This window comes from Saccharopolyspora sp. 7B, from assembly GCF_020177435.1.
In the GTDB taxonomy this organism is placed as follows: Bacteria; Actinomycetota; Actinomycetes; order Mycobacteriales; family Pseudonocardiaceae; genus Saccharopolyspora_C; species Saccharopolyspora_C gregorii.
Map to the genome: position 1 here is coordinate 1 of NZ_JAIUKC010000011.1, position 55,492 is coordinate 55,492.

A 55,492-nucleotide genomic window follows, 5' to 3' on the forward strand; every position below is an offset into this window, starting at 1 on the left:
TAGCGCGCCCCCGGGGGGTACCGCTAAACCGCGCGCCGGCGGCCGCCGCGCCCGCCGGCCGCCCCGCAACCCCGGCGCGCGCCGCGGGCGCCCGGAACCCCGGCGCGCGCCGCGGGCGCCCGGAAGCCCCGGCTCGCGGCGGGAATGCGCCGGAGGCGTTCCCCCGCGGCGCACCGGTGCGTACGTTGAGGTTCCTGCATACGTAGTCAAGGAAAGGGTGTGCCTGATGAGGTTCAGCAGGCGATCGTTCGTGCTCGGAGCCGGGGCCGTGGTGACCGGAGCGGCGTTCGCGCCCGCCGCGGCGCGGGCGGCGGGTGGGACCACCGGGACTCCGCCGTGGCTGGCGGAGTCCGTGCTGTACCAGCTGTACCCGCAGAGCTTCGCGGACGGCGACGGATCGGGCGTCGGCGACCTCCGCGGGATCGTGGCGCACCTCGACCACCTGGAATGGCTCGGCGTCGACGCGATCTGGGTGAACCCGGTGTTCCCGTCACCGCTCACCGACGCCGGGTACGACATCGCCGACTACACCGGTGTGCACCCGCGCTACGGCGACGAGCAGGACGTGGTGCTGCTGGTGGAGGAAGCGCGGCGGCGCGGCATGCGGGTGCTGTTCGACCTCGTCGCGGGGCACACCTCGGACCAGCACCCCTGGTTCCTCGGCTCGCTGCGCGACGACACCGACCACCGCTACATCTGGGCGTCGCCGGAACAGCTGCCGGAGGACGGCTCGCTGCCGGAGGACTTCGTGGCCTCCCCCGGCCCGCGGGCGGGCGCGTTCCGCAAGAACTACTACGACACGCAGCCCGCGATCAACTACGGCTACGCGCGGACGGACCCGGCCGAGCCGTGGCGCCAGGCGGTGGACGCCGACGGGCCGCGGCGCAACCGCGACGAGATCTTCCAGGTGATGGATCACTGGCTTCGGCTGGGCATCGCCGGATTCCGCTGCGACCTCGCGGCCACGCTGGTCAAGGACGACCCGGGGTGGGTCGAGACCGGCCGGCTGTGGGGCGACCTGCGGGCGCGGGTGGCGCGGCGGCACCCGGACGCGGTGCTCATCTCCGAGTGGGGTGATCCGGAGACCTCGGTGCCCGCCGGGTTCGACGCCGACTTCTACCTGCCGGTCAACGGCCCCGGCGACGGCGCGCCGTGGAAGTCGCTGTGGCACGAGAACCCGTACTTCGGCGCGGCGGGAACGGGCAGCCCGAAGGTGTTCATCGACGCGTGGACCGAGGCGACCGAGCGGATCGGGCGCGGGCGGATCATGCTGCCGACGGCCAACCACGACAGCGCGAACCGGCTCAACGACGGCGTGCGGACCCCGCAGGAGCTGCCCGCCGCGTTCGCGTTCCTGCTGACCTGGCCGATCGTCCCCGCGCTGTACTACGGGGAGGAGATCGGCATGCGGATGGTCGACGGCCTCCCCGAGGTCGAGGGCAGCGCCGGACGGCAGCGCAACCGGACGCCGATGCAGTGGGACGGCGGCCCGAACGCCGGGTTCTCCACCGCCCCCGCCGAGCAGCTGTACCTCCCGATCGACCCGGATCCGCAGCGGCCGACGGTCGCGGGGCAGCGCGACGATCCCGGTTCGCTGCTGAACCTGGTGCGGCGGCTGCTGGCGCTGCGCAAGCGGTACCCGGAGCTGGGGACGCGGGCGGACGTGCGGGTGCTCGCGGACGGCTATCCGCTGACCTACCTGCGCGGCGACCGGTTCCTGGTCACCACGAACCCGCGGCGGGAGCCCGCGGCGGCGGCCGTGCCGGACGCTCGGCTCGCCGGGGCGCGGATCGTCGAGGACGGCGGAGCCCGGGTGGACGGTGACGAGGTCGTGGTGCCCGGGTTCGGCTACGGCGTGTTCGACCTGGCGGGCTGACCCGCGGGTGGGCGGCCCGCGCGACCGGGTCGACCACCGGGCCGCCGGTGCGGCGAACCACCCCGCGCCGGGGTCGGCCGAGGTCTTGCGGCCGGGCGGTGGGCCGGTTCAGGCTGCCCTCCGCCGCGGCGCACCGGCCGCGCGGAACCTCCTGCCGCACCGCGCGATTCTTGACGCCCCGTGGGGTGAGAGCTAGCCTCCGACAACCTTCATACGTATGCATGACCGCGCAACGGGGCGCGAACCACTGGGAGATGCCGATGTCCATCGGAACGCCGGGAGCACCCGCTCCCACCGCCGAACCGGAGCGGGCGACGAAGCAGCAGATCCGCCGCGCGGTGTACGCCGGCGGAGTCGGGAACTTCGTCGAGCAGTTCGACTACGGGCTCTACGGCTACATGGCCCCGATGCTGGCCTCGTCGTTCTTCCCCGGTGGCGGCGGCGCGGGCGCGGTGCTGAGCACCTACGCGGTGCTCGCCGTGGCCTGCGTGTTCCGCCCGCTCGGCGGCACGCTCGTCGGCCGCTGGGGCGACCGGGTCGGGCGCAAGAAGGCGCTGCTGTGGACGATCATCATGATGGGCGTGTCCACCGCGCTGATCGGCGCGCTGCCGACCTACCAGCAGGTGGGCTTCCTGGCCCCGCTGCTGCTCGTGGTGATCCGGACCTTCCAGGGCATGATCTCCGGCGGCGAGTACGTGGGCGCCGTCGCGTTCATCGTGGAGTGGGCGAAGCCGAACCAGCGCGCCTACTACACCTCTTACGCCTCGAACAGCTGCTTCCTCGGCATCCTCTGCGGCGCCGGCGTCGCCGCGCTGGTCAGCACCCTGTTCGAGCAGCCGCAGCTGGAGTCGTGGGGCTGGCGGCTCCCGTTCCTCGCGGTGCTGCCGCTGTCGCTGGTCGGCCTGTGGCTGCGCAGCCGCATCGAGGAGACCCCGGAGTTCATGCGCGAGACCAACGGCGGCACCGACATCGTGCGGTCCCCGGTCCGCGAGGCGCTCCGTGAGCAGTGGCAGGCGATCCTGGTGTTCTGCGGCGCCTCGATCATGCTGGCGATCCTGTCCTACACCTGGGTGACCTACTACCCGGAGTACCTGGTCAGCGAACTCGGGCTGAGCCGTTCGCAGGCGCTGCTGTCGAACCTGATCTCGGTGGCGGTGCTGATGCCGCTGCTGCCGCTGGCCGGGAAGCTGTCCGACCGGATCGGCCGCAAGCCGATGCTGATCAGCGGCGCGGTCTGCTGCATCGCGCTGGTGCCACTGGCCTTCGCGATCGGCGAGCTGGGCGGTTTCGGCGCGGCTGTCGGCAGCCAGCTCGTCTACATCATCCCGGAGTTCTTCCTGACCGGGATCGTGACGACCTGTTCGGCGGAGCTGTTCGCCACCCGCACCCGGTTCAGCGCGAGCGCCATCGCCTACAACAGCTCGTTCTCGGTGTTCATGGGCGTGACGCCGTTCGTCGCGGCGCTGCTGGTGAACCGGTTCGGCACGATCTACGCGGTCTGGGCGTACTTGGCGGTGGCCGCCGTGCTGGCACTGGTCGTGATCACGGTGTTCATGAAGGAGACCTACCGCTCGGAGCTCAGCGCGAACAAGTTCGCCTGACCGGAACCCGATGGTGCGCGGCCCCCCCGCGACGTCCGGCCCCCCGTTCGGTCACCCGGGAGGGGCGTGGGTGCCCCGGCGCACCAGTTCCGGCTGGAAGGCGACCTGACGGGCGGTTTCGCGCACGTCCCCGGTGAGGCGTTCGACGAGCAGGCGGGCCGCGGCGCGCGCCATCTTGGGCAGGTCGTAGCGGACGGTGGTGAGTGCGAACGCCTCCCAGGACGCCATCGGCAGGTCGTCGAAGCCGATCAGCGTGAGGTCCTCGGGGATGCGCAGGCCTGCGCGCAGCGCCGCGTTGTACGCACCGATCGCCACCACGTCGTTGCCGCAGAACACGGCGGTGAGATCCGGGTCGGCGGCCAGCAGTTCGGGGAGCCCGTGGTAGCCGGTGTCGAAGTCGTAGGGACCGCGCCGGATCCTGCTCGCGGGCAGCGCGATGCCCGCGTCGGCGAGCCCGGCGACGAAGCCCTGCTCGCGCTCGCGTCCGGTGCTGGTGGCGGTGACGCCGCCGAGCAGGGCGACGCGGGTGTGCCCGAGCGCGGCGAGCTCGTCGGCGACGAGCCTGCCGCCGAGCTCGTTGTCTACGACCGCCGAGTCGCCGTCGCGTCCGCCGACGCGGTTGAGGAACACGAACGGCACCTGCTTGCGCCGCAACGCGTCCGGCAGCCCGGAACCGCTGGTGGCGGTGGTGAGCACGGCGCCGTCGATGGAGTGGTCGAGCAGCTGCTCGGCGGCGAGCGCTTCGTCGGAGCGCTCGGTCAGCAGCATCATCCGGTAGCCGCGCTGCTCCAGCTCGTCGTGCAGCGGGCCGACGAGGTACGGGTAGAACGGGTTGGCCAGGTCGCTGACCAGCACGCCGATCCGGCGGGTGGTGTGCGTGGAGAGGCTGCGTCCGGCCGCGCTCGGCACGTAGTTGAGCGCGTCCGCCGCGTGCCGGACGCGTTCCCGCGTCGCCACCGACACCCGCGGGTCGCCGCGCAGCGCGCGCGAGACGGTCGCCTGGGACACCCCGGCGAACCTCGCGACGTCATGACTCGTGATCGACATTCGACCTCCCGGTATACGGATTCTAGCCGGGCCCTCCCCGCGAGATCCGGATGGATCCAGCACGCGGGACCGCACCGCGGACCATTGACCACCACCGGGCCCGGTGCTCTAATGCATACGTAGTCACAACCGCGGAGGTGCACGGATGCAGCAGGTACGGGTGAACGAAGCGGAGATCGCGCGCAGGACCATCCGGCGCACCGATTTCGTGTCGTGCGACCAGGCGTTCATCGACTGCCGCACGCCCGGATCGGAGCGCAAGGAGAACTACGCGATGATCGGGCCGGGGGTGTCGCAGAACTCCGAGCAGGTCATCAACCTCCGGGAGCCGCACGGCTACAACATCGGCGCGGCCGCGATGCCGCACGACGTCACGAACAACCTGCACCTGCACTTCACCGCCGAGGTGTTCCTGTGCTTCCGCGGCGAGTTCCTGCTGCGCTGGGGCGCCGACGGGAACGAGGGCGAGCTGGTGCTGCGGGAGGGCGACATCGCCTCCATCCCCACCTGGATCTTCCGCGGCTTCACCAACATCGGCCCGGACGACGGCTGGCTGTTCACCTCGCTGGGCCACGACGACACCGGCGGCATCATCTGGGGCCCGACCGTGCTGCGGGACGCCGCCGGGTACGGCCTGCACCTCACCGAGGACGGCAGGCTCATCGACACGGTCGCCGGGGACGAGCCGCCGGAGGACGTGGAGCTGGTGCGCCCGATGGCGGAGTCCGACATCGCGCGGCTGCGCTCCTTCTCCGTCGAGAAGATGCGGCGCCGCGTGGTGACGCAGGAGGACCTGGAGTGGTGCTCCACGCCGTTCCTCGGCTCGCACGTCACCGGCGGCGGCGCGGAGCTGGCGCTGGTGGTCGGCTTCGGCATGACCGAGGACCTCGACCAGGAGCCGCGGATCCACAACCCGCACGGCCACAACATCGCGTGGCTGCGCGCGGAACCGGGCGCCGGCGTGCCCGGGCACCGCATCGAGGAGACGCAGGTGCTCATGGTCAAGGAAGGCCGCTGGGAGGTCACCGTCAACGACCACGAGCCGGTCGTGGTGGAGCTCGGCGAGTGGGACATGTTGTCGGTCCCGCCGGGCGCGTGGCGCGGCATCCGCAACGTCGGCGAGGACTCCGGCAAGCTGGTCGTGATCAATTCCGGGGACGGGCGGGTGCGCCTGGACTGGGACGAGGAGGTCGTCAAGGCCGCCGCGGACGCCGGGTACTCGATCGACCACAACGGTTACGTGGCCCCGTACGCGCTGGTGCCGCGGTCCCGTGGCTGAGCAGGTGGTGCTGCTGCCCGGCATGCTCTGCGACGCCGGGCTGTGGTCCGCGATCGAGTCCGAAGTGGACGCACCGGTGCTGCACCCGGCACCGGAGGCGTCGAGCATCACCGGCATGGCCGAGCAGGTGTTGTCCGCTGTGGACGGTCCGTTCGTGCTGGCGGGCCTGAGCCTGGGCGCGATCGTCGGGTTCGAGGTGGCGCGGCTGGCGCCGGAGCGGATCGCCGGGTTCGCCGCGCTGGCCACCAACGCGGCGGCCCCCCGGCCGGAGCAGCACCAGGCGTGGTGGCGGCAGGCGCAGCGCACGCAGGCGGGTGATTTCCCGGCGGTGGTCGAGGAGATCCTGCCCGCGATGTTCGCGGAGCCGCCACCACCGGAGTTCGCCCGCGCGTTCCGCGAGATGGCCGCGCGGGTCGGGCCGCGCCGGTTCCTCACCCAGCTCGCCGCGCAGGCCACCCGCGCCGACGCGCACGAGGTGCTGCCCGCCATCACCGCTCCGGCGCTGGTGGCGTGCGGTTCCGCCGATGCGCTGTGCCCGCCGGAGTTCCACCGCGCGATCGCCGCGCGGCTGCCCGACGCCGAACTGCACGAGGTGCCCGGGGCGGGGCACCTGCTGCCGATCGAAGCCCCCGAGGTCACCGCCGAGCTGCTGAACCGGCTGCTGCGGCGGTGCCGAGCCACGAGCGAGGAGAACGACGTTGCCCGAAGTGCTGAAGCAGCCGGCGCCGAAGCAGGCGGCCACCGACGACTCCGCCTTGCGGGATCGGGTCCGCGCGATCATCGAGGACGTCCGCACCCGCGGTGACGCCGCGGTGCGCGAGTACTCGGAGCGCTTCGACGGCTGGAGCCCGGAGTCGTTCCGCCTCGCCCCCGAGGAGGTCGAGCGGATCGTCGCGACCGTGCCCGAGCAGGTGCTCGACGACATCCGGTTCGTGCAGGAGCAGGTGCGCGGTTTCGCCCGCCACCAGCGGGAATCGCTGCACGACATCGAGGTGGAGACGCTGCCCGGCGTGCGGCTGGGCCACCGGCACGTGCCGGTCGGCGCGGTCGGCGCGTACGTGCCCGGCGGGCGCTACCCGCTGACCGCCTCCGCGCACATGACGATCGTGACCGCGAAGGTCGCCGGGGTGCCGCGCGTCGTCGCCTGCACGCCGCCGATCCGCGGCGAGGTCCCGGCCGCGACGGTCGCCGCGATGCACCTGGCGGGCGCGGACGAGATCCACCTGCTCGGCGGGGTGCAGGCGGTGGCGGCGATGGCCACCGGCACCGCATCGGTGAGCTCGGTGGACCTGCTGGCCGGGCCGGGCAACGCCTACGTGGCGGAGGCGAAGCGGCAGCTGTTCGGCGAGGTCGGCATCGACCTGTTCGCCGGGCCGACGGAGATCCTGGTCATCGCCGACGAGCACGCCGATCCGTTCGTGGTGGCGGTGGACCTGCTCTCGCAGGCCGAGCACGGGCCGGACTCCCCCGCCGTGCTGATCACCACGTCGCGGGAGCTGGCCGTCGAGGTGCTCGGGCACGTGGAGGCACTGCTGCCGGGGATGCCGACCGCGGACTTCGCCGGTCCCGCCTGGCGCGACCACGGCGAGGTCGTGGTGGTCGACTCGATCGACGAGGCCTTCGCGCTCGCCGACACCTACGCCGCCGAGCACGTCGAGGTGCTGACCGAGCGGCCGCGGCTCGCGCTGGAGCGGATGCGCGACTACGGGGCGCTGTTCCTCGGGGAGGGCACCTGCGTGTCCTACGGCGACAAGGTGATCGGCACCAACCACGTGCTGCCCACCAAGGGCGCCGCCCGCTACACCGGCGGCCTGTGGGTCGGGAAGTACCTGAAGACGGTGACCTACCAGGAGGTGACCGATCCGGCGGCGAGCGCGCGGCTCGGCGAGGTGTGCGGGCGCGCGGCCCGCGTCGAGCTGTTCGAGGGCCACGCCCGCTCCGGCGACGTGCGGGCCGCGAAGTTCGGCGACGCGAAGCCGGAGTGGGCCGACCATGCCCGCGCCTGAGCTGGCGGGCCGCACCGCGCTGGTCACCGGCGGCGGCAACGGGCTGGGCCGGGCGATGTGCCGGGCGTTGTCCGCGGAGGGCGCCCGGGTGATCGCGGTCGGCCGCACCCGCGAGTCGCTGGCGGAGACCGTGTCCGGGCTGCCGGGAGCGGGCCGGGCGGAGACCTGCGACGTCGCCGACCCGGATTCGGTGGCGGCCCTGGCGGAACTGCTCGCCGACGAGGAGGTCTCGATCCTGGTGAACAACGCCGGGATCGCCGGTCCGGTCGCCCCGCTCACCGAGATCGAACCGGCCGAGTGGGACGAGGTGTTCGCCGCGAACGTGCGCGGCACCTACCTGGTGTGCCGCGCGTTCCTGCCCGCGATGACCGCGCGCGGGGCCGGGGACGTCGTCAACGTGGCCTCGGTGTCCGGGAAGCGGCCGCTGGCCCGCAGAACTCCGTACTGCGCCTCGAAGATGGCGGTGCTCGGGTTGACCACCACGCTGGCGGCCGAGGTCGGGCCGCTCGGGGTGGCGGTGAACTCGCTGTCGCCCGGACCGGTGGACGGGCCGCGGATGGCGCGCAACTTCCGGCTGGAGGCCGAGCGGACCGGGACCACGGTCGAGCAGGCCGAGGCGGAGTTCGTCTCGCGCGCCGCGCTCGGCCGGATGGTCACCGAGGACGAGGTGGGCGCGGCGCTGGTGGCGATGCTGCGGATGCCGGGGCTGTGCGCCGCGGACGTGGACCTCTCGGCGGGGATGGTGGGCCGGTGAAGCTGAAGTCGAGGTTGCGCGCGGGCGAGCGCCTGCGCGGCGGAATCCTGCGGCTGCCCGCCGAGATGCTGGTGGAGCTGTCCGGCGTCGCCGAGCTGGACTACGTGCTCGTGGACTGCGAGCACGGGCCGGACGACCTGGTGGCGTTGCAGCAGCACCTCGCGCTCGCGCAGGCGCACGGCCTCCCGGTGCTGGTGCGCGTCGGGCGGGCCGATCCGAACCAGGTGCTGCGGATCCTCGACCTCGGTGCCGAGGGAATCGTGGTGCCGCACGTGGAATCCGCGCGGGAGGCGGAAGAAGTGGTGCGCTCGGCGCACTACCCGCCGCGCGGTGATCGCGGGTTCGCGACCTACAGCCGGGCGGGCCGGTTCGGCGCCGTTTCGGCGGCGGAGCACCTGGCGGCCGCGCAGGACGTGCTGGTGATCGCGATGGTGGAGACCGGTCCCGGCGTGGAGAACGCGGCCGAGATCGCCGCGGTGGACGGGGTCGACGGCGTGTGGGTAGGACCGGCGGATCTCGCGGTGTCGCTCGGAGTTCCGCCCGGGGACGCCGCCGTGCACCGGGCGAAGGCCGAGGTGCACCGGCAGGCCAGGGCGGCCGGGGCGGCGGTGATGAGCATCGTCTCCAGCGCCGAGGCGGGCGCGGCCGAGGACGCCGACTTCGTCGTCTACAACCTCGCCCACATCCTGCTGAACACCTTCCGCGAGCTGTGAGCCCGCGAACGCGCGAAACCCCGGAGAGCACAGGGCTTTCCGGGGTTCCGCGCCGTGCTGCTAGCCGTCGAAACGACCTGACCTGATCGCCGACAGGAAAGCGACCATCGCCGTGGGAGTCGTCTCCAGCACCGGCGAGGCATCGCCCAGCTTGCTGTCCCGCACCAAAGCGCCACCAGGCACGTTGGTAGCCACCTCTACGCAGTTGTTCGCCTGACCGCTGCGGCTCGACTTCCGCCACTCTGCTGGTGTGCTCATGTCCCGCTCCTCGTCTGCGAACGCCCATCCCTGCCAGGAGATCACCCTCGGAGGAGCTTATCCGCCATAGCTGCTCGACTTGATCGATAAGATAAACAACGACCATTGCAAAGAGTCGAGAACCAGATGGCCAGCCGTTCGATTTTTAGTGTCACGCACGGCGACGCCATCAGCGATCCAACCCACTTCAACGCAATTCGTCTGCGCACTGCTGTAGCTCGATTTGCGCCATCCGCAAGATCCAGAATTTTCATTCATACAGACTTCTCCATTTCCCCGATCACGTCCAGAATGAGACGCTTTGACCGCTCCGGGCTCATCGCCGCTTGTCGCACCGTTTCCACGGCGCTCACGTAGGCATCGACATCTTCGGCTTCGTGGAAGAACAGGGCGGATCGGCGGTTCTCCAGGTGAACGATCGGCCGCTCGTTCGGCAGGTCGATCAAGAGAAATGGACCCTCCAGCGCTGGCGACCATCCAGAAGCCGCAGGTATGACCTGGATGGTCACGTTCGGCCTGGCACCGAAGTCCACAAGATGGCGAAGCTGGTCAGCAACAACTTGCTCACCACCGATCAGTTGACGGATCGCGGCTTCGCCGATCAAAGCGAGCAGGCTGGCAGGATTTCGGCGCATCAACGCTTCGCGGCGGCCAACTCGCACCAGAACACGAGTCTCGATCTCGGCAGGCGGTACGCTGGCCGCGACCATGATTGCGCGCGCGTAATCCGACGTCTGGAGCAGGCCGGGAATCAACAATGGAGCCACGTCCGTGATGTGACTCGCCGCGCGCTCGAAATCAAGCAAGGCCGCCAACTGACGCTCTCGGTCACCGCTGTGAACGGACAACCACTGAGCAGCATCGGTACCGCGCGCCATTTCCAGCAATTCGGAACGCTCGGAACCACCGATACCGGTAGCGGCAAGAATCGACGCCACATCCTCTGGTTGCGGCGAACGCGCGCCTGTTTCCCAGCGCGATATCGCGCTGTGCGACAACCCGAGCTGTTCAGCGAGGCCGCGGACCGTGAAACCCGCAGTCTTGCGCGCGTCACGAAGTCGTGAGCCAAGAGCCTTCGCCTTGGGCGTGCCACTGGTGCCAGCCATGCACCAAGCATAGAACGGGTGCACCCCAGCTCAGGCGCCCCCCATTCAGGGCATTGCCGCCGTGGTGCCATTGGTGCCAGCGTTCTGTCACCTGGCACCGCCAAGGTGGCGCATGACGGCTCAAGCTCACGTCGACGTCGACCCGCTGGTGCTGGCGTGAAGTTCTGATTCGACTTTGGGAGGTGATCGGTGATGGTGGTGCGGGTGTGGGCTGCTTCGTGGGGTCCGGTCGATACGCGGTGGCACGTGGTGCGCCGGGACGGCGGGGGCGCGCTGCCCTCGGTGTGCGGGGCCTGGGTGTACGGGCCGGTGTTCCTCCGGCGGACGGCGTGCCCGCAGGGCGTCGCTGACCGGGAGGTGTGCCCGGTGTGCGCGCTGCGGGTGGAGGTGGCGGTGCCGCGCGCGGCGGGATTGTTCGCCTGTCGGCCTGATCCGATCGCGCCCGTGGACGGAATCGTGGGCTCGGGCGTGCTGCCGGAACCGGTGGTGTGGCCGACGGCGGATCCGGACTCCCCGGTGCGGAAGCGCGGTCGGCACGGGAGGCAGCGGTTGGCCTGCCTGGGCCTCGGACGGATCGCCGCATGAGCGCGGGATCCCGCGGGCTGCGCTTCTGGCGCCCGGCCGGCGACGGGGTGCGCCACGCGTTCCGCGCCAGGCGCTACGAAGGTCAGGCCGAGGACGTCTCGGTGTGCGGGGTGACCTGCGCGCTGTCCCAGGAGTTGTCGGAGACGGATTGGTGCACGGCACCGACGTGCCCGTCCTGCAACGGAATTCTCCGCGCGGAGCAGGACGAGCGGACGGCCGCGCGCGACGCGAACACCGATCAGCGATGAACGGCTGACCACGACTTCCCGAACCCCGCCCGCGATGCCTGTCCCCGACCAGGCGCGGGCCGGGAGCTCGGCCGGGTTCCCGCGCACCTCCCGTGCGCACCGAGTGCGCGGGACCCGGTCGGGCCTGGCGCCTCCCGGTCGAACGGCCCTCCCCGCCGTTCCCGGGGGTGCGTCGGGATGAGACCCGGCCGGGACGGACAACGCCCCGTCCGGATCGCGGTGCGCGCCTGCGGATGCGACCTCAGTACAACTCGGGCCTGCGGTCGGTGAGCAGGTCGGCGTGCGCGGTGCGCCGCTTGGTGCGGGAGGCCGTGAGGTCGAGGTCGGCCACCGCGCAGCCGGACTCGTCGGCTTCGGCGCGCACCCAGCCCTCGTGGTCGATGACGGCGGAGCCCTCGGTCCAGCGGGTGCCGCGTTCGGTTCCGCTCCGGTCGCAACAGGCGATGGCGAGGCCGTTGACCCGGGCCGCCGCCATCGCGATGACGACCTCCGGGGGCCGCTCCCCCGCCGGGCGCGGGACCAGCGGCCAGTTCGTCGGCACCGCCAGCAGGTCCGCGCCCGCCAGCGCGAGTTTCCGCGTCAGCTCGGGGAATTCGAGGTCGTAGCAGATCAGCACGCCGATGCGGCCCCGGCTGGTGTCCAGCACCGGCGGTGCCGCCGAACCGGGGGTGAACAGCAGCTTCTCCTCGTCCCACAGGTGGGTCTTGCGGTACACGGCGACGAGCTCCCCGCGGTCGAGCACCGCCGCGCTGTTGTGCAGCCGCCCGCCCGCGCCGCGTTCGCAGAACCCGCCCACCACCACCGATTCCGGGGCCGCGCGGCCCCATTCCGCGAACAGCGGGTCGTCGGGGGTGAGCGCCACCGACGCCGCTTCGGCCACCGAGCTCAGCCGGTAGCCGGACGTCACCAGTTCCGGCAGCACGATCACGTCGGCCCCGCGCGCGGCGGGCCCGCGCACGGCCGACACCGACAACTCGCGGTTGTTCGGCAGGTCGGCCACGCGCGGGGCCGGCTGGGCGCAGTGCACCCGGGTCACGGGCGGCTCATCCGAGCTCGGCGGGCGGCACGTCCGCCAGCAGCTGCGCGAGCACGTCGAACTCGTTGAACAGCGACCACTCCTCCACGATGCGCCCGCCGGAGAAGTACAGCTGGGACATCCCCCACAGCTGGGCCCGGCGGCCGGTCGGGGCGCCGTAGAGACCGTAGCCGCGGTGCGTGCCCACGCCCGACCAGCGGACGGAGACGCTGAAGCCGTCGGCCTCGTTGCCCATCCAGTACACCTCGTCCACCGCGACCCCGAGGTCCGGGAAGGTCGCCAGCAGCGCCCGCGCCATGCCGCGCACGTCGGAGCGGTTGCTCCCGGTGCGGTTCGTGGTGCCGTGCCAGCGCACCGCGTCCGCGTACACCCGGTCGAACATGCTCAGGTCGCGCCGGTTGTAGACGTTGTGGAACAGCGCCCGCACCGTCCGCTCCACGTCGAAGCCGTCGGAGGGCAGCGGCAGCGCCTCCGGTTTGCGGCCGCCGACGAGCCGCTGTGGCTCGCTGAACTGGCGCGCGGTGAGCGGGGCGATGCCGCCCTCGTTGCCGTAGGTGCGGGCCGCTTCGACGACGTTCACGCCGAGCTGCTGCAGCTTGGCGGCCGTGTTGTAGAGGACCCACTCCTCGTAGATCTCGTTCTTCCGCACCACGCAGTTCGCCATCACCCACGTGTCGAGCTTGCGCCCGGTCGGCGGGCCCCAGCGCCACGGCCCGGTGTGGTGGCCGATGTTGATGGCGCGGTGCGAGGTGACGAAGCCCTGGTCCTCGTCGCCCGCCCAGATCACGTCGTCGGCGTAGTGCCTGCAGTCCGGGAACGCGTTGATCGACTGCATGGTGCCGTCGACGAGCTGCTCCACGCCGTAGGAGTAGCCGTTGTCGCCGTGCAACCGGCAGCCGGGGCTGTAGGTGTCGTAGATGTAGCCGACGTCCTGGTCCTCCCAGATGCGGTGGGTGATCCGCACGATGTAGTCGACGATGTCGGTGTAGGTGTCCTCGAACCCGCGCATCGGCTGCCTGCGCTCCCCCGGCACGCGCAGCGGCTCGTCGGCGCCGTGCCCGGAGTCCACGCGGATGGCGTGGTCGGTCGGCATGGTCCGCGCGGGCGGGTGCATGGTGCCCTCGGGAGCTCCGCGCCGGTCCTCCCGCTGCGGGGCGGCCTTCGGGTTCTGCTCGTCGGACTTGCCGCTCATCTAGCGCTTTCCCTTCTCGTAGCGATCGGTGCGGATCGTGGCGGTGGCGCGGTGCGCGGCCATCCGCTCGTACTCGGAGATCACGTCCACGGCGTCGGCCAGCATCGGGGTCGCCTCCGCGGCGACGCGCTGGTACGTCAGCGGCTTGAGGAACCTCGACACCGAGAGTCCCGCGCTGTGCTTGGCCCCGCCCGCCGTGGGCAGCACGTGGTTGGTGCCCGCCATGCCCTTGTCCGAGTAGGCGACGGTGCTCCACGGGCCGAGGAAGATCGAGCCGTAGTTGCGCAGTTCCCGGTGGTAGTGCGCGTCGTCGGCGGTGATCACTTCGAGGTGCTCGGGCGCGAGGTCGTCCATCAGCGCCACGGCGGTCCCCGCGTCCGCGGCCCAGGTCACCGAGCCGTGGTCGCGCCAGGCGGGCCCGGCGATCTCGGCGGTGGACAGGGTGGCGAGCTGCCGCTCCACCTCGGCGATGACCTCCCGGCCGAGCCGTTCGGAGGTGGTGATCAGCGCGGCGGGCGAGTTCACCCCGTGCTCGGCCTGGCCGAGCAGGTCCGCGGCGACCAGTTCCGCGTCGGCGATGTCGTCGGCGAGCACCGCCACCTCGGAGGGCCCGGCGAGCAGGTCGATGCCGACGGTGCCGAACAGCTGCCGCTTCGCCTCGGCGACGAACGCGTTGCCCGCGCCGACCAGCACGTCCACCGGGCGTTCGCCGAGCAGCCCGAACGCCATCGCGGCCAGCGCCTGCACCCCGCCGAGCACGTACACGCGGTCGGCGCCCGCCAGGTGCGCGGAGTAGAGCACCGCCGGGTCCGAGGTGCCGTCGCGCCCGGGCGGCGTGCAGGCGAGCACGGTCTCGACGCCGGCGACCTTGGGCACGCCGACGGTCATGAACGCGCCCGCGGTGAGCGGGAAGCGCCCGGCAGGCAGGTAGGCGCCGACGCGCTGCACCGGCACGTACCGGTGCCCGGTGATCAGGCCGGGGGCGAGTTCGGTCTCGAAGTCCCGCAGGTGGTCGCGCTGCGCGCGGGCGAACGCGGCGGTCCGCTCGGCACCGAGCTCCAGCGCCTCCCGGTGGGCCGGGGTGAGCCGGTCCCCGCTGCTCGCGATGGCGGCGGCGTCGAGCTCCACGTCGGCGGCGGTCCAGCCGTCGAGTTCGCGGGCATAGCGCAGCACGGCGTCCATCCCGTCGCGTTCGATCGCGGCGAGCATCTCGGAGACCCGCTGTACCACCGCCGGTTCGCGTTGGGCCGCGGGACCGTCGTGCGCGGGGGCCTTGAGGAGGCGGCAGGAGCCGCCGAGCTCTGTGAGCAGGGAAGGTGCGAAGCGCATGGCGCGAACCCTACGAACGCGCGAAGCACAGGACAAGGTGAGAATTCCCTGCGCTTGGCATAGGGTTTCCCTGTGACATTGAAGCAGTTGCGGGCGTTCCTGCTCGCCGCCAGGACCGGCTCGTTCACCACCGCCGCGGCCACCATGGGCATCGCGCAGGCCTCGGTGTCGGAGCTGATCCGCAAGCTGGAGGACGAGCACGCCACCCGGTTGTTCACCCGGGGCGCGCGCCGCCTGGTGCTCACCGCGGCGGGCGAGGCGCTGCTACCGCACGCGGAGCGGGCCGCCGTCGCCGCCGACGAGGGCGCGCAGGCGCTGCGCTCGGTGAGCTCGCTGCACGGCGGCGTCGCCACCTTCGGCCTGCTGCGCAACGCCGGCTACTACCTGCTGTCCGACCTGGCGCAGCGGTTCCACGACGACCACCCCGACGTGCGGATCCGGCTGATCGGCCTGAACTCGGTGGAGGTCGCCGCCGCCGTCGCCGCGGGCACGGTGGAGGCCGGACTGGTGGTGCTGCCCATCGACGACGAGGGCCTGGAGGTGACGCCGCTGCTGCGCGACGAGGTCCGCTACGTCACCGCCGATCCGGCGCGCGCCGCGGAACCAGTGGGCATCGAGGACGTCGCGCGCGCCAGCCTGATCCTCTACGACGCGCACTACGGCTGGACCGACCCGACCCGCCGCCAGCTCGCCGACCGCGCCCAGCTCGCCGGGGTGAAGCTGGAACCGCGGATCGAGGTCGAGCACGTCGAATCCGCGCTGGCGCTGGTCGAACGCGGCATAGGGGACACCATCGTCGCCGGCGCCGTCGCAGGCGGGGCCGGGTTCCCGCGCGCCCTGCACACCACCGGCTTCCGCGAACCGCTGCACGACACGGTGGCGCTGGTGCGCAGGCAGGGCGCCACCCTCTCCCCCGCCACCCGCGAACTCGCCCGCCTCGCCCAGAAGATGCTCCTGCAACGCCCGAACCCCCGCGGCTGACGGCGCGGTACTCCGATGATCTTCCCGGGTGATCTTGCCTGCGCGACGGGGTGAACGCCAGGCGTTCCACTCCCGTCCCCCGCCGGTCCGGCGCCATGGTGCAGACCGGATCCGGCACGAGGCGGGAGGAACCGGATGGGCGCGACGTTGCGGATCGAGTCGCTCGCGGTCGAGGACGGCCGGGGCTGGCAGGAGCCCTACGACCTGTCGGGACGGCTGGTCTCGGTCCGGGCCCGGGTGCGGATCGGCGACGAGGACGTCGTCCTGCACCGATCCCGGCGCAAGCCGAACACCGTCGACGTGCGAACCCCGGAGGGAAGCCCGATCACGTCCCTGCCGATCCGGCGGCAAGGCGACCAGCAGGAGTTGTCGGACTGGCTGCTCGCCCGGCTGGGGCTCGACGACGCCTTCGCGTCCGTGCGGCTCGCCAGGGACAGGCGGCTCTCCTTCGCCCACGATCTGCTTCCGTACCTGCACATCCGGCAGGACGACAGCGAACGGTTCATCATCCGCCCGCGATCCGAGGACGCGGCTCGGCGCGTCGTCGCCGCACTGCTGCTGGGGTTGACCAGCGAGAGATCGGAACGGCTGCGCACCCGCGCGAGCGAGCTGCACAACCTGGCCGAGAGCCGTCGGCGGGACGTCGCGCGGATCCGGGCCTTCCTCGACGAGTCACCGGCGACCGAGTCCGTGGCGCTCGACGCCGACCTGGCCCGACTCCGGGACGGTGCGGCGCGGGCCGCGCGGCGGCTCCGCGAGCTGCGCGAGCAAGGCCGAGCCGCCACCAGGTTCGCCGACCACTTGCGGAAGCGGTTGGAGCAGGCGCGGGAGCGGCTGTCGTCCAGCGAGGACGACCTGGACCGCGCGCTGCGGCAGCGCGACGCGACGCGCCGCGAACTCGCTCACCTGGACGCTTCCCTGGCAGAGCTGGCGAAGGACCCCACCGTTCCGGACGAGCACGGCCGGGCGCTGCCACTGCTGCGCTACGACACGTGCACCGCCTGCGGCGGGGATCTCAGCTCGCGCGTGGTTCCCCCGGGACGGTGCAGCCTGTGCACCGAACCGCTCCCGGACGCGGCGCGAGCAGCGGAAGCACAACGGCTGCGGCAGCGGCGGCAGCGGGTCGCCGGACCGCTCGCCGAGCACCAGCAGGAGCTAGATCGAGCTCGCGCCGCGGTCGACCGCGCCCGGCAGCAGCACGCGGATGCCCGAACGGCGTTCGACGGGGACACGTCCGACTCGGTCGCCCCGCACGTCGACGCGATCGCCGCGGCCACCGCGGAACTGGAATCCCTGCGCGCGCGGATCACGGTGCTGGAGCGGATTCGGGAACCGCACGAACGGCTCGTGCGACGGCAGCGCGAGATCGAGGAGCTCGAACACGAGCATGAGCTGACCTGCGACGAACTCGACCGGGCCGAGGCGGAGCTGACCAAGCCGGAGGACGTCCTTCAGCACATCGACGACCTGTTCCGCCGCATCGTGGACGCGTTCGACCTGCCCTGGTCCACCGGACGCGCCCGGCTGCACCCGGAGACGCTGCTGCCGATGGTCGACGAGCAGGACTTCGGCCAACGGGGCGGCGGCTCGCGCACCGCGGTGTCCGTCGCCTACAGCCTGGCGTTGCTGATGCACGCCTTGGAAGATCCGATGCGGTCCCAACTCCCCACTCTGCTGGTCCTGGACTCACCGCAGAAGAACATGGGGCGGAACGATCCCGATCAGGACCTGGTCACGCGGATGTACACCAGGATCAGCGACTACTTCGAGGAACGCCGGAGGCATTCCGGTGGCCGATTCGAGAACGTGCAGCTCATCATCGTCGACAACGACATCCCCGCGAAGGTCCGCGACCACTTCCGGCCGCTGATCGAGTTCGAGGGAGACGAGGGGTTCATCCGCGATCTGGAGAATCCGCACGGCTTGCCGGACTTCCCCGAGCAGCTGGCTCTCGACCTGAACGAGGGGTGAAACGCGCGGTTCCGAACCGCTCCGGGCGGCAGGCGAACGGCGACGACGTGGGGCCGGCGTGCTGGCTCGCGGACGTTCCGAGCGGGCCCGGTCCCTCGGTGCTGCGGACCACGAACGAATGGCCATCGGTGCAGCCCTCGCCCGTCGCCGAAGCGGAACACGACCCGACCCGGCAGCCTACAGTCCACAGCGGACTAGCGGGTTCCGGTGGCGGCGCGGGCGCGGGGGGTGGAGGTCCGCCTGGCGGTCGCGGGGCGGCGCTTCGGGGTGTTCTTCCCGGTGGTTCCGGTGCGGCGCTTGCGGGAGCGGGTCCGCTTCGCCGGGACCCCGGCGTAGGTGACGCCGAGCAGCAGGGCCTGCAGCACGGCGGCCAGCAGCACACCACCCCACAGCGCCGGGCCGGACAACTGCACGAACACCAGCGAAGTCGGCGCGGTGACCAGGAATCCCCACATGCCGACCAGGCTGTTGCCGGTGTGGTCGAACAGCAGCACGTCCAGCGCGATCCACGCCCACACCACCGCGACCAGCGCCAAGTAGCCCAGCCCCGCCGGGTTGAACAGGTACCGGTGGAGGGCTGCGGTGGCCGGGGTGCGCCGTGGGCCGTGCATGGGGTGAGCCTCCCAGAGAAGTCGATCAAGTGCTTCGATCTTCACTATCCCGGCGTGGCGGCCCCGTCCGCATGAGCAGTTCTACCCATCCGGCCCCGGCGTTCGGCCGAACCCGGTCAGCGGCGCAGCAGCGCCACCACGAACTCGGAGTCGGACGTGAACGGTCGCACGTCCCAAGTGGACAGCGCCAGGTCCACCTCCAGGCCCGCGGCGGCCACGTCGGCGAAGAACTCGTCGAACCCGTAGCCGCGGCCAGCGCCGAACCCGGCGGCCACCCGGCCCTCCGGGGCCAGGTGCGCGCGGAAGCGCCGCAGCACCTCGCGGCGGGTGGCGGGGGCGAGGAACGCCAGCACGTTCCCGGCGCACACGATCGCGTCGAACGGTTCGTCGATCCCCCGCGCGGGCAGGTCCAGCTCGGCGAGGTCCGCGACGAGCCAGCGCGGTCCCGGGTGGTCCTGCTCGGCGGCCGCGATCAACGTCGGATCCACGTCGACGCCGACGACCCGGTGCCCGGCGGCCGCCAGCGCGGCTCCGACCCGGCCCGGCCCGCAGCCCGCGTCGAGGACGCGCGCGCCGCGCGGCACCATCGCGTCCACCAGCCTGGCTTCGCCCGCCAGGTCGTCACCCGCCCGGGCGAGCCCGCGCATCCGCTCGACGTACCAGTCCGAGTGCCCGGGGTCCGCGGCGACCTTCTGCATCCAGAGACTCTGCTCGACCATGCCCCCATCCTGCCGCGCCCGGGATGCGAAGCTCGATCCGCACCCGAGGCAGCACCGGGAGACGAGGGATGACGCTGGACGACGACGGACTCCGGTTCGACGACCACCGCTGGGTCGCGCACGTGCTGGTGGCACGCGCGGGGCGCTACCTGGTGCTCAAGCGCGGCGCGGACCGCTACCTCGGTGGCCGGTGGGACCTGCCCGGTGGCACCGTCGAACCGGGCGAGGACCTGCGCGCCGCGGCCGAACGCGAAGCCGCCGAGGAAGCCGGGCTGGTCGTCCGAGCCACCGATGAGCTGGCCCGGTTCAGCAACGCCGACACGCGCGGCAGGCCGATCTGCTACCACACCGTCACCTTCCTCGGCGCCGAAGCGGATCCCGAGGCGGAGGTGGTCACCTCGCCGGAAGAGCACGACGAGCACCGCTGGCTCACCCTGGAGGAGACGCTGCGGCTCGACCTGGTGTGGCACGTGCGCCGCGCCTTCGACGCCCTCGCCGACCGGTGACCGCCCCGTCCGCCACCCCGCAGGAGGTATCGCACCCGTGAAAACCCGAGTCGACCGCGCATGCCTCGTGGTGCTGCTGCTGGTGGGGGCGAGCACCGGGTTCTGGGCCTTCGTCGCGCCGGAGTCCTGGCACGCTTCGTTCCCGGGTTTCGGCTTGGACTGGCTGCCGCGGCTGGGCCCGTACAACGAGCACTTGACGCGGGACACCGGCGCGATGTTCCTCGCGCTGGCGACGCTCAGCGGTGCGGCGCTGCGGCGGGTCGACGACGTGGTGCTCACCCGGGCCGCCGGTGCGGCGTGGCTGGTGTTCAACGCGCTGCACTTCGGCTTCCACAGCACGATGCTGCACATGTACGGCCTGCTCGACCAGGTGCTGAGCATGGGCAGCCTCGGCCTGGTCACCGGCCTGGCGCTCGTCCTGGTCCTGCCCGGCCGGGCGAGCGGTCAGGGGGCGTCGCGGTAGGCGGTGCCGGCGGCGTTGGGTTCGGCACCGTCGTAGAGGCCGGTGGGGCTGGTGCCGGTGGAGAGGGTGAACCAGGCGTAGCGCTCCACGAACGGCAGCCCGTCGAGCATGGCGGCGGAGTCGCGCACGAAGTCCGCCTGCTGCTGCTCGTCCGGGTAGCGCGGAGCGTCCCCGGAGAAGTCGATGAGCGCGTACTCGGTGACCCACACCGGTTTCCCGTAGCGGTCGTGGACGGCCTGCACGTAGTCGCGGAGCTGATCGGTGGCCTGCGGCGAGAAGTCGCCGCCGTACCAGTGCAGCGGGATGAAGTCGACGCGCAGCCCGCGTTCCTCGGCGCCGCGCAGGAACCGGTCGAGCCAGCCGTCGTCCTGGTCGGCGCCGGTGGCGACGGCGGGCGCGCTCAGCCGCATCCCGGTCTCCTCCAGCTGCGGCCACAGGTCGAGGGCCTGCTCGACGGTCATCCCGGCCTGCTCGTCGAAGTCCGGTTCGTTGAAGGTGAGCAGCGTCGACCCGGACTCCTTCGCCGCGTCCAGGTCCTGCGGGTTCACCGAGTCGGCGCCCCAGATCATCGGCACGAACTCGGCGCCGTCGGGCGCGGTGACGCCCTGCGGGTCGGCGGCCCAGCCGTAGAACCAGTCGGCGCCGACGTCGCGCAGCGCCGCGTCCACCCCGTCGCCGGGGTTGACGCTGACGCCCTTGCCGCCGGCGTCGTCGGCTCCGGCGGTCGCGGGGACGAGCAGCAGGGCCGCGGCCGCGGTCACCGCGGCCCACCACGTCCGGCGCGGGAACGTCCTGATCATCGATTCCTCCTGGCGTCGCCGCAGTTCCCGCCCGCGCGGCGGACGCGGCCGGGACGTCGGGATCATCGTAGGGCGCCGCCACGCGTTCCGATCCCCTTTGAATTTCCCGGTTTTCTCGTCGGTGGACCGCGCGTTCGGCGGTACCGCAACGGGTTCCGGGCGTGCCGTCCGCCGCTGCGGGCGCGGCTCGACCGCCCTGGCTCGACGCGGCGACGCCGGAACCGGCCGGACCGGACGAAGCGGGCACGACGGGCGGCCGCGCCACGCCCTACCGCGTCCACCTGGTGAAACGCGAGTCCGGCTCAGCATTCCCATGCAGTGGGAGATCGACGCGCAGGGTCACCACTGACGACCGTCCGCATCGGACGAGCTCCACATCGGGTGAGGTGCGCGGCAGATCCTGTGCGCAGCGTCACCGAATCGGCGGGGACCGGTCGCACGGGCCCACCCCCGCCGCCGGGCCGCCCGAACGGCAGGACCATGCTCGTTCCCGTGCCCCAACACCGAAACACCCGACAGGAGGTCGACGACGTGTCGCCAAGCCCGGTGCGCGCCGCGGACGTGGACGCCGCGGCCCAGCGGTTCAGCACGACGATCCCCCCGACCCCGCTGCAGCACAACGAACGGCTCTCCACCCGGCACGGGCTCGACGTGCGGCTCAAGCGGGAGGACCTCACGCCGGTGCGGTCCTACAAGGTGCGCGGGGCGTACAACTTCATCAGCCAGCTCTCCGCGGAGCAGCGCGAGCGCGGCGTCGTGTGCGCCAGCGCGGGCAACCACGCGCAGGGCGTGGCGTTCGCCTGCGAGTCGCTCGGCGTCGCCGCCCGCGTGTACCTGCCCCGCACCACGCCGCGGCAGAAGCGGCAGCGGGTGGCGCGCTTCGGCGGCAGCCACGTCGAGGTCATCGTGCTCGGCGACACCTACGACGACGCCGACGCCGCGGCCCGCGCCGACGCCGCCGACAGCGGCATGACGCTCATCCCCGCGTTCGACGACCCGCGCACCATCGCCGGGCAGGGCACCGTGATCCGCGAGGTCGTCCAGCAGCTCGGCAAGGCCCCCGACGCGGTGGTGGTGCCCGTCGGCGGCGGCGGGCTGCTCGCCGGAACCCTCACCTGGCTGCGGGAGAACCACCCGCAGGTGCGGGTGATCGGCGCGGAACCGCAGGGCGCGGCGAGCATGGCGCTCGCGCTCGACCGCGGCGAACCGTCCCCCGTGGACGATCTGGATCCGTTCGTGGACGGCGCCGCGGTGCGCGTCGTCGGCCGCAACCCGCACGCCATCGCCGCGCTGGACCCGCCGGACCTGGTGGCGGTGCCGGAAGGGCAGATCTGCGTCGAGATCCTCGACCTGTACCAGTCGGACGGCATCATCAGCGAGCCCGCGGGCGCGCTGTCCCCCGCCGCGCTCGCCCAGGACCTCGGGCTGGCGCCGGGCTCGACGGTGGTGTCGCTGATCTCCGGCGGCAACAACGACGTGAGCCGGTACGCGGAGATCGTGGAGCGGGCGCTGGTGTTCGAGGGGCGCAAGCACTACTTCCTCGTCGAGTTCCCGCAGGAACCCGGTGCGCTGCGCCGGTTCCTCGACGACGTGCTCGGCCCGGACGACGACATCGCGCTGTTCGAGTACGTCAAGCGCAACAACCGGGAGACCGGCCCCGCCCTGGTCGGGCTCGAACTCGGCGCCCCTGAGAACCTGGACCCGATCCGCAAGCGGATGGAAGCGATCCCGCACCGCATCCAGCAGGTCCCGCCGGACAGCCCGCTGTTCCACTTCCTGGTGTGAGTTCGCCGGGGTGAACGGCCCACCACGGGCCGGTGGGCCGTTCACCTGGCGGCTAGGGGTGTTGCAGGACGTCCATGATGCGACCGACGTAGTCGTCGTGGTCGGCCTGGAGGCAGGCGCGCTGGGCGTGCTTGCCGTTGCAGCCCTCGCCCCAGCCGCTGCCGTCGCCGTAGCCGAGGAAGTCGTGCGGGATGCCGGCCGCCGCGAGGTTCGCCGCGGTGACGACGGCGGTCTCCCGCACCCGGTTCTCCGCGATGGCCAGGACCGGATCGTCCAGCAGGTTCCCGCCGTTGCCCGCGTAGATCGCGACGCCCATGCCGCGCAGGGCGTCGACGTGCTGCGCGGGGCTCTGCGCGTTCCAGATGCCGTCGTTCGGCCACACCGGTGAGCCGAAGATCGCGTCCGGCGGGTCGAGCGGCGTGCCCGCGCCGTCCCACCGCGTCGAGGCGGTGACGGCGGCGCGGATCTCCGGGTTCAGCAGGTCGAGGTCCCCGGAGAAGCTGCCGACGTAGCGGAACAGGTCGGGCCGGTGCTCGGCGTAGTGGAACGCGCCGAAGCCGCCCATCGAGTGCCCGGAGATCGCGCGGCCCTCGCGGGTGGCGATGGTGGCGAGGTTGTCGTCGATCAGCGGGATCAGCTGGTCGAGGTGGAAGGTCTCCCAGTTCTGCACGCCGGAGCTCCCCGGCGCCACCCAGTTGGTGTACCAGCCGCGTCCGCCGCCGTCGGGCTCCACGGCGATCAGCGGGACTCCCGCGGTGGCCGCCTCGGTGATCTCCATGTTCTGCACGGCGTTCGGGTACTCCGGCGAGCCGTGCAGCGTGTAGTGCACGGGATAGCGGGTGGTGCCGTCGTAGCCGTCGGGCAGCGTCACCATGACGACGTGCTCACCGGAGACCTGGCCCGGCAGCACCGGGTGCTCCGGCACCTGGTCGGTGCGCACGGTGATGGTGAACGTCCGCGCGCTGTGCCATTCCGGCTGCCCGACGACGGTGATCCCGTGCCCGTCGGCGAAGTGCGGCGGTGCGGGTTCGGCGATCGCCGCCGGTCCGGTCAGCCCGGCGGTGGCGGTGAGGGCGATCAGCGCGGCGGCCCAGCGGCGCGGCGCGGTCCGGTGTTCGGTTCGCATCAGGTTCCCCCGGATGAGGTCGACCCGCCTCCCCTGACGGGTGCCGTGCTGAGCGAACCAAGGCCGGGTGGCCGGGTTCCAGCGGCCAGTCGGGTGATCGCGGCGGCAACATTCCGCACCTGTGCGCGAACTTCCGCCTTTTTCGGCATATGCCAGAGAGTTTTCGGGTGATCCGGTCGCAGCGCGGCCGTGTTCAGCGACCCCGAGTTGTGGGACCTTGTCCTTCCGGGGCGGGCGGGGCCGCCCTCCGGGGAGGTCGTGGGGATGTCGGGTTCTGACGAGCGATCCTGCCCACCTGCCGGCCGGGTGGACAACACCGTCAACATCGCGCCGGGTGCCCGGGTGCGCACCGTGGTCCAGGGCGGGGTCCTGCACGGCGACCTGATCGGGAACGCCGGGCGCACCGCGCTCGACGAGCCGCTGCGCGTGCTCGCGCGGGAGGTGCGCACCCGCTGGAAGCGGGAGGAGGCGCGGGTGCTGCGCGAGCACGAGGCGCTGCCGGTGCGGTGGGAGGCGGCACCAGACCGGCTGAGCGGCCACTGGCACGGCGACCGGGCGGACGCCCCGATCGACCTCTCCGGCGTGTTCGACGAGGAGGCGAACGGGATCCTGCTGACCTACGGCGCGCTGCCGTGGGGACGGCTCGTGGTGCTGGGGCCCGCCGGGTCCGGGAAGACGGTGCTCACCGTCGACTTCGTGCTGCGGGTGCTGGCGGAGCGGCAGCGGGGCGGCCGGTGGGCCGGCGGCCCGGTGCCGGTCCGCTTCGACCTCGGGGCCTGGGACCCGAGCGCGATCGGCCTCCGGAACTGGCTGATCGAGCGGCTCGCGCACGACTACCCGCAGCCGGGCGGCAGGCGGACGGCCGCCGACCTGGTCGATTCCGAGCTGATCCTGCCCGTGCTCGACGGTTTCGACGAGATCGCCGAACCCCGGCGCGGCACCGGGCTGCGCGCGATCAGCAGGCACGAGGGGCCGTTGCTGATGACCAGCCGCGAAGCGGAGTACGCCGCCCTGGTGGACAAGACCGGCCCGGTGAAGCGGTCCGCCGCGATCCGGCTCGTCGAACTGGACGAGGCGGGCCTGATCGAGCACCTGGCGCGCGGCGGGGTCGAGTCGGGGCGCCGCTGGCGTTCGGTGCTGCGGGGCTCACCGGCGGATCCGGACGGCGCGGCGTCCCGCGACCTGCTGCAGGTGCTGCGGAACCCGCTGATGGCGTCGCTGGCCCGCACCGCGTACCGGGAGGACGACGCCCGCCCGGCGGAACTGCTCGACCGGGACCGGTTCCCGACGCAGGAGCGGTTGAAGGACCACCTGCTGCAGAAGTACGTCCCCACCGTCTACGACGACGAGCTCGCCGACACCCGGCCGATCGAGATGCGGTGGCCGTGGACGCAGGAGCAGGTGCAGCCCTGGTTCCGGCACCTCGCCACGCACCTCGTGCGGCGCGACCTGCGCCCCCGCTCCCGGCCGAGATCGCCCGGTCCCGCCCAGGACCTCGCCTGGTGGAAGATCGCCGACGACCTGCCCCGGCGCACCCGGATGCTGGTGGTCGCGCTGGTCACCGGCGCGGTGGTGGGGGTGGTGGTGTTCCTCGGGCACTCGGCGCTGTTCGTGGCCGGGGGCAACGGCGTGCCGGCGAGCCTGGTGGCGGGCGCCGCGAACGGGTTCCTCAACGGGACGATGGCCGGGCCCGGGTTCGGCCTCGCGCACGGCGCCCGGTTCGTCTTCCGGCGGGCCGCGATCGAGCCCTCCCACGTGCGCTTCCGGTTCCGGCGCGGACCGCGCAGACCGGACTCCCGCTCGTTCCGCACGATCGCCACCAGGGCCGCGGTGGCGCTGCTGCTGGGCACGGTGTTCGGGTTCTGCTGCGGGTTCGTGCCCGGGCTGCTGCGCGCCTGGTCCACCCCCGAGGCCCCGGTGCTGCTCAGCGCCCTGGTGGACGGGCTGCTGTTCGCGGCGATGTTCGGCATCGGCGCCGGGCTCGTGCTGTTCCTCGCGGCGATCTTCGACGCGCCCCTCGACATCGGCGCGGCGGCCAGCCCCGAGGCGCTGCTGGCCGCCAACCGCCGCACCGCGCTGGTGCAGCTGCTGCTGTTCGGCCCGGCGTTCGGGATGTGCGTCGGGTTCAGCGGTTTCCTGGTGGTGGAGCTGCTCGGCGGCGGGCTGTGGGGCCTGCCGCTGACGTGGAGCTCGATCAGCACGATCAACTTCGGCGTGCTGGGCGGCGCCGGCGGTGGCCTCGGGGCGGTGCTCGCGTTGAGCGCCTGGGGCGAGTGGGTCGTGTTCGGCCGCATCTGGTTGCCGCTGCGCGGGCGGCTGCCGTGGCGGACGATCACGTTCCTGACCGATGCCCACGAACGCGGCGTGCTGCGCAGGCACAGCCCGGTCTACCAGTTCCGGCACGCCCTGCTCCGGGACCACTTGGCCGGCTAGCTGTCAGCCCGCGTCCCAGCTGATCGGCATCGCCGACGGCCCGCGGGTGGACAGGCCGTCCTTCCACTCGATCGCCGCCTCGTCGGTCACCCGCAGCCCGGGCAGCCGCCGCAGCAGCACGTCCAGCGCGACCTGCAGCTCCATCCGGGCCAGCGGGGCGCCGAGGCAGTGGTGCGGGCCGTGCCCGAAGCCCACGTGCGAGGCTTCCGCCCGCGCCAGGTCCAGCTGCTCTGGGTTCCGGTAGACCGCCGCGTCCCGGTTCGCCGAGGCCGTCGCGGGCAGCACCGGTTCCCCGGCGCGCACCAGCACCCCGCCCAGCTCGACGTCCTCCAGCGCGTAGCGCGCGATGCCCGCCCCGTTGCCGAGCGGCACGAAGCGCAGCAGCTCCTCCACCGCGCGCGGCACCAGGTCCGGCTCGGCGCGCAGCCGCGCCAGCTCCTCGGGGTGCTCCAGCAGCACGTGCACGAAGTTCGGGATCTGCGAGGCGGTGGTCTCGTGCCCGGCGACGAGGATCGCCTCGGCCAGCGAGAGCATCTCGTCCTCGGACAGCCGGTCCTGCTCGTCGCGGGCGGCGACGAGGGCGCTGAGCAGGTCGTCGCGGCCGTGCTCGTCCCGCCTGCGCTCCGCGATCAGGCCCGCCATGTACTCCCGCATCGCGCCGATGGCCTCGGCGACCTCGCCGGGGGTGAACTTGGTGGTGGACAGGAACGCGTCGGACCACTGCCGGAAGTCCCCGCGGTGCGCGTAGGGCACGCCGAGCAGTTCGCAGATCACGGTGATCGGCAGCGGCAGCGCGAAGTCCGCCACCAGGTCGGCGGGCGGCCCGGCGGCGAGCATCGCGTCGACGAACCCGTCGGCGATCTCCTGGACGCGGGGGCGCAGCTGTTCGACGCGGCGCTGGGTGAACGCCTTCATCACCAGCCGGCGCAGCCTGCTGTGCTCGGGCGGGTCCATGCTGAGGATGTTGCCGCTGGAGCCCTGGTGCGGGCGCATCCGCGGCTCGTCGCGCCCGACGCTGGCGGCGCGGCTGAACCGCGGGTCGCCGAGGACGACCTTGACGTCCTCGTAGCGGCTGGCCAGCCAGGCCGGTTCGCCGTAGGGCAGCCGGACGCGCAGGAGCGGCTGTTCGCGCAGCTCCTGGAACAGCGGTTCCGGGTCGAGCCGTTCCGGTCGGCTGAACGGGAAGGTCCGGGGCTCCGCGGTGGTCATGCGCAACTCCTGCGGGTGGGCTGTTCGGGCGCCACCCACCCTACAACTAAGTCAGCTGATTGTCTTAGTTCCCCGGGGTGCGTCAGCCCGCGTGGCCGAGGCGCCGGGACAGCTCCGCCGCCCCCTCCCGGATGATCCCGGCCAGCGCGCGGTCCGCCGCGTCGTCCCAGCGCGGCGTCGGCACCGAGGCGCTCATCGCCGCGACCACCGCACCCGAGGAGTCCCGCACCGGCGCGGCGACGCAGGCCACCGCCTCGTTCGACTCGCAGTGCTCCCGCGCGATGCCGGTCGCGGCGACCACGTCCAGCTCGCGGCGCAGCGCGCGCCGCGCGGTGGTGCTGCGCGCGGTCAGCGCCACCAGCCGCCGCCCCGCGTACAACTCCGCGAAGCGCCGCTTCGGCAGCGCCGCCAGCAGCACCTTGCCGACCGCCGTGCAGTGCGCGGGCAGCCGCCGCCCCACCGCCGAGACCATCCGCACCGGGTGCGCGCTGTCCACCTTCGCGACGTACAGCACCTCGGTGCCGTCGAGGACCGCGACGTGCACCGTCTCCCCGCACCGCAGCGCCGCCTCCTCCGCCGCGAGCCCGCCCTCGCGGGCCAGGTCGAGGCGTTCCGCGTAGGCCGAGCCGAGCTGGAACGTCCGCACCCCGAGCCGGAACCGGGTGCCGCTCTCCCCCGCCGCCACCAGGTAGCCGCGCTCGACGAGGGTGCCGAGCAGCTCGTGCACCGTGGTGCGCGGCAGGCCCAGCGCCGCGGTGATCTCGGGCGCGCTCAGCTCCGCCTCGGCCAGGAACAGCTCCAGGACGTCGAACGCCCGCCCCACCGCCGGTACCGCTCGTGCCATCGGCTCGCTCCTCCGCGTTCCGCCCCAGCGGCGCGCCATCCTACCCGCGGCGGATTGACCGGCTCCGCACGCCGAACCTACCGTTGCCGAACGTTGTCCGACATGTCGAACGGAGCGGCCGGTGCGGGAGACACGCGAATTCCTGGTGGCGCAAGGACTTCCCGGCGGCGGTCCGCAACTCCCGGTCAGCGGGAAGCGCTTCCCCGACGGCGCGCAGTACCGGGTGGAGATCCCCAGCACCGAAGGTCCCGAAGTGCTCGACGCCGTGCTGGACGAAGCCCGGGCGCGCGAGGTGCCGGTGCACCGGATCTCGCAGGGCAGCGGCGGCATGCTGCTCACCGCGGCCGAACTCGGCGCGATGTCCCGGACCGCGGCCGCCGCGTCGGTGGAGCTGAGCCTGTTCGCCCGCCCCGTCGCCGCCTGGGGCACCGGCGCCCTGGCCACCGCGAGCGGCGGCGGCCCGGTCGCCGCGCAGGCCCGCGGCACCGAAGGGCTGGTGCACGCGCTGGAGGACGTTTGCCGCACCGCCGAAGCCGGCGTCCGCAGCGTGCTGATCACCGACCTCGGCGTGCTGGCCACCGCGTCCCGGATGCGCAAATCCGGTGCGCTGCCTGCGGATCTGCGGTTCAAGATCAGCGTCCAGATGGGGCTGTCGAACCCGGCTTCGGTGCGCATCGCCGAACAGCTCGGCGCGGACAGCTACAACGTGCCCACCGACCTCGACCTCCAGCAGCTCGCCGACATCCGGGCCGCCACCGCGCTGCCGCTGGACGTGTACGTGGAGGCCCCCGACGACCTCGGCGGTTTCGTGCGGCACTTCGAGATCGCCGAGATCGTGCGGGTCGCCGCGCCCGTGCACCTGAAGTTCGGCCTGCGCAACGCCCCGAACATCTACCCGAGCGGCACGCACCTGACGCCGACCGCCGTCGCGCTGGGCCGCGAGCGGGTGCGCCGTGCGCAGATCGGGCTGGAACTGCTGCACCGCTACGCCCCGGAGGCCACCTGCTCGGCCCCGGCCGCCGCGGACCTCGCCCTGCCGCGCACCTGCTGACTCAGCGGGAAAATCCGCGGCGCCGACCACCCCGGACCGCGTACCGTGCGCGGGTCCGGAAGGTCGTGGGAGGAGCGGGACGGTGCGGATCAGGACGTTCGCCGAGGGTGACGCCGAAGCGGTGGTGGCGTTGTGGAAGTCGGCGGGGCTGACCCGCCCGTGGAACGACCCGTGGGCCGACGTGCGGCGCAAGCGGACCGTGCAACCGGAGATGTTCTTCGTCGCCGAGGACGGGTCCGGCGGCGTGGTCGGCACCGCGATGGCCGGCTACGACGGGCATCGCGGCTGGATCCACTACTTGGCGGTCGCCGACGAGCAGCGCGGCACCGGGTTGGGGCGCGCGCTGGTCGAGCGGGCGGAGGCCGCGCTGGCGGCGCTGGGCTGCCCGAAGGTGCAGCTGCAGGTCCGCCCGGACAACACCGGCGTCGTGGACTTCTACGAACGGCTCGGCTACGCGCCGTACGAGGTCGTCGATCTCGGCAAGCGCCTCATCCCGGACGGCTGAGGACGGCGCCGCCCCGGGAGGTCTCGGCTCGAAGACCCGTGCCCGGCGCGCGGTCCGAGCCCGCGAGCCGGGTTCCGGATCCGGACCGGAAAACCGGCGCCCCCGGTTGACCAGCGGAAACCACCGCGCCCGGTGCGTCCGCCCGCCCACCGCCCCGTCGCCGGGACCACACTGGACACCCGGCGGAGGGAGAGCGCGATGGGGGCGTTGGCGCGAGCGGGGATCGCGGTGCTCGTCGTGCTGCTGGTCAGCGGGGGCGCGGTGCTGGCCACCACCGGTGGCGGCCCGGTCCGGTGCGGTGAGCAGATCATGGGCCCGGACCAGGTGTGCCGCCTCGTCTCCAGCGCGGGCAGCACGCTCAACAGCTACGACGACCAGCGGGAGGTGCAACGCGCCAGCCAGGACCGGCGGCTGCTGCTGGCCGGGCTGACCGGGGCGTTGCTGCTGACGTGCGGCGGGCTGATCGCCGTGCTCGTGCCGTCGCGGCGCGAGCACGACCGGGTCAGTCGAGGGGCGCGCTGAGCACGGACCTGGCCTTCGCGCCGATCGTCTCGCGCACCCCGTCGGCGATGATCCGCAGCGCGTCCGGGTCGCCCTTCACCTGCGAGCGGGCCGTGTTCAGCGCCTGCGACACCGTCACGTGCGGCGGCACGAGCGGCACCGCCGGGTCGACCCGGGCGTCCACGACGGCGGGCCGGTCGGCGTGCAGCGCCGCGTCCCACACCGGTCCGGCCTGGTCGGCGTCGGCCAGCTCGTGCCCGGACAGGCCGAGCAGCTCGGCCCACCTCGCGTACGGCACCTCCGGCAGGTGCTGGGCCTCCGGGTAGGGCTTGTCGCCGAGCATGGCCCTGGTCTCCCAGGTCACGTAGGACAGGTCGTCGTTGGCGAGCACCAGCACGGTGAACCGCGGATCCGCCCACTCCCGCCAGTACTTCGCCACCGTGATCAGCTCGTTGACCCCGTTCATCTGCATCGCCCCGTCCCCCACGAGCGCGACCACCGGCCGCTCGGGGTGGGCGAACTTCGCCGCGAGCGCGTAGGGCAGCCCGCCGCCCATCGACAGCAGGGTGCCGGAGAGGCTGCCGAGCATGCCGGGCCGCATCTCCAGGTCGCGGGCGTACCAGCTGGTGGCGGTGCCGCAGTCCGCGGCGACCATCACGTCGTCGGGCAGCCGCCGGGACAGCTCCCGCACCACCAGTTCCGGGTTGAGCCCGCTGGTGTCCGCGTCGGCGCGCTTCTCGCTGTAGGACTCCCAGCGCCGCGTCCACTTCCCGATGTGCTCGCGCCACGTGCCGTCGGTGCGCTCGTCGAGCTGCGGCAGCAGCGCCTCCAGGGTCGCGCGGGCGTCGCCGACGAGGTTCACCTCGGTCTCGTAGCGGAGGCCGCAGCGGGCGCCGTCCACGTCGATCTGCACGGCCCGCGCCTGCCCCGGCGCCGGGTAGAACTCGGTGTAGGGCATGTTCGAGCCGACGATCAGCAGGGTGTCGCACTCGCGCATCAGGTGCCAGCTCGCGGTCGAACCGAGCAGCCCGATGGGTCCCGTGACCCACGGCAGCGCGTCGTCCAGGACGGTCTTGCCCAGCAACGCCTTCGCGGCCCCGGCGCCGAGCCGGTCGGCGACCGCGGTGAGCGCGTCGGTGGCCCCGTGCGCGCCCGCTCCCGCGAGGATCGCGACCTTCTCCCCCGCGTTGAGCACGTCGGCGGCCTGCGCGGTGCCGCGCGGGTCGGCGGCCCCGACCGGGGTGCTCGGCACCGCGGAGGTCCGGTAGTAGCCGTGCTCGGCGGGCGGCTCCGGCACCGCTTCCCGCTCCAGCAGGTCGCTCGGCAGCACCAGCGCCGTCACCGTCCGGTGGGCCAGCGCGGTGCGGCACGCGCGGTCGACGAGGTGGCGGACCTGGCTGGGTTCCACCAGCTGCTCGCAGAAGTCGCCCGCGACGTCCTTGAACAGGTTCGTCAGGTCGATCTCCTGGTAGTAGCCGCCGCCGAGCGCGGTGCTCGCGGTGTGCCCGAGCAGCGCCACCACGGGCTGGTGGTCGAGCTTCGCGTCGTAAAGCCCGTTGAGCGCGTGCACCGCGCCGGGGCCGCTCGTCACGGCGCAGCAGCCCAGCTCGCTGCCGCCGTACTTCACGTCCGCGCAGGCCGCGAACCCCGCCGTCTCCTCGTGCCGGACCTGGATGAACTCGGTGTCGGGAGCGGTGCGCAGCGCGGCGATCACCCCGCCGATCCCGTCGCCCGGGTAGCCGTAGAAGCGACGCGCTCCCCAGGCGCCGAGGCGTTCGACGATGTGCTCGGCGACGTTCTTCGGATCAGCCACTGGTCGCGGTACCTCCTCGCGGGGGTCGGCCGCCGGGTGGCGGTGGCGGTCCGCCACCTGGCGGGACGGAGTTCTGGTTCAGCGCCCCTTCACGGCGTCCTTCACCTTCTCCACGGCCTGCTTGAAACCGCCCTTGGCCTGGTCGGCCTTGCCTTCGGCCTGCCACTGCTCGTTGCCGGTGACGTCACCGGCCTTCTCCTTGGCCTGGCCCTTGAGCTCTTCCGCCTTGTGCTGGGCCTTGTCCTCGTCACCCACGACGTCATCTCCTTCCGGTGGACGTTGCCTTCCACCGGCGCGTACCCGTTCAGCGCGCGGCTACACATCCCGGTGCGCACACCCGTTCGGCCGCCGGTTCACCGGTGGGCGGGCGGCGCGGTGGCTCGGGTTCCGGCGCGGCGTGGCCGGATCCCCCTCGGCCTGGTCCGTCAGATGCGGACGAGCTCGTCGAGGAGGTCCCCGGCCTTGCTGATGTCCTCGGTGAGCGGCCGGTCCTCCACCCGCGGGTCGAGGGTGTCGGCGGCGAGCCGGAACGCGTCCCGCGCCGGCACGTCCACCAGGTCGGCCTCGCGCATCCGCAGCGCCCGCACCGCGGCGACGAGCTCGCAGGCCAGCAGCCGCCGGTACGCGGCGGCGGCAGCGGTGGTGGCGCGCGCGGCCTGGGTGGAGAAGCTGGCGTGGTCTTCGAGCCCGCGGGAGACGACGGCGGTGCCGAGGGTGGCGGGCAGCGCGGCGTGGCGCAGTTCCGCGAGCGCGTCGTGCGCCACGTATTCGAGGATCATCACCCCGGAGCTGCCGGTGGGGCCGGCGGCGAGGAACGGGCGCAGCCCGGTGAACTCCGGCTCGACCAGGTCGCCGAGGCGCGCGGCGGAGAGCTCCGCCACCTGGTGCACCGTCGCCCGCACCCAGTCGAGCGCGGAGGCGACGTAGGCGGTGTGGAAGTGCGCGTGGTGGTAGGCGTCGCGGTGCACCACCGAGATCATCGGGTTCTCGGTGCCCGCGTTGATCTCGATGGCGAGCACGTCCCGCAGGTAGTGCACCGCGTCCACGGCGGCGCCCTGCACCTGCGGGTAGGCGCGCAGCCCGAACGGGTCCTGGATGCGCCTGCCCGGTTTCGGGGTGCTGTCCAGCCCGAGCAGCCGCCGCATCTGGGCGGCGCAACCGACCTGCCCGGCGTGCGGGCGGGCTTCGTGCACCGGCGTCGCGTACGCCTCCGGGTTGCCGTCGAGGGCGACGTAGGTGAGCGCGGCGACGACGTGGCTGGCGCGGGTGAGCCGCTCCAGGTCGAGGGTGGCGAGAGTCGCTTCGGCGAGGGTGGCGGCGTTGCTGCTCATGAACGCGAGCGCGTCGCCCGCCGCGATCTCCACCGGCTCGACCCGCCCGGACAGCCAGGGGCGTTCTCCGGCGAGGGCGAGCGCGATCTCGGCGAGCGGTGCGAGGTCGCCGGTGCCGATGGCGCCGAGCCGGTGCACCAGCGGCAGCGCCCCGGTGCGGACCGCCTGGGCGAGCGCGGTGATCAGGTCGGGGCTGACGCCCGCGCGGCCCGCGACGAGCTGATTGAGGCGGATCAACAGCGTGCCGCGGGTGTGCTCGGCGGACATGGGTTCGCCGCTGCCGCCCGCGTGGCTGCGCAGCAGCCGGAGCCCGTGCTCGGCGGAGTCGCGGTCGCCGACCACGTCGTCCTTGTTGGCGCCGACGCCGGTGGTCCGGCCGTACACGACGCGTTCGGTGCTGAGCTCGTCGGCGAGCCGCCACGAGTGCTCGGCCACCCGCAACGCCGCCGTGGACAGGTCGATCGCCGGCGGTCCCGCGGTCCGCGCGACGTCGGCGACGTCGGCGCACCGCAGCGTGCGGCCGTCCACCCGGATCACTCTCGTCTCCTCTCGATCGGCCGGTCCAGTATGGGCGCGGCGGGACGCGGCGCCGGTGAGATCATCCGCACTCCGCGGGCCGGGCGGCCACGGCCGGGGTTATCGTCGCCGGTCGGCGGCCGCCGGGTCGCCGACCGTCCGCGAACAGGAGGACCGAGTGCTCGCCCTCGTCGTGTCCCTGCAGGTCAAGCCCGGCCACCGGGACGGTTTCCTGGCCGCCATCACCGCCGACGCCGAGGCGTCCGCGGCGAACGAGCCGGGCTGCGTGAGCTTCGACGTGGTCGTCGACACCGCGGACGACCACCACTTCTTCCTGTACGAGGTGTACCGGGACCGGGAGGCGCTGGAGGCGCACCGGGCGAGCCCGCACTTCGCCGCCTGGACCGAGGCCGCGGCCGAGCACCTGGTGCCGGACTCCCGCCAGGTCACCGTCACCGAACGCCTGGTGCACGAATCTTGATCACCGCCCGGTGGGCGGGTCCGCTCAGCGGGCGGTCACCGGGGCCAGCCACAGCCCGGTGATGGCGTCGACGAGCCCGGTGGCGGCGTCGTCCCAGCTGGAGCGCGGCGTGGTGGCGGAATCGGCGAGCGCCCGCTCCCGTTCGGCGGGCATGTGCACCATGAGCTGCCGCGCCATGTCGTTGCGTTCGGCGCGCACCTCGTCCGGCAGCGCGGGCAGGCACCGGCGCAGCCCGTCGATGATCCGGTGCAGCGAGGGCTCGCTGAGCGATTCCTCCACCATCACCGGGCGCAGCGACGGATCGGTCATGACCTGCGCGCCGAACCGGGCGAACCAGGTCGGCACGCCCAGCGAGGCGAGGTGCTCGATGCTGGGGCGCACCAGGCACTCGACCCAGTCCCGGACGCCCGCGTCCGGGCTGATCTCGGCGAGCATCCGCACCCGGATCAGGTCGATCGGTTCGGCGTGCCTGCGCACGATGGCCCGCACCAGGTCGGTCTTGGTGCCGAAGTGGTACCCGACGGCGGTGTTGTTGCCCTGACCGGCGGCTTCGCTGACCTGCCGGTTGGACACCGCGAACACCCCGTTCTCGGCGAACAACCGCTCCGCCGTGTCCAGGATCGCTTCCCGGGTCGCCCCGACCCGCTCGCTGCGCGCCGCTTGGCCCGCCATCTGCACCACCACCCATTCCACCCGTCCGGCGCGGAGTTCCCGCTGCGCACGGGCTTCTCGCGCACCGCCAGTCAACAACCATTACCCGGTTGAGTCAACCGACTGAACCGAGCTCGCCCCGATCTCGGAGCCACGTCACATCCGACCAGATCGCCCGGTTTCGGCCTCACACGGCCCGGGCGGCGAGCAGCGACAGGTCCACCGGCAGCCGCCGCGCCGATTCGACGGCGAACCCGGCGCCGCTGAGCAGCTTCTCGTACTCGTCGCGGTGCCGTTCGCGACCGCCGGTGATCGCCAGCATCTGCACGTCCCAGGCCGCGGCCAACGATTCCCGGCCCGGGCCGTCCGGCAGCAGCCGTTCCACGACGAGCAGCCGCGCACCGGGTTCGCAGGCGTCCCGGCAGGTCCGCAGCAGCCGCACGCAGTCCGCGTCGTTCCAGTCGTGCAGGACCCGGGACAGCAGGTAGACGTCGCCGCCCGCGGGCACCTGCCGGAAGAAGTCGCCCGCCGCGGCCGTCAACCGGCCGCCGCAGTCGTCGTCGAGGCGACCCGCGACGTGGTCGCGGTCGAACAGCACGCCGCGCAGGCCGGGGTTCGCCGCGAGGACGTGCCGCAGCAGGGTGCCGTCACCGCCGCCGACGTCGATCGCGGTGCCCGTCGCCGGGAACTCCGCCACCGCGGGCAACGCCTCCCCGACCAGCCGGGTCACGGCGCGCATGGCGCGGTCGAACGTCCGCGCGGTGCCGTGGTGCCGGGCGAAGTGGTCGAAGTGCTCGATGCCGAAGTGGTGGCCGAAGGCGGTCCCCCCGGTGCGCACCGCGGACTCCAGCTCGTTCCACGCCTGGTAGAACTCGGCGCCGTAGAGCCGGACCAGATCCCGGAACGGGTCGTCGTCGCGCAGCAGCGCGCCGGTCCCGGTCGTGGTGAACGCACCGCCCCCGGTGTCGCGGAACAGGCCGAGGTGCGCGAGGTGGCGCAGCAGCCGTTCGGTCGCGCCGGGATCGGTGCCGGCACCGGCGGCGACCTCCGCGCCGGTCAGCGGCCGCTCCCGCACCCGGTCGGCGATGCCGAGCTCGGCGGCGACGTGCACGGCGCGCGCCGCCCAGTGCCCGGACAGCAGCCCGAGCAGCCTGGTGTGCGGGTCGGCGTCCTCGGTCCCGGTGCGCAGCACCGTCTTGCTGCGCATCAGGAATTCGGCGAGGTGCCCGTCGTGCGGGAGTCCCGGCGCCATCAGGTGGGTGGCGTGGTCGCCGACGTGCACGTTGCTGATGCTCGGCTCGTCGACGAGCCGGGTGAGCAGCCCGTCGTCGCCGGTGACGGCGGTGAGCACCAGGGTGTCGCGCAGCGGTCCGGTGCCGTCGTCCGGCGTCCACGGCGCCACCCAGGCGCAGGGGAACGGCAGCTCCACCCCGGCCTGCGGCGCGTCGGGGGCGTCGAGCAGCACGACGGCGGGGCGCAGCACCGCGGAACCGTCGGGTTGCTCGCGCACCAGGTCGCCCGCGGTGATCAGCCGGGCGCCGCCGTCGAGCTTGGACCGCAGGTGCGCTTCGAGTTCGCGGGCGCGTTCGGGGGTGTGCGCGGGCAGCACCGCCTCGTCGTGGTCGGCGGACAGCACCGGGATCGCGTCGAGCTCCGCGGCGAGCCGCCGGGCCAGGTCCTCGGCGTCGCCGTCGACGAACACGGCGGTGGCGTTGACGCAGGCCGTCCCGCCGTGACCGGTGATCGAGTCGACGAGCACGTCGAGGTGCTCGGCGGGCCGCCCGTCGGCGAGCAGCACCTTGGACCGGCCGGGACCCTGCACCAGCACGTCGGAGCGGTTCCCGTAGCGGCGCACCGCCTGGTCACCGCCGTAGACGAGAGCGAGGTCGGCGGCGGCCACCAGGTCGTCGGCGACGCCGTGGTCCGTCGGCAGCAGCACCACCTGGTCGGGCCCGAAACCGGCGTGCCGCAGCGCGGTGACCAGCCGGTGCGGGGTGAACGGCTCCCGCACGGAGGGGCGCACCGCGATCCGGTACCCGAGCGCGAGCGCCTCGATCCACTCGGTGTGCGTGCCCGGGTGGTTGCCGGGCGCGTGCACGGCGAGCACGTCACCGCGACGCGCCCACACCGCCCCCGATCCGGCTCGGTCCAGCCAGTGCGCGGCGGAACCGGTCGGGCGGGCCCGGTCCACCGAGTCGGCGGCCGCTTCGGCGCTGCGGGCGAGGGCGAGCGACGCGGCCCGCACCACGGGCAGCGCGACGCCGGACGCCCGGCACACCGCGCGTTCGTGCTCGGGCAGCGCGATCCCGTCCACGGTGCCGAGGAAGGCCCGGGCCGCGTCGGCGAGCGCGCGTCGACGCCGCGGCGCGGACAGCGGCTCGGCCCGGCGCAGCGCGGCGACGTTGCGCTTGACGTGCAGCCGGGGCACCAGGCTCAGCTCGGCGAGCACCGCGCCGTCGACGGCGGTGACCTGCTGGCGGCGGGTGGCGCGGAACGCGCCGGTGGTGCCGAGCGCGTCGAGCTGCCGGGGTCCCATCAGTACACCCCTTCGATCACGGCGGCGTTCTCGAAGGTCGCCACGGGCGCGACGTCCGCGACCGAGGATCCGAGCGCTCCGGCGGGCGCGGCGACGCGGGTGGCGACGTCGCGTTCGAGGTTGTTCGGCAGCAGCATGGACCTGCTGACGTGGTGCATCACGACCTGCCCGCGCTCGCCTTCCGCCACCTCCGCACCGGTGTCCGGGTCGACGACGGTGAACGTGGTGTGCGGCGAGAACGAGTCGAAGGTGCAGGACCTGCCGTCGCAGCCCGGCCGTTCCATGCTGCCGCCGAGGATCGTGGTGCTGCCGTACTGGCCGCGCAGCGCCACGTCCGGGAACACCTCGTGCCGCAGCAGGTGCCGGGTGTCCGGGTCCAGGTGCGCACCGCCCCACATGATGGTGCGCACCCGGTCGTTGATCACCTCGGTGAGCCGGTCGCGCTCGGCGATGCGCTCCAGCAGCGGCGGGGTGGCCACCAGCACCCCGATCTCCTGGGTGTCCAGCACCGCTTCCACCTGGTCCACGACGTGCTCGGCGTAGCGGTCGGCTTCGTCCGGGCGGCCTTCGGCGATGCTGCGGCGCACCCACCGCGGGTCGAGGTCCACGGTGAACGCGACACCGCCCCGCATGCCGGGCAGTTCCGCCATCAACCTGCCGAAGATGTGCGGGCCGCTGGGCGCCACCGTCAGCCAGTGCGCGTCGCGCGGGAAGCCGAGTTCGTCCATCCGCGCCGACTTCCACGCCAGCGAGTGCTCCAGCCAGTCCCGCAGCAGCACGACCCGCTTCGGCACACCGGTGGTGCCACCGCTGTCGAACGCGCCGAGCACGTCGGGCCGGTCGCCGTAGCCCCGCGGCACCAGGTCTCGGATCGGGACGCCGCGGAGCTCGTTCACCACGTTCGGGAAGCGGGCCAGGTCGGCGTGCCCGCGCACGTCGCGCCGCGGGTCGAACCCGAGCGAATCCGCCCGGTCCAGCCAGAACGGCGAACCGGTCTCCGGGGAGAAGTGCCAGTCCATCGCGGCCGACAGGAATGCTTCCTCGTCGAACTCCGCGGTGTCGTTCCAGTTCCAGTGCACGGCTTCTCCGAATCCGGTGATCACAGGCGTCGGCCCGGTGGTTTCCCGCGGCGAGCGGCGCGGGCACGGGCGGTGGTGCGATCGCGACCGGACTCCCGCAGCACGAGCGCGGAGGGACGGCGACGGCCTTCCGACGGTGCGGCTCCTTCGAGCGCGGCTCCAGCAGATCACATGCTCCGCACCACCGGAACCAACCGTGCCAGCCATCACAGACCGCGGTGCGCGGCCGATCCCGACGGGCCGCGCACCGGCGAAAGCCCGTCAGCGCGGCGAACCCGTGGTCCGCCCGGAACGATCAGCAGCGACGGTATCCAGCACCCGGCCTTCCCGCGCAGGCCGATCACGACGCAACCGCCGCCTGCGCTCGTGCTCCCGCTGCATCCAGCGTCCCCCTTCGGACGCCACCGCTTCCAGCGTGCGCAGCGCGGTGGGGATCCCGGCCGCGTCGAGCTCGCGGTCTCGCAGATGGGCTTCCTCCTCGCTGGTCACATCGCGGAGGCGGTCGAACTTGTTCGTGATGACCGTGATGTCCGGTCCGTTGAACAGCACCAGTCGCAGAGTCCGGCTGCGCAACCGCACGATCTCCAACGAATCGGGCCTGTTCTCGTTCCGCAGCGCGTACCTGTCGTTGGCGACGCGCACCCCCACCTCGGTGATGCCGGCGGAGGCCAGTGCTTCGTAGCGGAACGACGAGCGCTGCTCGTTCCTGCGTGCCCCGTTGAGGAAGTTCAGCTCGGACTCGACGACTCGAACCCCGTTGTGCGTGAGCAGGAAGACCTTGACCACGTATTCGGAGTAGCGCGGCGGCCCGCCCGGAACGAGCGCCTGGCGCGCTCGCGGCGCCTTCTCCAAGGTCACGAACTGATCCATGAGATCATTTCCGGCCAACCTGCCGTGCCGGGTCGCCGCCGTGATCAGGTAACGCTTGTCCAGGTTCAGCCATCGCCCCATCTCCTCGTCTGACGGACGGTCCGCGAGCATCGAGGTCCACTCCGCGAAGGCCTTCAGCTCTTCGTCGTGCAACGCAGCATCAGCCGCGGTCCTGCGCAGGTCGTCCCGGCGAGCGGCGGCCAGTTCGACACCGTGCACGAGCCCGAGGTATCCGCTGCCGACGAGCAGCAGCGCGGGCAGCACCGCTCCCGATGTCATCATCACCACCGCGCCGGTGGCCGCGAGCGCGATGCCCGATCGCAAGAGCAGGACGGTGCGCCGGGTGGGAAGCAGTTCCGTGCGATGCCCGAAGAGCGCGCCGGCCCGCCAACGCTCAGCGCATCGATAGCCGTGCCAGCGGATCAGCCAGTCCAGCGATTCCGGTTCCACACCGGCGTTTCCGTACAGCGCCGCGAGGCGGATGGTCAGAGTGCGGCGGACACCGCGGGTCTGCGCCTTCCACTGTCCCGCGATGTGCGGGCGGACGGCTCGGAAGCCCGCTGCGACGCGTTCGTGGACGGCCGCGACGAAATCGGTCCGCACCCAATGCCCGGGGGAAGGCGGGGCCTCGTCCGGAACCTGATCGTCGTGCTCCCGCTCGGCGCGTTGCCGCTCCTTATCCAACACTCGGCGGGTGAACTCGTGACGACAGGCGAGGAGCCCACCGCCGACCACCAGAGCCAGACCGCACCACATGGCGAGGCTTTCCCAGTACGCGAACGAGGTGTACAGGCCGAGCAGCCCGCTGAGGACTCCGAGTCCCGACCGCGTCCACACCGGAGTACCGACCACGGTACGGGCCGGAACGAACGCGCGTGGTCGTGCCGGGTCGGGTTCGAAGAACTTCCACGCCCTCCCCTTGCGGTCCGGGGCCATCCGCTCGCCCAGGACTCGGTCGGTCTCCGCCGATGCGAGGCGGGTCGCCGTGACACCGTCGAGGATCAACTTCAGGTGCCTGGTGATCTGGCCCCGTATGATCGCGGGCAACGCGTCGTAACCGGTGTCCACCGGCGCGAAGCCCACCGATTCGGCCGGGCCGTGCGGATTCTGCTCCCATGCCCGGCGGAAGAGCTCGTCCACCACGTCCAGTGCGTCGCGCCACTCGTCCCGCGGACATCGTTCCGCCACTTTCCGGGCCACGTCGAACTCATCCAGTACGGCAGCGTCGACTTCGGTGAGCGCGCGTTCGCTGAACAGCGCGAGCGCGTAGAGGTAGGAGCGGCGCGTGTTCCCGTGCCCTGCTTCGAGAATCTCGCGGAGCAGTTTCTCCGCTGGGCGCGGAGTACCTCCTTCCAGGTGGTGGAGCGCCACTTCTTCCTTGCGCTCCGGCGGATCGCCGCGGTTGATGTGGTACGTCCCGTCGCGGTGGATCGCCGTTTCGCCGATGTGCACGCCGACGGCTTGACCGACTTCCGCTTCACCTCCAACGTGGACGCTTGGCCATTCGGAGCTCAGATCGACCCAGGGAGGAACGTTCACGAGTTCCCCCCGCGGCCACCCATGTTGATGGTGCGCGAACCGGTGCTGAAGGTCGCCACTTCTCCCACCTGGGCGTTGCCCTGCACGACCGGGCCGCCTAGCGGCGGAGGCCCCGAATCCGGGCCGGGGCGCCTGCCACGCCGTCGCCCACCCCGCTCCTCCAGCGCCGCGCAGAGCGCTGCGGCGTAGGCGGCCGCGTTGCGGGCAGCGGTGGCCTGCCAACCTTCGCCGTCGACGGACTCCTTCTTCCCGTCGGCGCGATCGCTGATGGCGCGCACGACCGCGAGTTGCGCGTTGTCGTTGATGTGCCCGGCGAGGGCGAATCCGGCACCCTCCATCTCCACGGCGATCGCGTCGTTGTAGGTCTCGCGGAGCCGTTCCGCGTACTCGGAGGTCCGCGAATTCAGCACCACGTCACCTGCGGCGATCGGGGCGCTGTGGACGGCGGGGACGCCGCCGTCGGCGGTGAGCCCGGCGCACCAGTCGTCGGACAGGGACACCTGGTGCACGGCCTGCTCGATGCGGTGCGGGATGTCCCAAGCCCGGGGTCGGGTGCGGAACCCTCCGTCTTCGCTCTTTCCGCCGTGGTAGCCGTAGACCCGGTTGGCGACCACCACGTCGCCGAGGTTCAGCCAGTCGCGGAGCGCCCCGGCGACGCCGACGAACAGCAGCGCGTCCGGGCGGAACTCGTCGATGGCGCGTTCGGTGAGCACGCCTGCGTTGATCGTGCCCTGGCCCAGTTTGGCGATCGCCACCTCCCGGCCGGGCCGGGAGGTCAGCTCTCCCACTTCGAACAGGGTTCCCTTGCCGCTCCAATGCTTCGAGCGACCGGTGAGGTGTGCGCGGACCGCGGTGTACTCGACGTCCAACGCCGTCAAGATGACGATCATCGTGTTGCTCCATCGCTTCGATCAGGGTTGCTGGTCGTGCTCTGGCGCTCAGGTGCTCAGCGGAGAGCGCTTCCCGGGGCGGTGGTCGCGAATGCGTTTCCGGGGCCGGGAAGCGGGATCCGCGGCGATGTGCTGGTGCCGCGGCGCGAGGGACGCTAGCCCATCCGGAGTCTTATAGTCAACATGACGATAACTGTTGCGCATCGGCGGCGCCGCTACCAGCACGAGTACGGTGTACCTAGTGGACAGACGTCCGAGCCGACCGATCATGACCGGGGGTGCCCACCGTGTCCGACGACGATTGGACGATCCCCGAAGTCGCGCTGGCCGTCGACCTCGCGATCCTGACCGTCCGCGACGGCGCGCTGCGGATCATGCTCGTGGAGCGGGGCGAGGACCCGTACCGCGGAATGCTCGCACTACCCGGCGGATTCCTGTTCGACGACACCGAGGACGTCGATGACGCCGCGGCGCGGGAGCTCACCGAGGAGACCGGCCTGCACCCGCAGGGCCTGCACCTGGAGCAGCTCCGCACCTACGGCACGCCGGACCGCGACCCGCGGCGGCGGGTGATCACCGTGTGCTACCTGGCATTCGTCGCCGACCTGCCCGAGCCCACCGCGGGCGGCGATGCGCGCGCCGCCACCTGGACGCCGGCGCGCGACGTGCTGGCGGGCGAGACGCGAGTCGCCTTCGACCACGCACGGATCATCGCCGACGCGGTGGAGCGGGCTCGCGGCAAGCTGGAGTACACCACGCTCGCGGCGTCGTTCTGCTCCTCCGAGTTCACCATGACCGACCTGCGGCGGATCTACGAGATCGTGTGGGACACCCGCCTGGACGCCCGGAACTTCCACCGCAAGCTCACCGGCGTACCGGATTTCCTCGTCCCCACCGGGGAACGCACCACCCGGGATGGCGGACGTCCGGCCGCGCTGTACCGCTCCGGCGGCGCTTCGCTGCTGCACCCGGCGATGCTGCGACCCGGGCGCGAGGACTGACGCCCCACCCGTCCCCTTGTTGTCGCATTGACATCAACTGCGGAACAGCCCTAACGTCATCACCGACGCACTTATAGTCACTTTGACAACAAGGGGTTCGAGATGCAGATCCACTGCTCGTTCCGGCTCGCGGTGCACGCCGTCGTCATCGCCTTCCTCAGCGGCGCGCTGCTCAGCGGCACGCTCATCGTCCACTCGCCGGACCACTCCGCCGCGGCGGACGGCGGCGATCAACTCCTGCGCGGCGGCATCATGGGCGGCACCAGTTCTTCCGCGGGACCCGGCCGGTAGAGCGCCGCCGGGCGCCCGTTCGACGCGGCCCGCCGCTCCCCCGTCGGCACGACGAACCCCTCCGCATCGGTGACCTTGCGGTGGAAGTTGGGGCGGTCCAGCTCGACCTCCCACACCGCCTCGTAGACCTCGCGCAGCTCGCCGATGGTGAACTCCGCGTCGCAGAACGCGGTGGCCACCGTGGTGAACCGGAGCTTCTGCCGGGCCACGTCGACCGCGTCGCGCAGGATCCGCGAGTGGTCGAACGCGAGCTCCGCCGACCGGGCCTCCGACACGGGCACCCAGCTCGCCGCCCGGGCGTCCGATCCCGCCTCCGGCAGCGGCAGATCAGGGGCGATCGCCAGGAACGCACAGGTGATCACGCGGGGGTCGCGCGGATCCCGGTCCGGCGCCGAATAGGTGCCGATCTGCTCCAGCGGCAGGGATTCCGCGACCAGCCCGGTCTCCTCCCGCAACTCCCGGGACGCCGTCTGCTCCAGGCTCTCGTCGCCGCGCAGGAATCCGCCCGGCAGCGCGAGCCGTCCCGCGAACGGCTCCCCCGCACGTTCCACCAGCAACACGCACGACCGGCCGGAGCGGATGGTCAAGATCACCAGATCCGCGGTCACCGAGACCGTCCGCCGCGGGCGAGGAACACGAGCCATGACCGGACCCTACGCGGCGTCCGGAGTCCCGGGCCCCGGACCGCACCGGCTCAGCCGGTCGGCCTGGGAAATCCGCCGAACGTGACTTCTGACGTAGAGCGGGCGGGAACGTGGGACTACCCATGAGGCATCAGCGAGCAGTTTACGGCGTTCGACAGGAGGTTCTTCCATGATGGCCACGACTTCCGCGCACCGAACGGCTCCGCTGCCGGTCGGCAGGCGCCGCCGCAGGCGGACCCGGTCTGGTCCGCTCGTGTGGGCGGCCACGATCTCCGCTGCCGTGATCGAGAGCTGCTGGTCGGACCCGTCCTCGATGAGCGCGCCGGTCCTGGCGCTCACCGGCGTGATCACCGTCTGGCTCGCGGCCCGAATGCTGTGAGACGACCCGCGATCGCAGCGGGATGAAGCCGCCGGCGGCTGAGGGGGAACGGGGGTTCCGCCGTCGGCGAGCGGTCCCGGCCGCGCACCGGCGGGAGTGCGCGCCGGGGCCGCGTCCCCCGGACACCCAGCCATCCGCGAACGCCCAGCCATCCCCGGACGCCCAGCCATCCCCGGACGCCCAGCCATCCCCGGACGCCCAGCCGCCCCCGGACGCCAGCCGACCCCGGACGCCCAGCCATCCCGGTCGCCCAGCCATCCCGGTCGCCCAGCCGTCCGCGAACGTCCGGTGGTAGCCGAATCCACCGCAACGGGAACCGCGAGGCTCAGCCGAGGGTGCGGGCGAACTCGGCCGCGTCCGGCACCAGCAGCACCGCGACCAGGACCAGGCAGACCAGCTCGATGGTGCGCTCGATCCGCTTGCCCTGCTTCGATCCGACGCTCCAGCGCATCGACTTCGGCAGCACGTGACCGCGCCGCCAGCGGGCCCCCGAGCACCGCGCGGCCCGCTTGCGGCTGCACTTGGCGCAGCGGCGGCGGATCGGGAACGTCCAGCAGATCCCGCTGCGCGTCGCCGAATCCCCCACCGAGTGCACCAGCATCCCCATCGTGATGGACAGCCCGGCGAACCAGCCGAGTTCGGCCATCGCACCCGCCGACGCCAGCGACCAGCTGATCGCGACCGCGGCGATCAGCGCCACCGCGTCCTGGTCGGTGCACAGCCTGCGGCGCACCCACTTCGGCCCGGACCGGGACAGGGCGCTGATCCCGGGCGCCAGCACCAGGACCATCGCGACGCCCGTCACCCACGGCGTCAGCAGCGCGCCCAACGCGACCAGCAGTCCCAGCCCCGCCGCGAAGACGGGGGTGTGCACGAGACCGCGGTGCTCCCCGTCGCCGGGCGGGTCGTGCGGGAGTCGCGTCCGGCCGTAGGTGGTGCGCGCCAGGAGCTGGAAGAACTCGCCCACCAGCGCCGTCACCCGCCCACCGCTGCGGTAGGCGGTGGCGCCGTCGGCGTCCAGGTCGGGCAGCAGCGCCGCACCCGCGCCCAGCAGCGCCCCCAGCGCGGTGCCCGCGACTCCGAGGTCCGCGCCGGTGAGCGCGCCCACCGTGCTGCTCGACACCGCCCCCGCCAACGCTCCCGTGCACGCGTGGCCGCCCGCTTCCATGCCCCGTCCGCTCCCTCGGTCGAGGCGCCGCGGCCGAACGGACGAACGCGGCGCTCGGCCGGACGGCGCAGCGCCGGATCACCGGACCGCCGATTTCCGTTGCGGCCCAACGGACATTGAACATGATCTTGGAAACGGTGGTGCCGGGACCGGTCGACATCACCCGAGCGGACGCGGGTTACCGCACCGGGTGCCCGGTGGTGACGTCCACGTGCGCGGGCACCTCGTCGTGCTCGTCCCCGACCGAGACGGTTCCGGTGGGCTCCACCAGCAGCACCGCCGCACCGCGCGCCGACGACGGCTTGTGGAACGTCCCGCGCGGCACCACGAACACCGAGCCGCGCGGCAAGGTCACCGTCCGCTCGCCGGCTTCCTCGCGCAGCGCGATGGCGATCTCCCCGTCCAGCACCAGGAAGAACTCGTCGGTCTCCAGGTGCACGTGCCACACGTGCTCGCCGTGGAACCGGGCGAGCCGGACGTCGTAGTCGTTGAGGTAGGCGATGATCCGCGGGCTCCACGCGGCGTCGAAGCCGTCCAGCGCGGTCGCGAGGTCGATCGGGTTCGTGGTCATGACCGCCATCCTCGGCTCGACCCGACCGCACCACGAGTGCTAGGAATCGCACATGTCGCAAGGATCCTCGCACCGGGTCGTGGTGCTGGTCGACGAAGGCTCGAATCCGTTCGAGATGGGCGTGGCCACGGAGCTGTTCGGCCTGCGCCGCCCCGAACTGGACCGTCGCTGGTACGACTTCGCGGTGTGCGCGGTGCGGCCGCGGGTGCGGATGCACCTGGGCATGTTCACGCTCTCCGACGTCGCCGGGCCCGAGGTCGCGGACGCGGCGGACACGCTGATCGTGCCCAACCGGCCCGACCCGGAGGTGCCCGCCGATCCCGAGGTGCTGGACCTGGTCGCCCGGGCGGCCCGGCGCGGTGCGCGGTTGGTGAGCTTCTGCACCGGGGCGTTCACCCTGGCCGAGGCGGGCGTGCTGGACGGCCGGCGGGCCACCACGCACTGGCGCTGGGCCGCGGAGTTCACCCGCCGCTTCCCCGCGGTGCGCCTGGAACCGGACGTGCTCTACGTCGACGACGGCGCGGTGCTCACCGCGGCGGGCAGCGCGGCGGCGCTGGACCTGGGGCTGCACCTGATCAACCGGGACCACGGCGCCGAGGTCGCGAACGCGGTGAGCAGGCGGCTGGTGTTCACCGGCCACCGCGACGGCGGTCAGCGGCAGTTCGTGGAGCGGCCGGTGCCGGACGCCGCGGACACCTCGCTGGCGCCCGCGCTGGACTGGGCCCGCGCGCGCCTGGACCGGCCGCTGACCGTGGCGGACCTGGCCGCGCGGCTCGCGACGAGTCCGGCGACGCTGCACCGGCGGTTCCGCGCCGAGCTCGGCACGACCCCGCTCGCCTGGCTCACCACCGAGCGGATCGCGCTGGCCCGCCGCCTCGTCGAACGCGGCGAACTCGGCCTGGACCGGGTCGCCGCGGCCAGCGGGTTCGGCACCTCCGCCAACCTCCGCGCCCGCTTCCGCGAGCACACCGGCCTCACCCCGTCGGCCTACCGCCGCCGCTTCGGCGCGACACCTCCGGAGCCGGTGCCGGAGCGAGGATGACGCGAAGTGCGCTCAGCGCCGGGGAATGCGGCGCCGAGCAATGTTCTGACGAGGGATGACGCGGCGGCGGACGCACCGGGCGCCCGCCGCCGTGCACCGCTACTCGTCGGCCAGCGGCTCCGCGCTGATCTTGCGCAGCATCAGCCCGCTGGCCGACGCCGCCAGCGCCGCGACCAGCAGGCCGAGCACGATCGGCGCCAGGATCGCCGGCGTCAGCGTGGTGCTCTGGTCCAGCACGTTCAGCAATCCGAGGCTGACGCCGGTGCCTCCCGCGGTCGCGATCCCCGCCGCGACCAGCGCCGGGAGCGCCGCCTCGACGTGCAGGGCGCGGACCAGCACCCGGCTCTGCGTACCGGCGGCGATCAGCGCCCCCAGCGTGCGGCGCCGATCGATGACCGACCCCGCGGCGGTGATCGCCGCGCTGCCCGCCGCGAGCACCGACGCGATCGACAACCCGATCACGGTGATCCGGTGCAGGTCCCCGGTCTGGACGTCCCCGGCGACGCTGCGCGACTCGATCGACTCGATGTCCGCACCGGGGATCGTGCGCGCCATGGCGGTGCGCACCTTGATCCGGTCCGCCCCGGTGGGCGGGAGCACGGACAACGTGGTCTGCTCCGAGCCTTCCACCGCGGGCATCGCGCGCGGGTCGACGAGCACGGTGTCCAGGTCCGGCTCGGAGACGACCGGAGTTCCGGGCGGCACCGGCGTGGCGGAGGGCCGGTCGGCGCCACCCGTGCTCGGGGTGACGGTGAGTTCCGAGGTCGGCTGCCCGTCCGGCACGTGGACGGCGGGCGGCCCCTCGCACGAGGGCCGGAAGGGAGTCACCTCCCGAGCAGCGCGGCAGTCGATGACCAGGCCGAAGGCGGACGAGTCGCCGGCCCCGCCGATCAGGACCTGCTCGTAGCCGGCGACGGTGGCCCGCACGCCCCGCGCCGCCAGTTCGTCGGCGAGGCGTTGGCGCAGTTCGGGTGCGCGGCTGCTGGGCACGTCCGCGACGAGCACGCCCCGCTCGTCCCAGCTGCCCATCGAATTCGGCCCGCCGGTCATCGCGGGCAACGCCGTCAGCGCCATCGATCCGATGAACACCGCGAGCACCATGCCGGACGACGACCGGTAGGCGCTCTTCGGGTCGCTGACCAGCCGCCTGCCCGCCAGCAGCACCGAAGGACCGCGCCACACCCGGGCGAACAGCCGGCCGGTGGTGGCGGTGATCCACGGTCCGACCAGGGAGAACGACCACGCCACCGCGGCGATCGGCAGCACGAGGACCAGGAATCCCGCACCGTCGTCGTACTTCACCATGCCGAGCACGAACAGCGCCGCGACCACCGCGATGATCAGCAGCCGCCACGCCTTGGGCCTGCCGCGCTGCTGCTCGGTGGCCGCGCTCAGCGGCGCGCGCACGACCCGGCCGGCACCCAGCACGGACGAGGCCACCACGAGCGCCGGAACGCCGATCGCCACGCCCAGGACCGCCCAGATCGACGGGGTGATGTCGTCGACGAACCAGGTGCCGTTCCCCCAGGGGATCATCGCGATGAGGCACCGCAGCGGCCAGGTCAGCAGCACTCCCGCCGCGGTGCCGACCACCGCGGCGAGCCCGGTCTCCGCGGCCACCGTCGAGACCACTTGGGACGGGGTCGCACCCGCCATCCGCAACGACGCCATCCTGCGTTCCCGGCGCGCCGCGGTCAGCCGCGAGGCCGAGGCGACCAGCACGAGGCTGGGAGCCGCCAGTACGAACAGGCCGAACAACGCCATCGGTTGCAGCAGCAGGTCCTCGGATTCCGCCTGGATCGTCACCGAGGAGTACGGGTTCGCGACGGCGGCGGCCTCGTCCAGTGCGCCACGCGGGTGCCCGACGACGGCGACGAGCTGTTCCGGGTAGCGCAGCAGCCGCGGGTCGATCGTGCCCGCGATGCGCTGCGGGAAGCGGTCGGCCAGTTCGCCGTCCGGCAGCGCGGCCGCCTTCTCGGCGAGCGCCGGGGACAGCAGAGCCTCGCCGGGAGCCGGGAATTCCGGGGCCTTCCCGCCGCCGGCGGCGCCGGAGACGTCCAGCCGGCTGATCATCTCGCCGCGCACGTAGTCCTGGGAGGCCAGTTCCACCCCGCCCGTCTCGGAGACGCCCTGGTGGCCCTCCTGCCAGGAGGAGCGGTCGGTGCGCGCCTGCGCGGCGTGCGGCAGCGCGGTGAGGATCAGCACCAGCGCGGTCGCCACCATCACGCCGGCGGCGGTCAGGATCGCCGAGGTGCGGGTGCGGGAGTCGTGCCGCAGCACCCGCACGGCCAGCTGCAGGGGGTTCACCGCGCCTCCGCCCCGCCGCGCGCCGCGACGTCGTGCGCGATGAGGCCGTCGCGGATCTCCACCACCCGGCTGCACCGGGCGGCCAGTTCGCGGTCGTGGGTGACCACGACGACGGCGGCACCGGAACGGGTCGCGCTGTCGGCGAGCGCGCGCATCGTCGCCTCGCCGGTGCGGGTGTCCAGTGCGCCGGTCGGCTCGTCCGCGAAGATCACCTTCGGTTCGTGCGCCATCGCCCGCGCGATCGCCACCCGCTGCGCCTGGCCACCGGAGAGCTGGCCGGGCAGTCGTGCCTCCATACCGCTCAGGCCCAGCTCGGCCAGCCATTCGCGGGCGGTGCCGATGGCCCGGCGCCGGTCGGTGCCGCCGAGCAGCAGCGGCAGCGCCACGTTCTCCTCGGCGGTCAGCTCGCCGACGAGCATGCCCTGCTGGAACACGAAGCCGAACTCGTGCCGCCGCAGCTCGCTGCGCCTGGTCTCGGAGAGCTGGTCGACGCGGCGCCCGCCGAAGACGACCTCCCCCCGGTCCGGGCGCAGGATCCCGGCGAGCACGTGCAGCATCGTGGTCTTGCCGGAGCCGGACGGGCCCACGATCGCCAGCACCTCACCGGCCCGCACCTCGATGTCCGCCCCGCCCAGCGCCCAGTGCTCGCCGTACTGCTTGGCCAGGCCGCGGCCCGCCAGCACCGTCCCGCCCGCCGGCATGTGCCCCTGCTGCATGTGTCGTTCCCCTCGGTCCCGATGCGCCGTGCGGCGCCCGGGAGGAACGTTCGCAGCGCGCGAGGGGAAGCCGCCTCATCCGACAGGCCGTGCGAGGTCGGCTGATCGGCCGGAGCTCTCGGTCCGACAGGCCAGGCATGCCGTTGCGGCCGGGTTCTCGCCGACCGGTCCCGGCGGCGCCCGCGAGAACGCCGGTCGTGCCCGGGACGCGCTTTCCGGCTCCGGGCACGGGTTCCCCGCGCTACCCCGCCAGTTCGAGGTCTTCGAGGCTGCGTCGCGAGGTCTCCCGCACGCAGAAGAACGTGAACACCAGCGCCAGCACGGCGAAACCGGCGAAGATGCCGAACACCGCGCCCGCGCCGAACACGAGCAGCACCGGGAAGAACTGGGACACCAGCAGGTTCCCCGTCCAGTTCACGAACGACCCGACGCCGACGCCGAGGGTGCGCACCCGCAGCGGGAACTGCTCCGGCAGCAGCACCCACATCAGCGGCCCCCAGCTCAGCGAGAACGCCACCTTGAACACCGCCAGGCACAGCACGGCCCCGGTCGCCCCGGCCGTCCCGGCGAGCAGGTCCCCGCCGAACAGCACCGCGAGCACCGACATGCTCAGCAGCATCGCGGTGCCGCCGATCATGAGCAGCTTCTTGCGCCCCACCGCGTCCACCACCCGCGCCGTGATCAGCGTGGTGATGATGGACAGCGCGCCGAGCCCGACGCTGTTGAGCAGCGCGGCGCTGTCGCCGAAACCGGCGGCGCGCAGGATCGTCGGCGCGTAGTAGACGATGGTGTTGATCCCGATGAACTGCTGCAGCAGCGCCAGTCCGACGGCCACCAGCAGCGGCCTGCGCAGCGCGGGGGTGAGCAGTTCGCGCCAGCGGGCCCGGTCCTGCTCCGGTTCGGCGTCCCTGGTGCGGCGGATGTCGGCGAGCACCGCCGCCGCCTCGTCCTCGCCGAGCTGCGCGCGCAGCACCCGCCGCGCCTCCTCCGTCCGGCCGTGGGCGACGAGCCAGCGCGGCGTCTCCGGCGAGCGGGACACCCCGAACAGCAGCAGCAACGACGGCACCAGCGCGATGCCCAGCATCCACCGCCACGCGCCCCACGGCGACAGCGCCAAGCTCGTCACGTAGGCGACGAAGATCCCGATGGCGATCATCAGCTGGTTGAGGGTGGCGATGCCGCCGCGGTTGCGGGTCGGCGCCAGCTCGGACAGGTAGGTGGGCACCACCACCGAGGCGATGCCGACGGCGAGCCCGCCGAGCACCCGGGCCGCGACGAGCACCGCCACCGACGGGGCGAGCGCCATGCCGATCGCGGACAGCCCGAACACGGCCGCGCCCAGCTGCAGGATCGGCCGCCGCCCCCAGCGTTCCGCCAGCGAGCCCGCCACCAGGCTGCCGAAGATCGCGCCGAGCATCAGCGAACTCACCACCAGCCCCTTCGTCCACGGGGTGAGCCCCAGCGCGGGCGAGATGAACAGCAGCGAACCGGCCGCGATGCCCTGGTCGTACCCGGCGAGGATGCCGCCGAAAGAACCGAAGAAGAACACCGAGCGCGCCGCGGCGGAGGAGCTCGGCGAACGGGATTGGGACATGTGCGGTTCTCCAGTGGCATCACGGTGTTCCGGGCCGATCAGTGCGATGGAGAGTGGCACCGGACCCCATTTGCGTCAATGCTCGGTCAGAATGTGGACCGATTTTTGACGAAGCCCGTTCATGGACGGACGATCGGCGGGTTACGCTGCGGCCATGACCGACCCCGCCCCGACCGCGCTGCACCGGCTGCGCCAGGGCAACGCCGAACGCGTGCTCGGTTGCCTACGCAGGCACGGCGAGCTGAGCCGGGCCGCGGTCGCCGAGCGCAGCGGGCTGTCCCGCACGACGCTGTCGGCGATCCTCGGCGACCTGATCCGGCGCGGGGTCGTCGTGGAGACCGAACTCCCGCCGTCGCACCGCCGGGGCCGCCCCACCCGCGGGCTCACGCTCAACCCGGGCGCGGGCCAGTACCTCGGTCTCGAACTGGGGCGCAACCGGATCCGGCTGGTGCTGGCCGACGCCGCGCACCGCGTGCAGGCCCGCGCCGACCTGTCCTACGGCTCGGCGCGCGGCGCCGCGGACCGGCTGGCGCTGGCCGAGCGCGCCGTGCGGGAGGCCGCCGAGCACCACGGGATCACGCTGGGCACGCTCGCCGGGATCGGCGTCGGCTCCACCGGGCCCGGCGAGCTGGTGCTCGCGCCCGCCGCCGGGCTGGACGAACCGGACCGGCTCCGCGGGCGGGAGCTGATCGCCGACCGCCTGGCCCGCGCGTTCGGGGTACCGGTGGGCGTGGACAACAACACCCGGCTCACCGCGCTCGCCGAAGCCACCTGGGGCGCCGCGGCCGGGGCCTCCGACCTGCTCTACGCGCACTTCTCGCACGGCACCGGCGGCGGCCTGATCATCGGCGGGCAGCTGGTCCGCGGCACCGGCGGGGTCGCCGCCGAACTCGGGCACCTGTGCGTCGACGACACCGGGCCGAAGTGCTGGTGCGGCGGACACGGCTGCCTGGAGCGCTACGCCTCGGTACCCGCGGTGCTGCGCGCGACCGGGCACCGCCGCTGGGCGGTTGTGCGGGACGCGCTGGCCCGCGACGGCGCCGAGGCCGAGGCGGTCCGCGCGGCCGGGGAGCACGCCGGGACGGCGCTGGCGGCGATGTGCACGGCGGTCAACGCGGGCCGGGTGGTGCTCGGCGGCGAACTCGCCGAACTGGGCGAGCCGTTCCTGCGCCCGCTGCGCGAGTCGTTCGCCCGGCGCGCGATGCGGTCGCTGCGCTGCGGCGTCGAGTTCGGCACCGCGGGCACCGCGCCGTGGGGCGGGGCGCTGGGCGGACTGGCGCTCGCGCTGCACGAATCTCCGCTGCTGGCCCGCTATCCGCTGCCGCGGCACCCCGAGCAGGCCGCCGCGCCGGACGCCGAATCCGGCCGCTGACCCGACCCCGCCCGACGCTTCCCGCCGAGGAGATCTCCGTGCCGCGCAACATGCTCTTCCTGATGACCGACCAGCACCGGATCGACACGCTGGGCTGCTACGGCGACCCGGACGCCGTGCGCACCCCGAACCTGGACGCGCTCGCCGCGGGCGGCACCCGCTTCGACAACTGCTTCACCCCCACCGCGATCTGCACGCCCGCCCGCGCGAGCCTGCTCACCGGGTACGCCCCGTTCCGGCACAAGCTGCTGGCGAACTACGAGCGCAACGTCGGCTACCTGGAGGACCTGGCGCCGGACCAGTTCACCTTCGCCGAGCGGCTCGCCGAGCGCGGCTACAACCTGGGGCTGCTCGGCAAGTGGCACGGCGGGGTGCGGCGCAACGCCGCCGACTACGGGTTCCAAGGCCCGGACCTGCCGGGCTGGCACAACCCCGTCGACCACCCGGATTACCTGGCGTACCTGGAGGAGCACGGCCTGCCGCCGTACTCGATCCGGGACGAGGTGCGCGGGACGGCGCCGAACGGGAACCCCGGCAACCTGCTGGCGGCCCGGTTGCAGCAGCCGGTGGAGGCGACCTTCGAGCACTACCTGACGACCCGCACCATCGAGATGCTGCACCGGTTCGCCGCCGACGAGTCCACTTCGGACACACCGTTCTTCTTGGCGACGCACTACTTCGGCCCGCACCTGCCGTACCTGCTGCCGGATTCCTACTACGACATGTACGACCCGGAGGAGATCGAGCTGCCGCGCTCGGTGCTGGAGACCTTCGAGGGCAAGCCCCCGGTGCAGCGCAACTACAGCGCGCACTGGGCGTTCGACACCATGTCGCCGGAGGAGAGCCGCAAGCTCATCGCCGTCTACCGCGGTTACGTGACGCTGATCGACGAGCAGGTCGGCCGGTTGCGCCGCGCGCTCGACGAACTCGGCCTGGCCGACCGCACCTCGATCATGTTCACCGCGGACCACGGCGAGTTCACCGGCGCGCACCGGCTGCACGACAAGGGACCGGCGATGTACGACGACATCTACCGCATCCCCGGCATCGTGTCGGTGCCCGGCGAGCGGCCGCAGGTGCGGGACGAGTTCGTCAGCCTCACCGACTTCACCGCCACGATCCTGGAGCTCGCCGGGGAGGACCCGTCCCCCGCGGTGGACAGCCGCAGCCTGCTGCCGCTGGTGCGCGGCGAGCACCCGGAGTGGGCGCCGGACCTGGTCGCCGAGTACCACGGCCACCACTTCCCGTACCCGCAGCGGATGTTGCGCGGCGCCCGTTACAAGCTGGTGGTGAACCCGGAATCGCACAACGAGCTCTACGACCTGGAGCTGGATCCGGACGAGCTGCACAACCGCTACGAGCAGCCCGAGGTCCGCGAGGTCCGCAACGCCATGCTGCGCCGCCTCTACGAGCTGCTGCGCGAGCGCGGCGACAACTTCTACCACTGGATGACGAGCATGTACCCGGTCGGCGAGACCGATTACGACCCGACGCTCAGCTCGTTCTGACACCCGGAACGGAGCGGGGGGGCCGGCGGGGGGGCCCCCCCGGGGGGGGGCCGGGCCGCGGGGGGGCCGCGAGCGGCCCGCCGGGGCCCCCCCCCCCGCTGCTTCCCCCGCGGGCGCGATCTACTTAACCCCCCCCCCGCCCCTCGTTGGCCCCCCCCCGCCCCCGGGGGGCCCCCCGGGGGCCCCCCCCGGGGGGGCCCCCGCCGCGGAACGGGTCAGCCGTCGAAGCGACCGGCCTTCACAGCGCCGACGAAAGCCGACCACTGGGCACCGGTAGCAGTTAAATGACCTGCTGCACGATCCTTGGTGTCACGAACCGCGGCGCCGTCCACTACCCGACCGACCTCGACGCAATCGGTCTGCTGAGCCGACCTGCTGGACTTGCGCCAGCCGCGAGGCTCGGTGCTCATGATGCTCCTTCCGGTTCAGTGCAACGTCCCTCGTTGATACCGAACTCATCGGCTGATCCGGCCCTACAACCGGATCGACCGACGCCCCGCGCATCACGCACTCCTCGTCTCGTCATCTTTCCTGGAACTCGGTTCGCGATCACGAACCGACGACATGCCGGGGGCGTTCCTGCTCGGGCCGCGGAACACCCCCGGCTTCCTCCCTCGCGCGCACCCCGAATCGGGGTTTTCGGGTCGCTGCGGACAGG

The 55,492-nt window shown here is 72.8% G+C and carries 53 protein-coding genes; 25 read left to right on the forward strand and 28 right to left on the reverse strand.

What is annotated here, in order from left to right:
- The first annotated feature begins 226 nt into the window (after positions 1–226).
- Together LCD33_RS01925 and LCD33_RS01930 are read left to right on the forward strand one after the other, a co-directional pair.
- Complete coding sequence (locus tag LCD33_RS01925; RefSeq protein WP_224977457.1) at positions 227–1,876, forward strand: alpha-amylase family glycosyl hydrolase; 1,650 nt, start codon at positions 227–229, stop codon at positions 1,874–1,876.
- Positions 1,877–2,097: 221 nt separating this feature from the next.
- Positions 2,098–3,477, forward strand: a complete 1,380-nt coding sequence (locus tag LCD33_RS01930; RefSeq protein ID WP_224955841.1) for an MFS transporter — start codon at positions 2,098–2,100, stop codon at positions 3,475–3,477.
- Between the two features lie 51 nt (positions 3,478–3,528).
- Here LCD33_RS01930 and LCD33_RS01935 read toward each other — a convergent pair whose 3' ends face one another.
- On the reverse strand, positions 3,529–4,524 hold the full coding sequence (locus LCD33_RS01935) for a LacI family DNA-binding transcriptional regulator (protein WP_224955840.1): 996 nt from the start codon (positions 4,522–4,524) through the stop codon (positions 3,529–3,531).
- A gap of 145 nt (positions 4,525–4,669) precedes the next feature.
- On the opposite strand from LCD33_RS01935, the gene LCD33_RS01940 reads away from it, so the two are divergent.
- Genes LCD33_RS01940 through LCD33_RS01960 form a run of 5 tightly spaced genes read left to right on the forward strand, consistent with a single transcriptional unit; the run spans position 4,670 to position 9,276 of the window.
- Entirely contained in the window at positions 4,670–5,803 is a 1,134-nt protein-coding gene (locus LCD33_RS01940; protein ID WP_224955839.1) for a cupin domain-containing protein, read from the forward strand.
- Positions 5,796–6,608, forward strand: coding sequence for an alpha/beta fold hydrolase (locus tag LCD33_RS01945; RefSeq protein ID WP_224955838.1), 813 nt, complete (start codon positions 5,796–5,798; stop codon positions 6,606–6,608). The genes LCD33_RS01940 and LCD33_RS01945 overlap by 8 nt, the downstream gene beginning before the upstream one ends.
- Complete coding sequence (hisD, locus tag LCD33_RS01950) at positions 6,511–7,809, forward strand: histidinol dehydrogenase (RefSeq protein ID WP_224955897.1); 1,299 nt, start codon at positions 6,511–6,513, stop codon at positions 7,807–7,809. The genes LCD33_RS01945 and hisD (LCD33_RS01950) overlap by 98 nt, the downstream gene beginning before the upstream one ends.
- The gene (locus LCD33_RS01955; protein WP_224955837.1) at positions 7,796–8,563 is read left to right on the forward strand and encodes an SDR family NAD(P)-dependent oxidoreductase; all 768 of its coding nucleotides are present in this window, start codon (positions 7,796–7,798) and stop codon (positions 8,561–8,563) included. The genes hisD (LCD33_RS01950) and LCD33_RS01955 overlap by 14 nt, the downstream gene beginning before the upstream one ends.
- Positions 8,560–9,276, forward strand: a complete 717-nt coding sequence (locus LCD33_RS01960) for an HpcH/HpaI aldolase/citrate lyase family protein (protein ID WP_224955836.1) — start codon at positions 8,560–8,562, stop codon at positions 9,274–9,276. Before LCD33_RS01955 ends, LCD33_RS01960 begins: the two co-directional genes overlap by 4 nt.
- A gap of 60 nt (positions 9,277–9,336) precedes the next feature.
- On the opposite strand, the gene LCD33_RS01965 is transcribed toward LCD33_RS01960, so the two are convergent.
- From LCD33_RS01965 to LCD33_RS01975, 3 genes are read right to left on the reverse strand one after another with little or no spacing between them, the layout of a single operon-like run.
- The gene (locus LCD33_RS01965; RefSeq protein WP_224955835.1) at positions 9,337–9,534 is read right to left on the reverse strand and encodes a DUF397 domain-containing protein; all 198 of its coding nucleotides are present in this window, start codon (positions 9,532–9,534) and stop codon (positions 9,337–9,339) included.
- 57 nt (positions 9,535–9,591) lie between these two features.
- Positions 9,592–9,792 (reverse strand): DUF397 domain-containing protein, encoded by a 201-nt coding sequence (locus LCD33_RS01970; protein ID WP_224955834.1) that lies wholly within the window; start codon positions 9,790–9,792, stop codon positions 9,592–9,594.
- Entirely contained in the window at positions 9,789–10,640 is an 852-nt protein-coding gene (locus LCD33_RS01975; protein WP_224955833.1) for a helix-turn-helix transcriptional regulator, read from the reverse strand. Before LCD33_RS01975 ends, LCD33_RS01970 begins: the two co-directional genes overlap by 4 nt.
- A gap of 192 nt (positions 10,641–10,832) precedes the next feature.
- Here LCD33_RS01975 and LCD33_RS01980 point away from each other — a divergent pair, with 192 nt between their 5' ends.
- The gene (locus LCD33_RS01980; protein WP_224955832.1) at positions 10,833–11,225 is read left to right on the forward strand and encodes a hypothetical protein; all 393 of its coding nucleotides are present in this window, start codon (positions 10,833–10,835) and stop codon (positions 11,223–11,225) included.
- On the forward strand, positions 11,222–11,473 hold the full coding sequence (locus tag LCD33_RS01985; RefSeq protein WP_224955831.1) for a zinc finger protein: 252 nt from the start codon (positions 11,222–11,224) through the stop codon (positions 11,471–11,473). The genes LCD33_RS01980 and LCD33_RS01985 overlap by 4 nt, the downstream gene beginning before the upstream one ends.
- Before the next feature lie 241 nt (positions 11,474–11,714).
- On the opposite strand, the gene LCD33_RS01990 is transcribed toward LCD33_RS01985, so the two are convergent.
- The 3 genes from LCD33_RS01990 to hisD (LCD33_RS02000) are packed head-to-tail and all read right to left on the reverse strand — an operon-like array spanning position 11,715 to position 15,030.
- Positions 11,715–12,509, reverse strand: a complete 795-nt coding sequence (locus tag LCD33_RS01990) for a nitrilase-related carbon-nitrogen hydrolase (protein ID WP_224977458.1) — start codon at positions 12,507–12,509, stop codon at positions 11,715–11,717.
- A 7-nt stretch (positions 12,510–12,516) separates the two neighbouring features.
- Positions 12,517–13,701: an ester cyclase gene (locus tag LCD33_RS01995; protein WP_224955829.1), complete on the reverse strand. Its 1,185-nt coding sequence runs from the start codon at positions 13,699–13,701 to the stop codon at positions 12,517–12,519.
- Positions 13,702–15,030: a histidinol dehydrogenase gene (gene hisD, locus LCD33_RS02000; protein WP_224955828.1), complete on the reverse strand. Its 1,329-nt coding sequence runs from the start codon at positions 15,028–15,030 to the stop codon at positions 13,702–13,704.
- A 72-nt stretch (positions 15,031–15,102) separates the two neighbouring features.
- Between hisD (LCD33_RS02000) and LCD33_RS02005 the strand changes: the two genes are divergently transcribed.
- On the forward strand, positions 15,103–16,011 hold the full coding sequence (locus LCD33_RS02005; protein ID WP_224955827.1) for a LysR family transcriptional regulator: 909 nt from the start codon (positions 15,103–15,105) through the stop codon (positions 16,009–16,011).
- A gap of 135 nt (positions 16,012–16,146) precedes the next feature.
- Positions 16,147–17,982: a hypothetical protein gene (locus LCD33_RS02010; RefSeq protein ID WP_224965927.1), complete on the forward strand. Its 1,836-nt coding sequence runs from the start codon at positions 16,147–16,149 to the stop codon at positions 17,980–17,982.
- Positions 17,983–18,176: 194 nt separating this feature from the next.
- Here the strand turns inward: LCD33_RS02010 and LCD33_RS02015 are convergent, their stop codons facing one another.
- Positions 18,177–18,593 (reverse strand): SCO4225 family membrane protein, encoded by a 417-nt coding sequence (locus LCD33_RS02015; RefSeq protein WP_224977459.1) that lies wholly within the window; start codon positions 18,591–18,593, stop codon positions 18,177–18,179.
- A gap of 116 nt (positions 18,594–18,709) precedes the next feature.
- Positions 18,710–19,312, reverse strand: coding sequence for a bifunctional 2-polyprenyl-6-hydroxyphenol methylase/3-demethylubiquinol 3-O-methyltransferase UbiG (locus tag LCD33_RS02020; protein WP_224955824.1), 603 nt, complete (start codon positions 19,310–19,312; stop codon positions 18,710–18,712).
- Between the two features lie 68 nt (positions 19,313–19,380).
- Here LCD33_RS02020 and LCD33_RS02025 point away from each other — a divergent pair, with 68 nt between their 5' ends.
- Both LCD33_RS02025 and LCD33_RS02030 read left to right on the forward strand, forming a co-directional pair.
- On the forward strand, positions 19,381–19,818 hold the full coding sequence (locus LCD33_RS02025) for an NUDIX hydrolase (protein ID WP_224955823.1): 438 nt from the start codon (positions 19,381–19,383) through the stop codon (positions 19,816–19,818).
- A 37-nt stretch (positions 19,819–19,855) separates the two neighbouring features.
- Positions 19,856–20,281: a hypothetical protein gene (locus tag LCD33_RS02030; RefSeq protein WP_224955822.1), complete on the forward strand. Its 426-nt coding sequence runs from the start codon at positions 19,856–19,858 to the stop codon at positions 20,279–20,281.
- Here LCD33_RS02030 and LCD33_RS02035 read toward each other — a convergent pair.
- On the reverse strand, positions 20,263–21,081 hold the full coding sequence (locus LCD33_RS02035; protein WP_224955821.1) for a glycoside hydrolase family protein: 819 nt from the start codon (positions 21,079–21,081) through the stop codon (positions 20,263–20,265). The genes LCD33_RS02030 and LCD33_RS02035 overlap by 19 nt on opposite strands.
- Before the next feature lie 546 nt (positions 21,082–21,627).
- Here LCD33_RS02035 and ilvA point away from each other — a divergent pair.
- Positions 21,628–22,866: a threonine ammonia-lyase IlvA gene (ilvA, locus tag LCD33_RS02040; protein ID WP_224955896.1), complete on the forward strand. Its 1,239-nt coding sequence runs from the start codon at positions 21,628–21,630 to the stop codon at positions 22,864–22,866.
- Positions 22,867–22,918: 52 nt separating this feature from the next.
- Here ilvA and LCD33_RS02045 read toward each other — a convergent pair whose 3' ends face one another.
- Entirely contained in the window at positions 22,919–23,992 is a 1,074-nt protein-coding gene (locus LCD33_RS02045; RefSeq protein WP_224955820.1) for an alpha/beta hydrolase family protein, read from the reverse strand.
- A gap of 264 nt (positions 23,993–24,256) precedes the next feature.
- On the opposite strand from LCD33_RS02045, the gene LCD33_RS02050 reads away from it, so the two are divergent.
- Positions 24,257–26,425 (forward strand): NTPase, encoded by a 2,169-nt coding sequence (locus LCD33_RS02050; RefSeq protein ID WP_224955819.1) that lies wholly within the window; start codon positions 24,257–24,259, stop codon positions 26,423–26,425.
- Positions 26,426–26,428: 3 nt separating this feature from the next.
- On the opposite strand, the gene LCD33_RS02055 is transcribed toward LCD33_RS02050, so the two are convergent.
- Together LCD33_RS02055 and LCD33_RS02060 are read right to left on the reverse strand one after the other, a co-directional pair.
- Positions 26,429–27,634, reverse strand: a complete 1,206-nt coding sequence (locus LCD33_RS02055; protein WP_224955818.1) for a cytochrome P450 — start codon at positions 27,632–27,634, stop codon at positions 26,429–26,431.
- Positions 27,635–27,716: 82 nt separating this feature from the next.
- Positions 27,717–28,478: an IclR family transcriptional regulator gene (locus tag LCD33_RS02060; protein WP_224965922.1), complete on the reverse strand. Its 762-nt coding sequence runs from the start codon at positions 28,476–28,478 to the stop codon at positions 27,717–27,719.
- A gap of 121 nt (positions 28,479–28,599) precedes the next feature.
- Here LCD33_RS02060 and LCD33_RS02065 point away from each other — a divergent pair, with 121 nt between their 5' ends.
- The 3 genes from LCD33_RS02065 to LCD33_RS02075 all read left to right on the forward strand — a co-directional run bounded on the left by LCD33_RS02065 (position 28,600) and on the right by LCD33_RS02075 (position 30,556).
- On the forward strand, positions 28,600–29,529 hold the full coding sequence (locus LCD33_RS02065; protein WP_224955816.1) for a U32 family peptidase: 930 nt from the start codon (positions 28,600–28,602) through the stop codon (positions 29,527–29,529).
- A gap of 82 nt (positions 29,530–29,611) precedes the next feature.
- Positions 29,612–30,034: a GNAT family acetyltransferase gene (locus LCD33_RS02070; RefSeq protein ID WP_224977460.1), complete on the forward strand. Its 423-nt coding sequence runs from the start codon at positions 29,612–29,614 to the stop codon at positions 30,032–30,034.
- A 198-nt stretch (positions 30,035–30,232) separates the two neighbouring features.
- Positions 30,233–30,556: a hypothetical protein gene (locus LCD33_RS02075; RefSeq protein ID WP_224965919.1), complete on the forward strand. Its 324-nt coding sequence runs from the start codon at positions 30,233–30,235 to the stop codon at positions 30,554–30,556.
- Here LCD33_RS02075 and LCD33_RS02080 read toward each other — a convergent pair.
- The 3 genes from LCD33_RS02080 to LCD33_RS02090 form a co-directional block, all read right to left on the reverse strand.
- Positions 30,537–32,348, reverse strand: a complete 1,812-nt coding sequence (locus LCD33_RS02080) for a thiamine pyrophosphate-requiring protein (RefSeq protein ID WP_224965918.1) — start codon at positions 32,346–32,348, stop codon at positions 30,537–30,539. The two genes, LCD33_RS02075 and LCD33_RS02080, sit on opposite strands and share 20 nt — an antisense overlap.
- 78 nt (positions 32,349–32,426) lie before the next feature.
- A complete protein-coding gene (locus LCD33_RS02085; protein ID WP_224955812.1) occupies positions 32,427–32,603 on the reverse strand; it encodes a CsbD family protein in 177 nt (58 codons plus the stop codon).
- Positions 32,604–32,773: 170 nt separating this feature from the next.
- Complete coding sequence (locus LCD33_RS02090) at positions 32,774–34,216, reverse strand: aromatic amino acid ammonia-lyase (protein WP_224955811.1); 1,443 nt, start codon at positions 34,214–34,216, stop codon at positions 32,774–32,776.
- A gap of 157 nt (positions 34,217–34,373) precedes the next feature.
- Here LCD33_RS02090 and LCD33_RS02095 point away from each other — a divergent pair, with 157 nt between their 5' ends.
- Positions 34,374–34,676 (forward strand): putative quinol monooxygenase, encoded by a 303-nt coding sequence (locus LCD33_RS02095; protein WP_224955810.1) that lies wholly within the window; start codon positions 34,374–34,376, stop codon positions 34,674–34,676.
- A gap of 24 nt (positions 34,677–34,700) precedes the next feature.
- Here LCD33_RS02095 and LCD33_RS02100 read toward each other — a convergent pair whose 3' ends face one another.
- The 5 genes from LCD33_RS02100 to LCD33_RS02120 all read right to left on the reverse strand — a co-directional run bounded on the left by LCD33_RS02100 (position 34,701) and on the right by LCD33_RS02120 (position 42,241).
- Positions 34,701–35,348 (reverse strand): TetR/AcrR family transcriptional regulator, encoded by a 648-nt coding sequence (locus tag LCD33_RS02100; protein ID WP_224955895.1) that lies wholly within the window; start codon positions 35,346–35,348, stop codon positions 34,701–34,703.
- A 166-nt stretch (positions 35,349–35,514) separates the two neighbouring features.
- Positions 35,515–37,863: an aldehyde dehydrogenase family protein gene (locus LCD33_RS02105; protein ID WP_224965917.1), complete on the reverse strand. Its 2,349-nt coding sequence runs from the start codon at positions 37,861–37,863 to the stop codon at positions 35,515–35,517.
- Positions 37,863–38,942, reverse strand: a complete 1,080-nt coding sequence (locus LCD33_RS02110) for an AMP-binding protein (RefSeq protein ID WP_224955808.1) — start codon at positions 38,940–38,942, stop codon at positions 37,863–37,865. Before LCD33_RS02110 ends, LCD33_RS02105 begins: the two co-directional genes overlap by 1 nt.
- 261 nt (positions 38,943–39,203) lie before the next feature.
- A complete protein-coding gene (locus LCD33_RS02115; RefSeq protein ID WP_224955807.1) occupies positions 39,204–41,264 on the reverse strand; it encodes a hypothetical protein in 2,061 nt (686 codons plus the stop codon).
- An 83-nt stretch (positions 41,265–41,347) separates the two neighbouring features.
- Positions 41,348–42,241, reverse strand: coding sequence for a 5'-methylthioadenosine/S-adenosylhomocysteine nucleosidase (locus tag LCD33_RS02120; protein ID WP_224955806.1), 894 nt, complete (start codon positions 42,239–42,241; stop codon positions 41,348–41,350).
- A gap of 287 nt (positions 42,242–42,528) precedes the next feature.
- Here LCD33_RS02120 and LCD33_RS02125 point away from each other — a divergent pair, with 287 nt between their 5' ends.
- Positions 42,529–43,242 carry an NUDIX domain-containing protein gene (locus LCD33_RS02125; protein WP_224955805.1) on the forward strand — a complete coding sequence of 238 codons (714 nt, stop codon included), beginning with the start codon at positions 42,529–42,531 and terminating at the stop codon, positions 43,240–43,242.
- A 102-nt stretch (positions 43,243–43,344) separates the two neighbouring features.
- On the forward strand, positions 43,345–43,533 hold the full coding sequence (locus LCD33_RS02130; RefSeq protein ID WP_224955804.1) for a hypothetical protein: 189 nt from the start codon (positions 43,345–43,347) through the stop codon (positions 43,531–43,533).
- Here the strand turns inward: LCD33_RS02130 and LCD33_RS02135 are convergent.
- Positions 43,473–44,177, reverse strand: a complete 705-nt coding sequence (locus LCD33_RS02135) for an NUDIX domain-containing protein (RefSeq protein WP_224955803.1) — start codon at positions 44,175–44,177, stop codon at positions 43,473–43,475. The two genes, LCD33_RS02130 and LCD33_RS02135, sit on opposite strands and share 61 nt — an antisense overlap.
- Before the next feature lie 172 nt (positions 44,178–44,349).
- Between LCD33_RS02135 and LCD33_RS02140 the strand changes: the two genes are divergently transcribed.
- A complete protein-coding gene (locus tag LCD33_RS02140) occupies positions 44,350–44,556 on the forward strand; it encodes a hypothetical protein (RefSeq protein WP_224955802.1) in 207 nt (68 codons plus the stop codon).
- 325 nt (positions 44,557–44,881) lie between these two features.
- Here LCD33_RS02140 and LCD33_RS02145 read toward each other — a convergent pair whose 3' ends face one another.
- Together LCD33_RS02145 and LCD33_RS02150 are read right to left on the reverse strand one after the other, a co-directional pair.
- On the reverse strand, positions 44,882–45,724 hold the full coding sequence (locus LCD33_RS02145) for a metal-dependent hydrolase (RefSeq protein ID WP_224955801.1): 843 nt from the start codon (positions 45,722–45,724) through the stop codon (positions 44,882–44,884).
- A 178-nt stretch (positions 45,725–45,902) separates the two neighbouring features.
- On the reverse strand, positions 45,903–46,295 hold the full coding sequence (locus LCD33_RS02150; protein ID WP_224955800.1) for a cupin domain-containing protein: 393 nt from the start codon (positions 46,293–46,295) through the stop codon (positions 45,903–45,905).
- A 52-nt stretch (positions 46,296–46,347) separates the two neighbouring features.
- On the opposite strand from LCD33_RS02150, the gene LCD33_RS02155 reads away from it, so the two are divergent.
- Complete coding sequence (locus LCD33_RS02155) at positions 46,348–47,337, forward strand: helix-turn-helix domain-containing protein (protein ID WP_224955799.1); 990 nt, start codon at positions 46,348–46,350, stop codon at positions 47,335–47,337.
- Between the two features lie 99 nt (positions 47,338–47,436).
- On the opposite strand, the gene LCD33_RS02160 is transcribed toward LCD33_RS02155, so the two are convergent.
- The 3 genes from LCD33_RS02160 to LCD33_RS02170 form a co-directional block, all read right to left on the reverse strand.
- Positions 47,437–49,644: an FtsX-like permease family protein gene (locus LCD33_RS02160; protein WP_224965915.1), complete on the reverse strand. Its 2,208-nt coding sequence runs from the start codon at positions 49,642–49,644 to the stop codon at positions 47,437–47,439.
- A complete protein-coding gene (locus LCD33_RS02165; protein WP_224965914.1) occupies positions 49,641–50,360 on the reverse strand; it encodes an ABC transporter ATP-binding protein in 720 nt (239 codons plus the stop codon). The genes LCD33_RS02160 and LCD33_RS02165 overlap by 4 nt, the downstream gene beginning before the upstream one ends.
- A 241-nt stretch (positions 50,361–50,601) precedes the next feature.
- Positions 50,602–51,954, reverse strand: a complete 1,353-nt coding sequence (locus LCD33_RS02170) for a sugar porter family MFS transporter (RefSeq protein WP_224955796.1) — start codon at positions 51,952–51,954, stop codon at positions 50,602–50,604.
- A 154-nt stretch (positions 51,955–52,108) separates the two neighbouring features.
- Between LCD33_RS02170 and LCD33_RS02175 the strand changes: the two genes are divergently transcribed.
- Both LCD33_RS02175 and LCD33_RS02180 read left to right on the forward strand, forming a co-directional pair.
- Positions 52,109–53,326, forward strand: coding sequence for an ROK family transcriptional regulator (locus tag LCD33_RS02175; RefSeq protein WP_224955795.1), 1,218 nt, complete (start codon positions 52,109–52,111; stop codon positions 53,324–53,326).
- A gap of 38 nt (positions 53,327–53,364) precedes the next feature.
- Entirely contained in the window at positions 53,365–54,834 is a 1,470-nt protein-coding gene (locus LCD33_RS02180; RefSeq protein WP_224955794.1) for a sulfatase-like hydrolase/transferase, read from the forward strand.
- Between the two features lie 215 nt (positions 54,835–55,049).
- On the opposite strand, the gene LCD33_RS02185 is transcribed toward LCD33_RS02180, so the two are convergent.
- Positions 55,050–55,244, reverse strand: a complete 195-nt coding sequence (locus LCD33_RS02185; protein ID WP_224977461.1) for a DUF397 domain-containing protein — start codon at positions 55,242–55,244, stop codon at positions 55,050–55,052.
- Between the last annotated feature and the right edge of the window lie 248 nt (positions 55,245–55,492).

Coding starts and splice junctions, on each gene's coding strand:
- LCD33_RS01925 (WP_224977457.1), top strand. CDS start 227: ATGAGGTTCAGCAGGCGATCGTTCGTGCTCGGAGCCGGGGCCGTGGTG.
- LCD33_RS01970 (WP_224955834.1), bottom strand. CDS start 9,792: ATGAATGAAAATTCTGGATCTTGCGGATGGCGCAAATCGAGCTACAGC.
- LCD33_RS01935 (WP_224955840.1), bottom strand. CDS start 4,524: ATGTCGATCACGAGTCATGACGTCGCGAGGTTCGCCGGGGTGTCCCAG.
- LCD33_RS02015 (WP_224977459.1), bottom strand. CDS start 18,593: ATGCACGGCCCACGGCGCACCCCGGCCACCGCAGCCCTCCACCGGTAC.
- LCD33_RS02130 (WP_224955804.1), top strand. CDS start 43,345: ATGCAGATCCACTGCTCGTTCCGGCTCGCGGTGCACGCCGTCGTCATC.
- LCD33_RS02100 (WP_224955895.1), bottom strand. CDS start 35,348: ATGGCGGGCCAAGCGGCGCGCAGCGAGCGGGTCGGGGCGACCCGGGAA.
- LCD33_RS01975 (WP_224955833.1), bottom strand. CDS start 10,640: ATGGCTGGCACCAGTGGCACGCCCAAGGCGAAGGCTCTTGGCTCACGA.
- LCD33_RS02150 (WP_224955800.1), bottom strand. CDS start 46,295: ATGACCACGAACCCGATCGACCTCGCGACCGCGCTGGACGGCTTCGAC.
- LCD33_RS01930 (WP_224955841.1), top strand. CDS start 2,098: ATGACCGCGCAACGGGGCGCGAACCACTGGGAGATGCCGATGTCCATC.
- LCD33_RS02010 (WP_224965927.1), top strand. CDS start 16,147: ATGGGCGCGACGTTGCGGATCGAGTCGCTCGCGGTCGAGGACGGCCGG.
- LCD33_RS01955 (WP_224955837.1), top strand. CDS start 7,796: ATGCCCGCGCCTGAGCTGGCGGGCCGCACCGCGCTGGTCACCGGCGGC.
- LCD33_RS02165 (WP_224965914.1), bottom strand. CDS start 50,360: ATGCAGCAGGGGCACATGCCGGCGGGCGGGACGGTGCTGGCGGGCCGC.
- hisD (WP_224955828.1), bottom strand. CDS start 15,030: ATGCGCTTCGCACCTTCCCTGCTCACAGAGCTCGGCGGCTCCTGCCGC.
- LCD33_RS02175 (WP_224955795.1), top strand. CDS start 52,109: ATGACCGACCCCGCCCCGACCGCGCTGCACCGGCTGCGCCAGGGCAAC.
- LCD33_RS01940 (WP_224955839.1), top strand. CDS start 4,670: ATGCAGCAGGTACGGGTGAACGAAGCGGAGATCGCGCGCAGGACCATC.
- LCD33_RS02120 (WP_224955806.1), bottom strand. CDS start 42,241: ATGATCGTCATCTTGACGGCGTTGGACGTCGAGTACACCGCGGTCCGC.
- LCD33_RS02055 (WP_224955818.1), bottom strand. CDS start 27,634: ATGACCACCGCGGAGCCCCGGACCTTCCCGTTCAGCCGACCGGAACGG.
- LCD33_RS01995 (WP_224955829.1), bottom strand. CDS start 13,701: ATGAGCGGCAAGTCCGACGAGCAGAACCCGAAGGCCGCCCCGCAGCGG.
- LCD33_RS01965 (WP_224955835.1), bottom strand. CDS start 9,534: ATGAGCACACCAGCAGAGTGGCGGAAGTCGAGCCGCAGCGGTCAGGCG.
- LCD33_RS02145 (WP_224955801.1), bottom strand. CDS start 45,724: ATGGAAGCGGGCGGCCACGCGTGCACGGGAGCGTTGGCGGGGGCGGTG.
- LCD33_RS02025 (WP_224955823.1), top strand. CDS start 19,381: ATGACGCTGGACGACGACGGACTCCGGTTCGACGACCACCGCTGGGTC.
- LCD33_RS02060 (WP_224965922.1), bottom strand. CDS start 28,478: ATGGCACGAGCGGTACCGGCGGTGGGGCGGGCGTTCGACGTCCTGGAG.
- LCD33_RS02050 (WP_224955819.1), top strand. CDS start 24,257: ATGTCGGGTTCTGACGAGCGATCCTGCCCACCTGCCGGCCGGGTGGAC.
- LCD33_RS02045 (WP_224955820.1), bottom strand. CDS start 23,992: ATGCGAACCGAACACCGGACCGCGCCGCGCCGCTGGGCCGCCGCGCTG.
- LCD33_RS01985 (WP_224955831.1), top strand. CDS start 11,222: ATGAGCGCGGGATCCCGCGGGCTGCGCTTCTGGCGCCCGGCCGGCGAC.
- LCD33_RS02155 (WP_224955799.1), top strand. CDS start 46,348: ATGTCGCAAGGATCCTCGCACCGGGTCGTGGTGCTGGTCGACGAAGGC.
- LCD33_RS01980 (WP_224955832.1), top strand. CDS start 10,833: ATGGTGGTGCGGGTGTGGGCTGCTTCGTGGGGTCCGGTCGATACGCGG.
- LCD33_RS02185 (WP_224977461.1), bottom strand. CDS start 55,244: ATGAGCACCGAGCCTCGCGGCTGGCGCAAGTCCAGCAGGTCGGCTCAG.
- LCD33_RS02035 (WP_224955821.1), bottom strand. CDS start 21,081: ATGATCAGGACGTTCCCGCGCCGGACGTGGTGGGCCGCGGTGACCGCG.
- LCD33_RS02140 (WP_224955802.1), top strand. CDS start 44,350: ATGGCCACGACTTCCGCGCACCGAACGGCTCCGCTGCCGGTCGGCAGG.
- LCD33_RS02020 (WP_224955824.1), bottom strand. CDS start 19,312: ATGGTCGAGCAGAGTCTCTGGATGCAGAAGGTCGCCGCGGACCCCGGG.
- LCD33_RS02105 (WP_224965917.1), bottom strand. CDS start 37,863: ATGGGACCCCGGCAGCTCGACGCGCTCGGCACCACCGGCGCGTTCCGC.
- LCD33_RS02170 (WP_224955796.1), bottom strand. CDS start 51,954: ATGTCCCAATCCCGTTCGCCGAGCTCCTCCGCCGCGGCGCGCTCGGTG.
- LCD33_RS02135 (WP_224955803.1), bottom strand. CDS start 44,177: ATGGCTCGTGTTCCTCGCCCGCGGCGGACGGTCTCGGTGACCGCGGAT.
- LCD33_RS02075 (WP_224965919.1), top strand. CDS start 30,233: ATGGGGGCGTTGGCGCGAGCGGGGATCGCGGTGCTCGTCGTGCTGCTG.